The following is a 57,671-nucleotide window of genomic DNA, read 5'->3' as shown; positions in this document are numbered from 1 at the left end:
CATCTGCGGGTAGGCGGCCTCCCGGTGCAATCTCGATGATATCGCCGGGACGCAAACTAGCGACTGGAACTGAGATACGCTCGCCATTTTTCAATAGCAGTGCCTCTTCTGGCACCAGCGCCATTAGCGCTTTTACCCCACGGCGGGCGCGGTTTGCGGCATAGGATTCCAGCAACTCGCCGATCATAAACAGCAACAATACCATCGCTGCTTCAGCGGTTGCGCCAATAAACATCGCCCCGATTGCAGCGACACTCATCAAGGTCTCAATGGCAAAAGGTGTGCCTGAGCGGATGAGCTTCCAGGCTTTGGTTGTCACGGGGATCAGCCCGACAATGGTTGTCGCGGCGAAGGCGAACTCAGCCAACTCGGTGCTGAATAAAGAGATCCCCCAACTGATCAACATCAATAGGGTTAATAGTGCTATTGGCAGGTATTCACGAAGGCGCGATTCGGGTGCTTCGACCTGATTTTCAGCAGATAATTGGGTATCTATCAGAATGAATCCTGCCTGCCTGACCGCCTGCTGGACTTGCAGACGAATATCCGTGCTAGCATCCACCACCAGTTTTTCCGTGGCAAAGAGCACTTTTGCATTTTCAATTTCAACCTGATTACTGACGGCATTCTCAATTTTTCGAGCGCAGCTTGGGCAGTCCATCCCTTTGATTTGCCAGCTAAAGCGCTGACTCCCCGCAGGCATCGCTGCCGCAAGTATGTCGCTTTCGTCATCACCTTCATCTGTATGGCTCTGACTACAGCAATCTCCATCCTTATGTGAGTGCTCACTCACTGACTTTTCGCTGTCATTGCTGGTGTTGGTTGCGTGCTGACTGCTGCAACCGGCCTGTTTTTTTGCATGAGTATGACCACAGCCACAGCTGCCCGGTGTCTCAGTTGAGTGCTTATGTTCAGAATGTGAATGCATGGTAGTGACCCCTTAGCAGGATTTGGCAGATATGACGGCACTCTACACCTTGGAGTCAACTCCAGAGTCAAGAGGGTAAATGAGAATAATTGCTAAAAAGGTTTTTTGATATCAGAAAGGGCACGACTAAGGAGAACGCATCCCGCGCCTAAGGTTTTAGCTCCCTCCCTGGAGTCATGAGTCACATCAATCAGCTAAATCATGTGTTGCTGCACTCACTTATTTACTTAATTACAAATAGAGCGACCTGACAATCAGGAAGTGCCCGACAAAATAGCATCCCGCGACGATGGCATCTGAAGCACGGAAAGAGAAACGATAGCGGTTAAGCAGCCAAATACTGTGTGAAATCAGCAACAAAACTGTCCCTGCTAACAATGAGAAGCTCAGGTCTGTGCTGCGGGCAAAGTATTGTTCACCAGCCATCCAAACCATAAATAAAGTCATGCCGACGAACGCGACAACTGGCCAGCGCATCTCGTCCAACTTGGTCCAGATAGTGGCTAACAGCAACACGCCGACAATGATCAAAACTAAAGGAAGCGGCCAGAACAATGTGAAAGTCATCTGGCTAGCAAAGCTGACGGTATACAGCAGATGAGAGAGGAAAAATGCCCCTAGCGCATAAAGTAAGCGCTCACTGGGTAGCAACAATAAGGCATCGGCAGCCAGGGTCGCCAGTAAGCCTAATACGATCAGATACCCCATAGGGCCAAGAATTGGCGCTTGCCAGGCAAGTAAGAGTAACAGCAGCAGAGTGACGGGTTTGAATACCCAACGCTGCCAGCGTGGGCCACGATAAGTAGCATCGACAAACAACCAACCAGAAAAGAATACGGCAAGGAATGGCCAGCTCATTATTTATCCTTTTTTCTATGCAGGTTTCAGCGAAATACCTGGGTTGTAATAAAAAAACGCAACACCAATAACTTTGGGTATATACCTGAATAAGTGTAAAGGATGGAAGAGCAGAGTGATAGCGACGCGAGAGTGATTTGGATGTTTTATGACACTTAATGCGCGGCAGTGCGCATAATCTGATTTAGTCGCAGAATCAACCAGCGCAGCTCTTGGTCTTGTTTGACCCACATGTTATGTTAACGCCGATTTCCTTTTGCTAAACCAAGGGATAGAGGCAGATAACGCCATGACTAATGAACAGTTACTTTATCGTATTCAGTTTATAAATAACGGTAAGAATTATCAGCTCTATGTCCGCGAGGTAGGGCCTAGTAACCTCTTTGGATTTATTGAAATTGCTGATTTTGTCTTCGATAGCCAATCGACATTGCTGGTCGACCCCTCAACGGAAAAACTGAAGACCGAATTTTCAGGTGTTAACCGCAGCTATATTCCCCTGCATTCGGTTATTCGCATTGATGCCGTGACGGAGAAGGGCAGTGCCCGGATCTCTGAATTGGACAGTAACGTGATGAGTTTTCCTTATTTACCGGGCAACAAGCCTTAAAACTGGGTCATAAAGCTAAACCGGGTCATAAATCTAACTACCGCTATTGGGTGCGATTTTAAGGTCATACCTTATGAGTAAACCGCCGTTATTATTGATTGCCGTGGTGGTATTGATTGCAGTACTGGCGACTCGTCAGTACTGGCAGAAAAAACGGCAGGATGTAGAAAACGACCGCGCGCCTGTGCGCAGTTTGCAAGTTGAAGTTGCTGAAAAGCGGGAGGTATTGGCCCCTAATCGCCGCTCGCGTCAGCGCGAAGAGATTGTCGCCGAAGAGAAGCGCTATGAAGTATATTTCCAACCACTTTTCAGTGGGATAGAAGTGAGAGGCGACGGTAAAATCAAAATGATATTACCACAGCAGGAATATAACCGCATAGAGCAAGGCGCACAGGGAACATTGCGTTTACGAGGCACCCGCTATATTGGTTTTACCCCAAATTCGGCTGCCAAATAAGCCGTTGCCGCCATAACCGTTTAGAAATGGCAGCTTAGGCATTAGCCTCGCGGCAGAAGCCCTATTTTTTAGGCAGTGGTGGTTGTTTCTTTTGCCAAGCCAGTAATTCAAACACCCCAAAGACAAAAATCTTAAATTGTTGTAAGCCACTGATCGGTTGATCTTTTGGTTGAGTGGATTTGAGCAAGACCAGTTGCAGACCATGCATCAAAACCATAAATATCATGGCAACATTAATAAAATATTTTAAGGGGGTAGGGAATGGCTGAAACAGATTCAGCAGCAAGAAGAACCACACTCCTAACATCAATAATCGGCCGAGATTAATCCACATGGTGTCGCTCCTGTTCTTCAACTGATTCACCATCTTGGTGAGCCATTTTACGGCGGATATAGAGGCGATAGGCTACCTGCCCGGCAACCTTCTCACGATGTAACTGCCAACTGGCAGGGAGGTCGGTGGTGGCACTCTCGGCCTCGGTTTCGACATAAATCCAAGCATCGGCCGTCAGCCAGTTAAATTGCTCCAGTAAATTGATGGTTTCAGCTAACAAACCTTTACGAAACGGAGGATCGAGGAATACCAGATCAAAGGGCTGCCCCGGTTGAGCTAACCACTGTAAAGAGTTGGTATTCACAACTTGACCATTTTTGGCGCTCAAGAGCGTCAAATTATTGCTCAGTTGTTTAGCGACATGCCGATCGGCTTCCAGCAATACGGCTTCGCCAGCGTGACGGGATAGTGCTTCCAGCCCTAAGGCACCGCTACCTGCAAAGCAATCCAGGCAGCGAACGCCCTGAATCATGGGGGTCAGCCAGTTAAACAGTGTCTCCCTGACCCGATCCGTTGTCGGGCGCAGTCCAGGGCTATTTGGCACCGGTAATTTACGCCCTCGCCATTTGCCACCAATAATCCGGATCTGCCCTGCACAGTGTTGTGGTGCTTGTTTTTCTTTTGCTATCGGTCGCTTTGCCATAGATCGCTTTGCTTGAAAATAGGCCAGTATTGCAGCACTGAATAAAAGAGTTAGCGTCTATTCTACCTATAGGTCCCCCGAGGGGGAAACGTTAAACTTTTGTTGATTGAATTCACACTAGAAAGCAGCATCGTGCGCGTGTTGCTGCTCAGGGGAAAGTGATAGACTTGCGAACTATTATCTTATTTATGCAAACCCAAAGTAATTAGAGTCCAAAATGGCAAAAGAAAAAAAACGTGGATTTTTTTCCTGGCTGGGTCTTGGCCGTCAGAGTGAAGAACAAATAGCAGAGCCATTGGCTACTGAGAAAGAAGGTATTGCTGAGCAAGCTGAAGAGCAAGTTAGCAGCGAAAAACAGGCTGAAGTTGCATCTGAAGTGATATCTGAAAGCCCGTCTGCCGATGCCGATGGGCATCAACAACCGGCTGAACACTCTGCGGTAACACCAGGTGAGTGGGATAGTGCTGCTATCAGTGAAGTTGCGGCTGAAATTCTGCCAGAGGTAGATGCTGAACCTACCGCTCAGGTCGTCGACGAACCGATCAATTTATCTTCAGAACCCGAGTATTTACAACATCATTTCTCTCAATCTCAAAGTGATGATAACAGTGCTGATGAATGGGATGAAGGTACTGTCAGTGCGCCAGAACTGCCGATAACGGAAGCGAGTATTGCTATCGAGACACCGGCACCACAAGCCATTGTGGAAGAGCCGTTGATCGAGGTTCTCGAACAAACGGTGGTTGTTGCCGAAGATGCTGCCGTTGACGATGAAATTGAACCGGAAGAAGAGCTTGAAGAGGTCACTGTTCCAGTCGCGGCGCAGGAACAAGAGCGACCAACCAAAGAGGGCTTCTTCGCGCGGTTAAAGCGCAGCTTACTCAAAACCAAGCAGAACCTAGGCTCTGGTTTTATGGGGCTGTTCAGCGGTAAAAAAATCGACGACGATCTGTTTGAAGAGTTGGAAGAACAGCTCCTGATCGCCGACGTTGGTGTTGAAACCACCCGCAAAATCATCACCTCATTGACCGAACATGCTAGCCGTAAGCAGCTAAAAGATGCTGAAGCGTTATATGGCAAACTCAAAGAGGAGATGTCCGAAATTTTGTCTACAGTAGACAAACCACTGGATGTTAGTGGTAAAAATCCATTTGTTATTTTAATGGTTGGCGTTAATGGCGTGGGCAAAACGACCACCATCGGTAAACTGGCGCGTCAATTCCAGGCTGAAGGTAAATCCGTTATGCTGGCTGCGGGGGATACTTTCCGCGCTGCTGCGGTAGAACAACTGCAAGTTTGGGGTGAACGCAACAAAATTGCCGTGGTGGCTCAACATACCGGTGCGGACTCCGCCTCGGTGATTTTCGATGCCATTCAGGCGGCTAAAGCCCGTGGTATTGATGTGTTGCTGGCCGACACTGCTGGGCGTTTGCAAAACAAAGCCCACCTGATGGAGGAGCTGAAGAAGATTGTCCGGGTGATGAAAAAACTGGACGGCGATGCCCCTCATGAGGTTATGCTGACGTTAGATGCCAGTACCGGACAAAATGCGGTGAGTCAGGCGAAACTCTTTAATGAAGCAGTGGGTCTGACTGGGATTGCCCTGACTAAACTGGATGGTACCGCCAAAGGCGGGGTGATTTTCGCCATCGCAGATCAGTTCGGTATCCCAATCCGTTATATCGGTGTTGGGGAAGGCATAGAAGATTTACGGCCATTCAAGGCTGACGATTTTATTGAGGCTCTTTTTGCCCGAGAGGATTAATACGGATGATTCGCTTTGAACAGGTCAGTAAAGCTTATCTTGGCGGACGACAGGCGCTGCAAGGAGTAGATTTTCATCTGCGGCCAGCGGAAATGGCGTTTCTCACCGGCCATTCTGGCGCAGGGAAAAGTACGCTGCTGAAACTGATTTGTGGTATCGAGCGCCCCAGTGCCGGCCATATTTGGTTTGGCGGTCACGATATCAGCCGCTTGAAAAACCGCGAAGTACCATTTTTGCGCCGCCAGATCGGCATGATCTTCCAAGATCACCATCTGCTGCTGGACAGGACGGTATACGACAACGTAGCCATGCCATTGATTATCGCCGGTGCCAGCACTGAAGATATTCGCCGGCGCGTATCAGCGGCGCTAGATAAAGTGGGGCTGCTGGATAAGGCGAAGAACTTCCCGATTCAGCTTTCTGGTGGTGAACAGCAGCGCGTCGGCATTGCCCGAGCAGTGGTGAATAAACCCGCGGTATTACTGGCAGATGAGCCCACCGGTAATCTGGATGACGCGTTATCCGAAGGTATTTTGCGCTTATTTGAAGAATTTAACCGTGTGGGCGTTACCGTCTTGATGGCAACCCACGATACGTCGTTGATTGCCCGGCGGCGCTACCCGATTCTGACGCTGAGTCAGGGGCGAATGTCAGGAGCGCACCATGGCGAATAGTGCACAGAAAGCTAAAACCAGAGCGCTGAAAGGCGGTTGGCGTGAACAGTGGCGCTATTCGTGGGTCAATGCGATCGCCGATATGATGCGCCAACCACTGGCAACACTCTTAACGGTGATGGTGATTGCCATCTCACTGACACTGCCAAGTGTCTGCTATATCGTGTGGAAGAACGTCAGTCAGGCGGCAGACCAGTGGTATCCAACTCCGCAACTGACGGTTTATCTGGATAAGGCATTGGATGATAACGCGGCTGAAAATGTGGTCACCACGTTGAAAGCAGAAGCCGGTGTCGAGAAGGTCAATTATCTGTCGCGGGAAGAAGCGATGGGTGAGTTTCGCAACTGGTCCGGTTTTGGTGGTGCTCTGGATATGCTGGAAGAGAACCCGCTGCCCGCCGTTGCTATTATCACGCCCAAGTTGGATTTCCAAAGCTCTGGGACACTGGATACCTTGCGTGACCGCGTCAGTAAAGTGGAAGGGGTCGCTGAAGTTCGTATGGACGATAGCTGGTTTGCTCGTCTGGCCGCCCTCACGGACCTGGTTGGGCAGGTGGCGGCCATGATTGGTGTGTTGATGGTGGTTGCCGTGTTCCTGGTCATTGGTAACAGTGTGCGTCTGAGTATTTTCAGCCGTCGCGATACTATCAATGTAATGAAACTGATTGGCGCTACTGATGGATTCATCCTGCGGCCGTTCCTGAATGGTGGTGCGATGCTGGGCTTCGGTGGCGCGATTCTGTCGTTAATCCTCTCTGAAGCGCTGGTTTGGAAGCTAGGATCAGTGGTCACACAGGTAGCGACGGTGTTCGGCACCAGCTTTACACTGCATGGCCTAAGCTGGGATGAGTGCCTGCTATTGGTCTTGATCTCCGCCATGATTGGCTGGATCGCCGCCTGGCTGGCTACGGTGCAACATTTACGCCGATTTACACCGCAGTAAAGAATGTTTGTTATACTCTTTCCCTGCGGTGTTCAGTTAAGGCAGGGAGAGAGGCGCTGTTTGCCGATGAATCCCATCGACGCTTTCCGCTGTGTATTGCAGATCATTTACTACGATCCGCTGCAAAAAATGTGATCCGGCATGAACTTTTCTGGCAATACTCGGTCGAAAAGCACAGTGAAATGATAAGGTGCCCAGCGCTTGAATCTGCTTAAGCAGATGCTAAAATATCAGCTCTGAGAGAAATCTGCACTTATAGCCAATGCAATGAGAGGGTTTTGAATGACCAAAGAAATGCAAACTTTAGCCTTAGTACCCCAAGGTAGTCTGGAAGCCTATATTCGGGCTGCCAACGCCTATCCAATGCTGACAGCAGAGGAAGAGCGGGAGCTGGCTGAACGGCTGCATTACCAGGGCGATCTGGGAGCGGCTAAACAGCTTATCCTGTCTCACCTGCGCTTTGTCGCTCATGTTGCCCGTAATTATTCTGGGTATGGTTTGCCACAGGCTGACCTTATCCAAGAAGGTAATATTGGCTTGATGAAAGCAGTTCGCCGCTTCAACCCTGAAGTTGGGGTACGTCTGGTCTCCTTCGCGGTACACTGGATCAAAGCAGAAATTCACGAATATGTTCTGCGTAACTGGCGAATTGTTAAAGTCGCGACCACTAAAGCTCAGCGTAAGCTGTTCTTTAATCTGCGTAAAACCAAGCAGCGTCTGGGCTGGTTTAACCAGGATGAAGTCGAGTTGGTTGCCAAAGAACTGGGTGTGACCAGTAAAGACGTTCGCGAGATGGAATCACGTATGTCCGCACAGGATATGACTTTCGATCCATCTCCAGATGACGAAGCACGTGATGGCCAATCTATGGCCCCAGTCCTGTATTTGCAGGATAAAACCTCTGATTTTGCCGATGGCATTGAAGAGGATAACTGGGATAACCACGCAGCAGATAAACTGGCTTATGCGTTGGAAGGTTTGGACGAGCGGAGCCAGCATATTATCCGTGCACGTTGGCTGGATGATGACAACAAGTCTACGTTGCAGGAGCTGGCAGATCAGTACGGTGTATCCGCTGAGCGTGTTCGTCAGCTTGAAAAAAATGCGATGAAAAAATTACGTATGGCAATTGAAGCCTGATAAGGCGATTCAGCAATTGTGATACAACAGAAAGGGCGATATTAATATCGCCCTTTTGCTTTTCTGGCACTCAAGGCTGGCCTGGTTAACCTAGCTTGAAATCGTGCAAAGCCGCAGAGTTAATGACTTTCAGACTGATGGCAAATCCCGATGACTCGATCTGGAGCGGTGAGGGCTGGTGGAAGAGTCGAGCTGTCCGCGGCAGGGCGGCGCTCTCCAAGGACGGATTTACGGCGTCTTTACTATCTGCCTGTTCTCTCCGCCACTGGTACTTTACCAATATCTCAGAATTAATAACTCCACCTCTAATGATTGCTGTGAGTTATCGCTGCCAGTCCTGCGTGCTACGACTAAAACCACAGGCGTGCATAAAACCCGCTATGGCCGCGCGATTTTCGGCCGTGATCTGCTCATCACCCAGCGCCCAGTGCTGAACGGCCGGCAGCTGACGCAGCGTCTCTTCAATCAGATATAACCCCACACCACGCCGACGTGTCACCTCTCTGACACACAAATCCTGAAGCCTGGCATTATGACCATTCACAACAACTTTCACCGCACCTAACAGGCGCTCATTAAAGCGCGCAGCAAAGAGCGGATTACCGTCGATAATCCATTGGTGCCAGCTGGTTGGCTGCTGCTCAGGCCAAATCTTCGCTAAATCGATAAAATCCTGATGAGTCAGGGCTGTTAATCGTTCAATAGTCAGTTTCATCGCCAAGAGACCATAAGAAAGTAAAGGATATTGTGCTGTGGTTTATTGTACTAGATCACAGACCAGAGCGTTGTGTAAGTTTTTCTGTACGTGCTTGGGGGAAAATGTTTTTTCGATACTGCATTTTCCGAGTTTTAACAGAGTAAATGGTCGCTCAACCAGCATAACCCACTATCATTTGAGTAAAACCCATTCAATTTAATCCTAATTTTATGCTGTTTGCACCGCTTGTTTCTGCTTGTCTGAGTTGATTTACAGCATAAAACTCCTGTTTAATAACATGAAAAATAAAGTCTTATTAGAAAAAAGCATCACTTTTGAGACTAAATCATTATTACATATGAATAAAACGTAGCGGCACGATAAAACGTTAAGACCAACACAACAAGCACGTTCACAATGACAGATGGGGAATTCGCGGATGAAATTAACAAAAGGTAAAGTGTTGCTGGCTGGGTGTATCGCGATGGCGATGAGCCACTCTGTACTGGCGAAAGACATTAAAGTTGCCATTGTTGGCGCGATGTCCGGCCCGGTAGCCCAATATGGTGACATGGAATTTACCGGTGCACGTCAGGCTATTGCTGATATCAATGCCAAAGGTGGAATTAAAGGCGATAAGCTGGTCGGTGTGGAATACGATGATGCCTGCGACCCGAAACAAGCCGTTGCTGTTGCCAACAAAGTCATTAATGACGGTATCCGCTACGTTATTGGTCATCTTTGCTCTTCTTCGACTCAGCCTGCATCAGACATTTATGAAGATGAAGGCGTGATTATGATCACCCCTGCCGCGACAAATGCTGATCTAACCACCCGTGGTTACAAAATGATTATGCGCACCACCGGCCTGGATTCTGATCAAGGCCCAACCGCCGCTAAATATATTCTTGAGACCATCAAACCTAAACGTATCGCTGTTGTGCACGATAAGCAGCAATACGGTGAAGGTCTGGCGCGCTCCGTGCGTGATAGCCTGAAAAAACAAGGTACAGAACCGGTTCTGTTTGAAGGTGTGACCGCCGGTGATAAAGATTTCTCAACCCTGGTTGCTCGTCTGAAGAAAGAGAATGTCGATTTCGTCTACTTCGGTGGTTACTACCCGGAGATGGGGCAAATTCTGCGTCAGGCTAAGCAGGCAGGTCTGACAGCCCGCTTCATGGGTCCAGAGGGCGTGGGTAACTCCTCACTGTCCAACATCGCCGGTGATGCTTCCGAAGGTATGTTGGTGACATTACCGAAACGTTATGATCAAGTGCCGACTAACCAACCTATCGTTGATGCACTGAAAGCGAAGAAGCTGGACCCAACTGGCCCATTTGTCTGGACCACCTATGCCGCGCTGCAATCGTTGACCACGGCGATGGAGCGTACCGGCAGCCAGGAGCCAGCTGATTTGGTCAAAGATCTGAAAACCGGCAAGCCGGTCGAAACAGTGATGGGGCCATTGAGCTGGGATGAAAAAGGTGATTTGAAAGGGTTTGAGTTCGGTATTTTTGAATGGCACGCGGATGGCTCATCTACCGCAGTCAAATAACAATAATATTAGAAACATCAAGTTGTAGGGTTGCTCCCGTAGCAACCCGGCCCCTTTTACCCATTGCATTCCCCCCAGATTTTGGGGGGATTTTCCTCTCTGCACAGAGTAGATTAGGCGCAATTGGCGAGGGCAGCCAGGCAAGTGAATCAAAGGGTTAGGGTATGTCAGAGCAGTTTCTGTATTTTCTGCAACAAATGTTCAATGGCGTTACGTTGGGCAGTACCTATGCGCTGATCGCCATTGGTTACACCATGGTGTACGGCATTATTGGCATGATCAACTTTGCTCATGGCGAAGTGTATATGATCAGCAGCTACGTCTCATTTATCGTGATAGCCGCATTAATGATGATGGGGATTGATGCCAGCTGGCTATTGATTGGCTGTGCTTTCCTGGTCTCAATTGTGATCGCCAGTGCTTATGGCTGGAGTATCGAACGGGTGGCATATAAGCCGGTTCGTAGCTCTAAGCGTTTGATTGCATTGATCTCGGCGATTGGGATGTCTATCTTCCTGCAAAACTACGTCAGCCTGACGCAAGGCTCACGGGATCTGGCGCTACCGAGTTTAGTGACCGGACAGTGGACCTTGGCTGAAACCAATGGTTTCGCCGCCACTATCAGCACCATGCAGTTGACGATTTGGATAGTCACCTTCCTCGCCATGTTGGCGCTGACACTCTTTATCCGCTACTCCCGGATGGGCCGCGCGTGCCGTGCCTGTGCTGAAGATTTGAAAATGGCTAGCCTGCTGGGCATTAATACGGATCGAGTCATCTCACTGACCTTCGTGATCGGGGCATTGATGGCGGCAGTTGCGGGCGTATTACTCGGCCAATTCTATGGCGTGATCAACCCATACATCGGCTTTATGGCTGGCATGAAAGCATTCACTGCGGCAGTGTTGGGCGGGATCGGCAGTATTCCCGGCGCAATGATTGGCGGCTTGATTCTAGGGGTTGCGGAAGCACTGACCTCTGCTTATCTCAGCACCGAATACAAAGATGCAGTTTCATTCGCATTGCTGATTGTCGTGCTGTTAGTCATGCCTACTGGGATATTAGGCCGTCCGGAGGTTGAAAAAGTATGAAACAGCTCAACTTCGTCAACGCCATTATCTCCAGTTTCGTTCTGCTGGTTCTCGCCTCGTTTGTTATGGGGCTACAGTTGCAGCTAGATGGCACCAAACTGATCGTGCAAGGTGCGTCGGAAATCCGCTGGCTGTGGATTGGCGCGGCCTGTGTCGTGGTATTTTTCTTCCAGTTGGTGCGCCCGGTCATACAACAGGGCATCAAAAAAATCTCAGGCCCAGCCTGGGTATTGCCCAGTTTTGACGGCACCACGCCTCGGCAGAAATTATTCGCCGCTGCAATTATTATTGCCGCGATTGCCTGGCCATTTTTGGTCTCCCGTGGTTCAGTTGATATCGCCACCCTGACGCTAATTTACGTCATGCTGGGCCTGGGATTGAACGTCGTGGTGGGCTTATCTGGCCTGCTGGTGCTGGGTTACGGTGGATTTTATGCCATCGGTGCATACACTTACGCGCTGTTGAATCACTATTACGGTTTAGGTTTTTGGGAAAGTTTGCCGCTGGCAGGGATCGTCGCGGCGCTATCCGGTTTCTTGCTGGGCTTCCCCGTCCTGCGCCTGCGTGGGGATTATCTGGCGATCGTCACACTTGGTTTTGGTGAAATTGTGCGTATTTTGCTGCTCAACAATACCGAAATCACTGGTGGCCCGAATGGCATTAGCCAAATTCCTAAACCGACACTGTTTGGTCTGGAGTTTAGCCGCACCACAAAAGATGGCGGTTGGGATACCTTCCATAACTTCTTTGGCCTGACATATGACCCAAGCGATCGCATCATTTTCCTGTATATGGTGGCACTGCTGTTGGTGATTTTGACCCTGTTCGTGATTAACCGATTGCTGCGTATGCCGCTAGGTCGGGCATGGGAAGCGCTGCGCGAAGATGAAATTGCCTGCCGTTCACTGGGCCTTAGCCCAACAAAAATCAAGCTAACGGCGTTTACCATCAGTGCGGCCTTTGCAGGTTTTGCCGGTACGCTGTTTGCTGCGCGACAAGGTTTTGTCAGCCCAGAGTCTTTTACCTTTGTTGAATCGGCTTTCGTGCTGGCGATAGTGGTTTTAGGGGGGATGGGTTCACAGTTCGCGGTCATTCTGGCGGCGGTAATACTGGTGGTTTCGCGCGAGTTAATGCGTGATCTCAATGCCTACAGCATGTTGCTGTTGGGGGCATTGATGGTATTGATGATGATCTGGCGACCGCAGGGCCTGTTGCCAATGAAACGGCCACAACTGAAGCTGAAAGTTGCCGAAATCAACGCTAAACAGGGGGAGAAAGCATGAGTACGCAACCTTTGTTAGCCGTTGAAGGGCTGTCGATGCGCTTTGGTGGATTACTGGCGGTCAACAACGTGGGATTGACCCTTAATCAGGGGGAAATTGTCTCACTGATTGGCCCTAATGGGGCGGGAAAAACCACCATTTTTAACTGCCTAACTGGATTCTACCGGCCAACAGGTGGCACTATTAAATTACGTGATCGCCACCTGGAAGGGCTACCCGGCCAGATGATTGCCCGCATGGGCGTGATTCGTACCTTCCAGCACGTGCGTTTGTTCCGCGAAATGACTGTCGTAGAGAACTTGCTGGTGGCACAACATCAGCATCTTAAAAGTGGTGTTTTTGCCGGTTTGCTGAAGACGCCGGGCTTTCGTCGCGCAGAAGCTGATGCCCTGGAACGTGCCGCAACCTGGCTGGAGCGTGTCGGCTTATTAGAGCTGGCAAACCGGCAGGCGGGGAATTTGGCCTATGGTCAGCAACGGCGCCTGGAAATTGCCCGCTGCATGGTGACCCGGCCTGAGTTATTGATGCTCGACGAACCTGCGGCAGGTCTGAACCCGAAAGAGACTGATGAACTGAATCAGTTGATTATGGAGTTACGAGGCCAGCATCAGGTTTCAGTTTTGTTAATTGAGCATGATATGAAACTGGTGATGGGTATCTCTGACCGCATTTATGTGGTGAATCAGGGAACGCCGTTGGCACAAGGCACTCCTGCTGAAATCCGTGATAACCCGGATGTAATTCGGGCCTATTTGGGTGAGTAGCCTTATGTTGAGTGAATGGAAAGCGGGCGAGGCATAAACATAACATGTTGTCATTTAATCAAGTTTCAGCCCATTACGGCAAAATTCAGGCGCTGCATCAGGTTAGTTTACATATTCAACAGGGCGAAATTGTTACGCTGATTGGGGCCAATGGTGCGGGTAAAACGACATTGTTGGGAACATTATGCGGCGAGCCGCGCGCCACTGAAGGCTGTATCGTTTTTGGTGAGCAGGACATTACTGACTGGCAGACGGCCCGCATTATGCGCGAGGCAATTGCAATTGTACCGGAAGGCCGTCGCGTATTTTCTCGCATGACGGTTGAAGAGAATCTGGCAATGGGCGGCTTCTTTGCTGATCGCCAGCAATATCAACAGCGCATTGAGCGCGTTTACGACTTGTTTCCACGGTTGTTTGAACGGCGTATTCAGCGGGCAGGGACGATGTCCGGTGGTGAGCAGCAGATGCTGGCGATAGGCCGTGCATTGATGAGTCAACCTAAATTGCTGCTTTTGGATGAGCCGTCCCTGGGGCTGGCCCCGATTATTATCCTGCAAATATTTGATACTATTCAACAGCTAAGAGAAGAGGGTATGACTATCTTCCTGGTTGAGCAGAATGCGAATCAGGCACTGAAATTGGCTGATCGTGGTTATGTATTGGAGAATGGGCGCATTGTTCTGGAAGATACCGGGGCAGCTTTACTGGCGAATGAGGCTGTGCGTTCAGCTTATCTGGGTGGCTAAGTATTCCGCTTTTATACCGTATTTTTAAGGCCCGGTAACGGGCCTTAAGGTTATTGACAAAGCCGCCTGAGCGGAGAGAACAGGCAGATCGTAAAGACGCCGTAAAATCATCCCTGATGGCTCGAGCCGCGCCCTCCCTGGCGCGGACGCTTTACTCTTCTGCCTATCCTCACCGTTCAAGATCGAGTCACTGGGGTTTGTCAGCAGTCTGAGGCCCGATAATGGGCCTTTTTATGGTGAAAATATAACATTATCAGTTGGTTAATTAGTGTCATGTTACAGGGGTAATTGTAAAGTTCAGCGTGTCGCTATAGCTGCCCTTATCGGTAGTTCCAGTGCTATAAACCTCAATTTCAGGTGACCAACATGCCTCCCCTTTGGGAAAACGTTCACGCTCTAAATGAATATGTTGGCTTGGATTGTTTGCTTGAGTGTAGTCGATTTCATTGGTAAAAGCGCCATCATAAGACAGGTATATGTCGTAGTTAATCACGTTATTGCTCGATTTTTCTATTAATTTAAAATGTTGACCGTCTTCAGATAACCCATTAATGTTATTGATGCTAATCATATAACCATCATCACTTATCCCCATACTTCGGTAGCTAATACATAATTCATCAGTATGTGGATTTTTCAGTGGGACCTCTAAGCTACCGTTATTTAACAACGTATCCAAATCAATGGACTTTAATTCCCATACAGCTGATTTTAAACGAAACTTAGGATCAATTTTCAACGCTTCTGGTGGTGAGTCTATAACAAAGGATCTGCACTGATTACCTAATGAGTTAAAAGAAACACCCTTTGGTTGAACAACAAATACTCGAACATAACCATCGCCCTTAATCCTAGTTATATATTCAACAAGGCCAATAGTTACGCCGACTCTTACCGCTCCAAGATGATGAATAGTATCAGAGGGAACTACAAATGAGACATCATAGAATGCCGTCCCAGTAATAGTTTTAGAGTTAAGTACCCATTCATTATTGGTAAGGGGCGATACTATGCCATTGCCATTGATAGATAAATTACTGATATTGGCTGGATGTGAACTTTGTGAACTTAATGCGTCAGCCTCATCATAAAGATAGAATGATAATAATGGATACACATCAAGATCCTCAGTTGAATTACCTAGCACATTTGCCCGAAAAGAGACTTTCACACTGTCATCATCTAATAATTGTATTGAGCAATTAGTATAGTCTTTGACGAACACGTCACGAAAATCAGGCGTTGCCATCACGGCGGGAGACAGTATTAATAGCAATAGCCCCATAAATAAGTGTTTATTATTAATGTTCACTTGGTGTCTCTCCATAACTATTAGCTGTTTATTTCGAAGATTAATGTTAACTGCCCCTGATATTTTCCAGCGGTATCTTGCCCATCAGGTGCCTGGGCAGAAATATGTAATAGATAATCGGCACTATTTTGGCTAGTTGTACTTTTTCCGACCACAAATTCTTGTGGAGTAGCGGCTACTAATGGCTGTAGATGGCCACGCCTACCCCAACTCACTTTGGCTGGCGAGAACACCAATGGTGCTGAATGCACAGCACTGGTTTCACGGGTGAGTATTAATGGATCTTTAACCGAAATAGTGAAACTCTCTGCCCGTCGAAGTTTTACCCTCACAGGCACCTCCGCCTGAAAAAGAGACCGATCTTCCGGGGTACTCTCCAGCTTAATGTTGCTATACCAACCACCGCCTTTGGGATTTTCGATCTGAATTTTTGCTGGTGCAGTGACATCTAATTTGACATCAATACTTCCTAGCGGAATCGGAGCTGTCGCTGAAGCTACCTGACAGAAAAGTAATAGTGATATGGCGACTATTTTGATAATTTTCATAACCCTCCTTGTCTTTAATCCACCGTGCATCTCAAACTAAAGGTTTTATCCTCAATCATTCCCTGTATATCTCTGGTTGCCAGTTTCCGGCGTTGCTCGGGATAGAGATTAAAATCTTTGATATCTTGGCCTTGGGCTATTAATTGGTGCCACCTCAGGCGGGTATTACCGGTATTTTGTAATTCTAACGTCCCGTTGACACAGCGGTGCTGCCACTGGGGTTGCAATGACGCTGGCAAATGTCTGATCAGCCCCATATAACTTAATTGCACACCCAGTACCGCCCCATGACCCCCCTTAACCCGCAGGTTTTTTTCAGGGGCCACTGATAACCGATAGACCTGCTCTTTCTCCGGCGCTTGTAGAGCTTTCAGGAGTACTCTTCCGCTTTGCTTGGGGCCGAGAGTCAGTTTGGCCGGAGCGGCAAACAGTGATGGCTGTAGTTGTTCCCCAACAGCGGTCAATGATTCTTGCTCGGGTGATACGCCGGGGTTATTGATCCGATATAACTGAACCGTGATGTATTCAGTGGTTGAACTGCGATTGATAACATTTACCACAGCATTGGCCTGCCGCATTTCCAACACATGTGGCTGAATATCGATTGCCCCAAAAGCACCAAGTGATAGCAAACTAACTGCAATGAAGAGCAAAAGGTTCATTATCTACCTTCCCGCTAAGTTGTTTGACTGACAAGGTGATTGGTGTGCCAGGGTATAGATTCAGGTTGTCAGACAGTTTGGAGTCATCGGGTGATTTGAGTTGTGCAAACTTACTGTGAACGCTACCTGTGGAACTCAGCATCAAACGGTTGTCGGGCATACATTGATGCATCCAATGGCGAGTGTGTGCACTTATAGGCGGAACATGATGAATAAGCACCCCATAGCCAATACTGATAGTCATCGGCGCGTGGATTTTACTTTTATCGGCATTGTTCACAACGGCTTTGGTCTCGACTATCGGATCGATATACAAGCGATAGAGTGTTTCTTGCACCGGAGATTTTAGTGGTAATAACTTGATATCCCGCTTCTGTTTTGGCCCTAATGTAATTCGGTTAGGGTTAAAAATGATTTCAGGCTGAGGAATATCACTAATCAGTGTTTTTTTCTCTGGGTTGATACCAGGATTATCGACCCGTTGCAGTGAGATATCTAAATAAAGCGGCTGATCACCACTGTTATAGACTTGTATCGTGCGGTGTTGATCCAGTGCATTAACCGTAGTGCTGACGGGAATAACCGATAACTGCCCATAAGTTGCGGTAATTGGCAGCAATAGTAAAAAAGCAGCTGAAAGTAACTTATTAAATTTCATTCTAATTCCTATAGATATTAATACGAATGACACTGGTAAATGTGATCATGCTGCTGACGCATATCGCAGCGATAACGGATTGAACCATTTTGGACAGTAATGTCTTTCAGTATGGTATTTGAACTAATGGAGAACAGTCCATTAGGGTGGACTGTATCGCCTGTTTCCTGAATGACTCCGCTGACGGGTTGCCCACGGGAGTCTTTGAGGAATCCGTTGTAAAGCAGGCTTAAGGTAATGTCTGCTTTACTGGAAAATACCTGCCCAGGATGTGCCCGTACAATATTGACTGGTAATTGAATATGCATATCCAGATCACTACGGTCATTATGAGTAGTAATAAAGAAGCGATCCTTATAGCGGGGAACCGGTATGGCATAGAGACCGCCGCCCGTTATGGGATGACCTTCTGCCTGGAAGCTATAAGGCGTATCCAATAATTCTGGTGTTTCTATTAATAGTGCCGAGCCGCTGTAGCTACTACGCCCCAGAGCTGCCCCTTGTGGGCTGATAGCAAACATACCGTTATAACTGATCCCACCATTGGCTATTTTGCTATCAATACCCACTCGGGCGGATATATCTCCACGACTTCCACTACGGTGGGCAAAGCTGCCGATACTATTGTTATTTCTCCCGCTGGTACTGCCATTAATGCCCAAAGAGCTGGTGCCATGGTTATCGGTGAACTCTTTTTGGTAACTGGCACTGGTGGTTAACTGCTGCTGTGCATAGGCGCTGTTTATGCTGGCGCTGCTTTGCTGGAAGGAGAGTGTGGTATTGAGAAAAACACCATAGTTATTATCACTATAGCTATTTGTTCTGTTCCACTGGTCCCCTTTTTGTACGCCGAGGGAGAGGTTTAGGCCAAATTGTGGGTGCCGCCAGTCCCAACTGCCCTGAATACGGTGCTGTCTACTGCGTTCATATTGATTAAATTGGTAACTGAGTTGAGTTGGCCCAAAGCGACGGCTGTAAGATACAGATGTACTGCCGTAGTTTGGCGCATAGATTGATACATCTGGCGTTTGATAACGAGCTACTGATAGATAGCCTAATATAGTATTCCCGCCATTCAAGCGCAGATATCCGCCACCATGTTTTTCACCAGACATCATGCCAAGGGTGGGGGTAATAGTCAGTTCGGAGAAACCCCATGGCCGCGATATATTCCCTTCAGCGGCCCAGTGATGGGCATTGTCTTTAAGCAGCGAGATATTTGTTTGTAGATTTTTTATATTCATACTGCGACCAAATTGCACTAAATAAGGGTGATCTCTATTGGGGTTTTTATTCTGGTTTTTATTGTTTTTCGTCCCTTTCCCCATAGTTACAAACCAACCATTATTAGTTTGAGTGCTGATATTGCTGATGACTTGGCTTTCCTGGCTGATTACGCGGCCAGTATTATCTACTAAGCGAATTTCAACGTTATAATAGCCGCCAGGTAGTTGATTATAATTAATTTCATTGCGGCCCAGTTGTGCAGGAATACGACGAATAAGTTGATTATCGCGGTAAATCTCAAAATCCCCATCCGCTGTGGCATATAACACCAGGCTACCCGCAGAGGGCTTATCAAGAGCCAAATAGCTTTGGCTACCTAAGGTGATAAATTGGTCTAGTGCTGGGTTGAGTAAGGTGTGAATGCTACCGGCGCTGTTATCCAGATTATTTTGCCTGCCGGTTCGTAAATAGAGTGTCTGAAAGTTCTTTTGTAAGTACCAACTATCAATCCCTTTTTGCGTCCGGTGCTGGTACTGGGAGGTATTTCTTTGCAGATAATTATTCTTCGAACGCGTGGTGTTATAAAACCAATTTATAAAACCATATGATTGCCAAGGCAAACCAATATAGCCTTGTCCACGACCAGATATAGCACGGTAGTTTTTGGCCGTCATGCGCAGGTCAAAAGATTGGTTATGCACCAGGCCCCACGTAGTCGGTGGCATCAAGTAGCGGTTGCTGCTATTGTTTATGGTAATGACATTATTAATTTTATCCAGCATGATATTATGGCCAGATAAAATATAGTCACAACCATTTTGACATTGTAAATAGGGGAGTTGAGCTAGGATCTGTTCTAACAATATAGTTGACTGTTCACTAACATTGTTATTTCTATATAGTTGCTTATCAAAACTTAACTGTTGTTTCTCTTCTGAGAAAAATAGCGGACCAGGTAAGGTTTTGCCATCTAATACGCCAAGCAATTGCAGCGTGTTATTTTCTTCAGCGGCAGAGAACCCTGCGGGGACTAAGTATTCAATAGAGATATCATCTGCCCATGCTGAATTAAATGTAGAAAATAACAAAACACATGAAATCAACTGATTATCTTTTAGTATTTTTAGCATTGGATTCCATTCCACTATTAATCATAAAAATGGTCTTGCTTAGGGTTTTATATTAATCTTTGTTGGCTTGTTGCCCTAATATTAAACTCTATGCCTCGCCACTCAAAATAACCAACATCTGGCTAGTGTTATATTCAAATGGTATGTGTGTTTTAAATTAAATATTCAGATATGATTAAAGTATAGGTTCCACAACGAGCTTAATTATCCCTTTATATATATCACCTGGTTTTCCACGTAACCCACCAGCACTGATTGATAAAGGCATGTTGTCATTTATCTCATCTAAAGTATATTTTTCGCTCTTGGTGGATAACGTCTTTCCAGCCAACTTGACTGTATTGTGGAGAGCTTTTCTCTTATCTATTTTCTCAGCCGCCATCCTTGCTTCTCTCTCTTCGTTGATATTACCTCCTCCCGATCCAAACCACCGGTAATCAAAACCTGAAAAACCTCTCATAACAAATTTTTCCTTTAACCTAATATTGATACCCTTCCCAGACATGTTTGTTGTTAACTTAATATCCTCAGTATGAAAAAAGCGTTTGGAAATCCTCGCGTGGGGCTGAAATTTTAATACAATATATTCAAGTGGATCGCCATTAGCCTTTGTTATGGTTACAGTACTTTTAATGGTTGCTTCAACTGGAATATTTTGTACAACTGGCGCTGAGTAAGCAGTTGTACTGCTAGCTAATATTGCCATTATAATAATAAGTCGCGAAATCCATTTCATTGTAATCACTCAACTTTCATAGTGGGGGAAATGCAGCCGAGAACTGAATTTCCCAGCTGCATCTGTTAATCAAATAGATATATACTGCATGGTGGTAATTAAGCGTCAGCTTCTAATTTAAGTTGAAGGGTGCCACTATATGTCTCTCCTTCCATAGCATGATCTGGTTCTTTACCCGAAATAACTAAGTTAACACTTTGACCAAGCTTATCCTGTCCAAGTTTAACCTGGTTGCGAAGCGTCAGATCCTGTGAATCCAGCTTTAGTTCAATATCGGTAAATTCTTTGATAGCGCCTGTTGATTCTACTAGCTTGAATTCTTTGTTCATAGTAATCGTCAAGCCTTTACCGTTGCCAGTGAACCGGACTGGCTTAGTAATTATGTAACTGCCTTTATTATCGGCATCCGGCGTCATTTTCAGAGGGGCGCTTTCAATTGCCTTCCCCGCATCATCACTCATACTGAATGATGCCGGGATTGTTGCTTCAACTGTAATATCTTTGGTTACTGCATTTGAATAAGCTGCTGTGCTGCTGGCCAATATTGCCATAGTCATAATAGAAAGTAGGGTCTTTTTCATCATAAATACCTAATAGTCCTTTAATGTTTAAATGAAGCCTTGCTCTAGATGATACCTGAGAAGGCAATATCATACTCTATGATGCTTATTTGATGGATATATATAGTAGCGATAATAGGTTGGGCGTGAATAGAATCGCATTAATATGATTAATCCATCAGGGCGAGGTGATGCTATCACGGCATATCAGGTGGCTCAATAATTAATTGGTCGTGTTAAGGAGAAAAAATCAATCTGAGTAACTGCTGAGATATATAAAAATTATATTTATCACTATGAGTAATCTGATATGCTAATGCATTCTGTTAATTGACTCTTTATTAACTTAGATTACAAGTTTATTTAATTAATCCTAGCGTTAAAAAGTCATTTTTGTTTTTCTATTAGTGACTTGTCATTTTTCTGTCATGTAAAAGTTATATTTCTGTCACTAAGTGGTGTCATGTTTGCTTTCGAACAAAATTGCTCATCCACTGCAATTGATTGAGGTGAGTCAGACAGATTTATTCAGGGGCCGGATTATGCTTAATAATACTATTAGTAAAACATCAATTTGTATCGCGCTGACATTAGCATTTAGTGCCAATGCCATGGCGGTAACGGAAATTCCTTTTTGGCACTCCATGGAGGGGGAGTTAGGTAAAGAGGTGGATTCGTTAGCTGACCGCTTTAACCAGTCGCATAGCGATTATAAAATCGTTCCTGTCTATAAGGGCAACTACGAGCAGAGTCTGGCGGCGGGGATTGCGGCTTTCCGTTCCGGTAAAGCGCCGGCTATTTTGCAAGTTTATGAAGTGGGTACGGCGACCATGATGGCCAGCAAGGCGATCAAGCCAGTATTCCAGGTGTTTAAAGACGCCAATATTAATTTTGATGAATCTGTTTTCGTGCCGACAGTAGCCGGTTATTACACCGACGCCAAAACAGGTCATTTACTATCCCAGCCATTTAACAGCTCCACTCCGGTGCTGTATTACAACAAAGATGCCTTCAAAAAAGCGGGTCTGAATCCGGATCAGCCGCCAAAAACTTGGCAAGAGCTGGCGGCAGATACCGCCAAGTTACGTGCTGCCGGTTCGAGCTGTGGCTACGCCAGCGGCTGGCAGGGGTGGATTCAAATTGAGAACTTCAGCGCCTGGCATGGTCAGCCAATCGCCAGCCGTAATAATGGTTTTGATGGTACTGATGCAGTGCTGGAGTTCAATAAGCCATTGCAGGTGAAGCATATTCAACTGCTGTCGGATATGAATAAAAAGGGTGATTTCACCTATTTTGGTCGTAAAGATGAGTCGACCGCCAAGTTTTATAATGGCGATTGCGCCATCACCACCGCCTCTTCCGGTTCACTGGCCGATATCCGCCAATATGCGAAATTTAACTACGGTGTTGGCATGATGCCTTACGACGCCGATGCGAAAGATGCGCCACAAAATGCCATTATCGGCGGTGCCAGTTTATGGGTGATGGACGGCAAAAATAAAGAGACCTACCAGGGGGTAGCTGAGTTCCTGCAATATCTGGCTCAGCCGGAAATCGCGGCCGAATGGCACCAGAAGACGGGCTATCTGCCGATCACCACCGCCGCTTATGAGCTAACCAAACAGCAGGGTTTCTATGAGAAAAACCCTGGTGCTGATGTTGCTACGCGCCAAATGTTGAATAAGCCGCCATTGCCTTATACCAAGGGTTTGCGTCTGGGTAATATGCCGCAGATTCGTACTGTGGTTGATGAGGAGCTGGAGGGGGTGTGGACCGGTAAAAAGACGCCTCAGGAAGCATTGGATGGCGCAGTGAAGAGGGGGGATGTGTTGCTGCGCCGCTTCGAGCAGGCGAATAAGTAAGGCTATTCAGCGACGCTACTGGCCAGTTTGGGGCGCGGTTTTTACACCCAAACTGGCAGTGCCAGTCACGGCAAATGGTTTGTGTCACACGAACACCAGTCAGATAAGCGGTTAATTTTATGTCATCTTCCCGTCCCGGTTTCTCCTGTAGTTGGTTGCCTTACCTGTTGGTCTTCCCGCAACTGGCTATTACGGCGGTGTTCTTTCTGTGGCCTGCCGGCGAAGCCCTGTGGTATTCGGTACAAATGCTGGACCCCTTCGGCCTCTCCAGCGAGTTTGTCGGGCTGAGCAACTTTATTCAGCTCTTCCAGGACGAATACTATTTAGCCTCCTTTTACACCACGCTGATTTTCAGTTCACTAGTGGCGGGGATTGGCCTGATTGTGTCGCTATTTCTGGCCGCAATGGTGGATTACGTCATCCGCGGCAGCCGTATCTATCAAACCTTAATGATTCTGCCCTATGCCGTCGCCCCTGCGGTGGCTGCTGTTTTGTGGATCTTTCTGTTCAATCCGGGGCTGGGTTTGATAACTCACTTCCTTGCCTCACTGGGTTACAACTGGAACCATGCACAAAATAGCGGGCAGGCGATGTTTTTGGTGGTGTTGGCCTCAGTTTGGAAGCAAATCAGTTATAACTTCCTGTTTTTCCTGGCGGCTTTGCAATCTATTCCGCGCTCACTGGTTGAGGCTGCCGCCATTGATGGTGCAGGGCCGGTGCGCCGCTTCTTCAATTTGGTCTTGCCGCTGATATCACCAGTCAGTTTCTTCCTGTTAGTAGTGAATCTGGTTTATGCCTTTTTCGATACTTTCCCGGTTATTGATGCGGCGACCGGCGGTGGCCCGGTGCAGGCCACCACCACCCTGATCTATAAAATCTATCGCGAAGGTTTTGCCGGACTGGATTTATCCAGCTCTGCGGCCCAATCGGTGGTGCTGATGTTGCTGGTGATTGGCCTGACGGTTATCCAGTTCCGCTTTGTTGAGCGTAAGGTGCGTTACCAATGATTGAGAATCGTCGTGGGCTGGATATCTTTTGCCACATCATGCTGATGATTGGCGTGCTACTGATTCTATTCCCACTCTATGTGGCCTTTGTGGCGGCCTCGCTGGATGATACTCAGGTGTTTCAGGTGCCGATGACCCTGATCCCAGGGCCGCATTTATGGCAGAACATTAGCCACATTTGGCACGCGGGGGTGGGCAATAACAGCGCACCTTTCGGGCTGATGCTGCTGAACAGTTTTGTGATGGCGTTGGCAATTACCGTCGGCAAGATCACGGTGTCGATGCTCTCGGCCTACGCCATCGTTTATTTCCGCTTCCCGCTGCGCAATCTGTTCTTCTGGCTGATTTTTTTGACGCTGATGTTGCCGGTAGAAGTGCGAATTTTCCCGACAATTCAGGTGATTGCAAACCTGAATATGCTGGATAGCTACACCGGGCTGACCCTGCCGCTGATGGCGTCAGCCACCGCCACCTTCCTCTTCCGCCAGTTTTTTATGACCCTGCCGGATGAGCTATTGGAAGCCGCGCGTATCGACGGCGCAGGGGCGATGCGCTTTTTCTGGGATATCGTCCTGCCGCTGTCAAAAACCAATTTGGCCGCGCTGTTTGTTATCACCTTTATCTATGGTTGGAACCAATATCTCTGGCCAATCCTGATTACCAGCGATGCCTCTATGGGCACGGCGGTGGCGGGAATTCGCAGCATGATCTCAAGCTCGGGCGCACCCACCCAGTGGAATCAGGTGATGGCGGCGATGATTCTGACCTTAATTCCACCGGTCGTGGTGGTCCTTCTGATGCAGCGTTGGTTTGTACGCGGCCTGGTAGACAGTGAGAAGTAATCTGATATGGCATGTTTAAAGCTTCAGGCAGTAACTAAATCTTACGATGGCATCACGCCGGTGATTAAGCAGATTGATTTAGATGTCGCCGACGGTGAATTCATCGTGATGGTTGGCCCCTCCGGTTGTGGTAAATCGACTCTGCTGCGCATGGTAGCGGGGCTGGAGCGCACCACCAGTGGCGATATTTATATCGATAATCAGCGGGTTACCGATCTGGAACCGAAAGATCGCGGCATCGCCATGGTGTTTCAGAATTATGCGCTCTATCCCCATATGAGCGTGTTTGACAATATGGCTTATGGCCTGAAAATCCGCGGTTTTGGCAAAGAGCAGATCCGTCAGCGCGTTGATGAAGCGGCCCGCATTCTGGAGCTGGAGCCGCTACTAAAACGTAAACCGCGTGAGCTATCGGGTGGCCAGCGGCAGCGGGTGGCGATGGGGCGGGCCATTGTGCGTGAACCGGCGGTTTTCTTGTTTGATGAGCCGCTGTCTAATCTGGATGCCAAGCTGCGGGTGCAGATGCGATTGGAACTGCAACAGCTGCATCGTCGGCTGAAGACCACCAGTTTGTACGTGACCCATGATCAGGTGGAGGCGATGACCCTCGCTCAGCGGGTGATCGTGATGAACAAAGGTGTGGCGGAGCAAATTGGCACACCAAGCGAAGTTTACCAGCGGCCCGCCTCACTGTTTGTCGCCAGTTTTATCGGCTCACCCGCCATGAATCTGTTTGCCGGAACGGTCAGTGCAGATGGCTGCGCCTTTATTTTATCCGATGGGATGCGCTTGCCGCTGGAAACTCCTCGGCCACAATGGGCTGATCGGCGCTTGACCCTGGGTATTCGTCCGGAGCATATTCAGCAGACAACTTCAGCGCTGGGGGTGCCGATGGCGCTGTTAACGCTGGAATTATTGGGGGCGGACAATCTGGCACACGGTCAGTGGGGTGGGCAGAGTATCATTACCCGTTTATCCCACGAAGAGATGCCGGCGGCGGGCAGTGTGCTGTACTTATCCCTGCCACCTGCGGCGCTGCACTTTTTTGATTCAGATAGCGGACTACGGATGGAATCATGAGTAAAAACTGGCCTTATCCTCCCATCGTTGCCCATCGGGGCGGCGGCGCATTGGCACCGGAAAACACTTTGGCGGCCATTGAGGTCGGCGCGCGTCATGGTCACAAAATGATTGAGTTCGACGCCAAGTTATCGCAAGACGGCCAGATATTTCTGCTGCACGATGACACGCTGGAGCGGACCAGTAATGGCTGGGGCGTTGCGGGTGAATTGCCGTGGGAGAAGCTGATTCAGTTGGATGCGGGCGACTGGTATAGCCCCGAATTTCGGGGTGAGCGCTTACCACTGCTGTCAGAAGTGGCGGCTCGTTGCGCGCAATACGGCATGGCCGCGAATATCGAAATTAAGCCGACCAGCGGTGCGGAAGTGGTCACCGGGCGAGTTATCGCGCTGGCGGCGGGTCAGCTGTGGCAAGATCAGGCGATACCGCCGCTGTTGTCGTCATTCTCATTTGATGCTTTAGCCGCCGCGCAGCAAGCAGCACCGGAGCTGCCGCGTGGGCTATTGCTGGATAAATGGGATGATAATTGGCAGGCATTGACCCAACAGCTGGATTGCATCTCTTTGCATATCAATCATAAGCAACTGACCGCTGAGCGAGTGGCGCTGCTCAAGGCCGCTGGGCTACGTATTTTGGTCTATACCGTCAATCAGCCCGCGCGAGCGCAGGAATTGTTAAATTGGGGTGTTGATTGTGTCTGTACTGACCGTATAGATTTAATATATCCTCGTCCTTGAAGCTACAGGGGCGTTAGCCGCGCTCACTCACCAGAATCACATACTTGAGTATGCTCATCGGGATTCGCTTGCTGGCTGCCTACCTGTAACTCCAATGACTTTGATATAATATTATCGTCCTTGAAGCTACAGGGGTGTTAGCCGCGTGCACACACCCGGTCACTTACTGGAGTAAGCTCATCGGGATTTGCTTACTGGCTGCCTACCTGTACCTCCAATGACTTTGGTCTAAACAGAACAGAAAACGGAACAGGGTCAGCCATTCTTGTATTTTTTACGGGCTGACCTGGCCCGGTCTGACAGGAAGTACACCATGCCCGCCTTTGTTATTTCGCTCTGGCACCAGATTGTCTTGTCTTCACCGCTATTTGTTCTGCTCGCACTGGGGTACTGTTTGGTGCGATTCGGTAAGTGGCCATCCACTATCACTGATGGCCTGACCCGCTTTGTTTTCTCCCTCGCGCTGCCCGCCATGCTGTTTCGTATGATGTGCGACTTCTCCGAGCGCCCAGCGGTAGATGCGCGTCTGCTGCTCGCCTTTTTTGGTAGTTGCCTGGTGGTGTTTGTTATCGGGCGAATTATCGCCAGTCGGGTGTTTCATCTGGATGGTGTATCCGGCTCGGTATTTGCCCTTGGCGGGATTTTCTCCAATAACGTGATGTTGGGGCTACCCATCGCCACCATTATGCTGGGGGAGAAATCTATTCCGGCAGTGGCGCTGGTATTGGTATTTAATGGCCTGATTTTGTGGACATTAGTGACGATTTCGGTGGAGTGGGCGCGCAATGGTTCACCGACAATGGCGGGTTTTGTGAAAACGGCGCGTAGTGTGCTGACCAACCCGCTGATTATCGGGATTATCTCCGGCACCTTATTCAGCCTGACGGGTTTGCAACTGCCGCAGTTTATCGACCAACCGGTTACCATGCTGGGGCAAGTCGCGCCACCGCTCTCATTGATCGTGCTGGGAATGGGGTTGGCGGAATACCGAGTCACCGAAGGCTGGCAAATCAGCAGCGCCATCTGCTTCCTCAAATTGATTGTTCAACCAATGGTGATTTGGGCGCTGGCATGGGCGATGAATCTACCGGTGCTAGAAACCCAAGTGGTGGTGCTGCTGGGATCAATGGCGACAGGTGTGAATGTCTATCTGATGTCACGTCAGTTTAACGTGCTAACTGGCCCCGCTGCCGCCAGTTTGGTGATGTCCACAGTGCTGGCCGCAATCACGACCCCCCTGATTTTGACCATCATTGGGGTCGGGATGTAGCTCGGTGGGTTTACTTTTAACCAGTTGTAAACCCACTTCGCACAAAACTGGTCCCTCACTTCCGCTACAATGGCACTTTATCACCTCATTGAGCCAAATTATCGTGCCATTACTGGTCATTACCACCATTTTGTGGGCATTCTCTTTTAGCCTGATTGGCGAATATCTGGCAGGGCAGGTGGATAGCTGGTTCTCCGTGTTGATGCGGGTAGGACTGGCTGCACTGGTCTTTTTGCCGTTCCTGCGTTGGCGCAATATCAGCTGGCGAGTGATCCTGCTGTATATGGTGGTGGGCGCAATTCAGTTAGGTATCATGTATTTATTCAGCTTCCGCGCCTATCTCTACCTGACTGTGCCGGAATTTTTGCTGTTTACCGTGATGACCCCGCTGTATGTCACATTAATTTATGATTTGCTGCGTCGTCAGCGCCTGCGTTGGGGCTATGCTCTCAGTGCACTATTGGCGGTAGTGGGGGCGGCTATCATTCGTTATGATCACCTGAGTGAGCATTTTTGGTGGGGATTGGTGCTGGTACAAGCGGCAAATCTCTGTTTTGCCATCGGGCAGGTGGGGTATAAGCGGCTGATGGAACTCCACCCGATCCCGCAGCATGTGGCCTTCTCATGGTTCTATGTCGGTGCTTTTTTGGTTGCGGTCTTTGCCTGGTTTGCTTTTGGCAATCCACAAAAACTACCGACCACTGAACTGCAATGGGGGGTGCTGGTGTGGCTTGGCATTGGCGCTTCCGGCTTAGGTTATTTCATGTGGAACTATGGTGCGACACAGGTCGATGCCGGCACCTTAGGTATAATGAATAACGTGCATGTTCCGGCTGGGTTACTGGTGAATCTGGCCATCTGGCAGGAAAAACCCCATTGGCCCAGCTTTATCATTGGGGCAACTGTGATAATGGCCTCGTTATGGGTACACCGGCGTTGGGTCGCTCCGCACTCTTTACAAAGGGCAGATGATCGCAAGCGTGCTGCCGGGCCGAACGAATAAATGCCTCAGTCACCGGTTGGCGCTGCTCTCCATCACGGACGGCAGCGTATAACCGGCTCCATAAACCATCCCCCAATGTTTTGGTGGTAATTAGCCCCTGATGTTCAAAACTCTCCACCACCCAATGAGGGAGGGCGGCGATCCCCATTCGTGCAGACACCATTTGGATCAGTAGCAAGGTGTTATCGACATTTTTCAGCACTGGAGTGACCCCTGACGGTTGCAGAAAATGCCGCCAGATATCTAATCGCTGCCGCTGCACCGGGTAGATCATCAACACCTCTGGCGCTAAATCTTCCGGCTCGATGCGGGCTTTATTGGCTAATGGGTGGTCCGGTGCCAACACCAAACGGACTTCAAAATCAAACATGGGCGAATAGTGCAAACCACTGCGCGGTAAAATATCTGATGTCAGCACCAGATCCAGCTCCCCTTGCTGCAAGGCGGGTTGCGGGTCGAAGGTCACACCGGATTGGAAGTCCATCGCCACTTGCGGCCAGTTTTTGTGGAAGTTATCCAGTGCTGGCGTTAGCCATTGAATGCAGCTATGGCACTCGATTGCGATACGTAGCGCAGTTTGGTGCGGCTCGTTGCAGGTTTGCAATGCCTGTTTTATCTGTGGCAGCACTTGCTCAGCCAGTTGTAACAGGATCTCTCCTTGCGTGGTGAAGCGCAGCGGCTGGCTTTTACGCACAAACAGACGAAAGCCCAGACGTTGTTCCAGATCGCTGAATTGATGGGACAAGGCCGATTGGGTCTGATGAAGTTGTGTCGCCGCTGCCGCCAGTGAGCCGGTATTACGCAAAGCTTGCAGGGTGCGTAAGTGTTTCAGTTCGATCATGAGAGTCCTTCACAGTGACAGTGAACAAATTGCGCTTGTGGATTATACAGTACCTGCTGATTATGGATGTGTAAACATCTGGATGGCTAAATGGGAAATATGACGATGACAATTTTAAATCACACACTGGGTTTTCCGCGTGTAGGTCTGAAACGTGAACTGAAAAAAGCACAAGAAAGTTACTGGGCAGGCAACTCCACGCAAGAGGAATTGCTCAATGTGGGTCGTGAATTGCGCGCCCGTCATTGGCAACAACAGCAGCAAGCTGGCGTTGATTTAGTGCCAGTGGGCGATTTTGCCTGGTATGACCATGTATTGACCACCAGTTTGCTGCTGGGTAACGTCCCTGAGCGCCATCAGAATGCCGATGGTTCGATTGATCTTGATACCCTATTCCGTATTGGTCGTGGCCGTGCGCCCACTGGCACACCAGCGGCTGCGGCAGAAATGACCAAATGGTTTAATACCAACTATCACTACATGGTGCCGGAGTTCCAGCAAGGCCAGCAGTTCAAACTGGGCTGGACTCAACTGCTGGATGAAGTGGATGAAGCACTGGCCTTGGGCCACAAAATCAAACCTGTACTGCTTGGCCCAGTGACTTACTTGTGGCTGGGTAAAGTGAAAGGTGAGCAGTTCGATCGCCTCTCATTGCTGAAAGATATTCTGCCGGTTTATCAGCAAGTTCTGGCTGAACTGGCTAAGCGCGGTATTGAGTGGGTGCAGATTGATGAACCCGCACTGGTACTGGAACTCCCGCAAGAGTGGCTGGATGCCTATCAACCGGCTTATCAGGCATTGCAGGGCCAGGTTAAATTGCTGCTGACCACTTATTTCGACAGCATCGGCCATAACCTCGACACTATCCGGGCATTGCCGGTGCAAGGTCTGCATGTGGATGTGGTTGCCGGTCAGGATGATATTGCGGTTCTGAATGCAAAACTGCCAAAAGAGTGGCTGCTATCACTGGGGGTTATCAATGGCCGTAACGTCTGGCGTGCTGATCTCAGTCATTGGTTCGAACGCCTGAAACCACTGATTAATAGCCGCCCGTTATGGCTTGGCAGCTCTTGCTCCCTATTACACAGCCCGATTGATTTAAGTGAAGAGACGCACCTTGATGCCGAGGTGAAAAGCTGGTTCGCCTTCGCTCTGCAAAAATGTGCCGAGCTGTCATTACTGACTCAGGCACTGAATGCACCGAGTGAAGCCAAACTGGCGGAACTGGCCACTTACAGTGCGCCAATCCGCGCCCGTCGTGCCTCCAGTCGTGTACATAATGCGCAAGTGGAACAACGTCTGGCGGCAATCACTGCCCAAGATATTGAGCGCCAACTGCCTTATGAGGCCCGTGCAGCAGCACAGCGTAAGCGCTTTAACTTGCCAGCCTGGCCGACCACCACTATCGGCTCATTCCCGCAAACCACCGAGATCCGTGGCCTACGTCTGGACTTCAAACAAGGTCGTTTGGATGGGAAAAACTACCGCACTGGTATCAGCGAGCATATCAAGCAAGCTATCGCGGAGCAGGAGCGTTTGGGTCTGGATGTGCTAGTACATGGTGAAGCTGAACGTAATGATATGGTGGAGTATTTCGGTGAGCATTTGGATGGTTTTGTGTTTACCCAAAATGGTTGGGTGCAGAGCTACGGCTCACGCTGTGTCAAGCCGCCAGTGATTATTGGTGACATCAGCCGTCCGGAAGCCATTACGGTTGAATGGGCGAAATATGCCCAGTCGCTGACGGACAAACCAGTAAAAGGCATGTTGACCGGGCCGGTCACCATTCTGTGCTGGTCATTCCCGCGCGAAGATGTCAGCCGCGAAACCATCGCCAAACAAATTGCGCTGGCGCTGCGTGATGAAGTGGAAGATCTTGAAAAAGCAGGTATTGGTATCATCCAGATTGATGAGCCAGCACTGCGTGAAGGGTTGCCGCTGCGCCGCGCCGACTGGCAAGCCTATCTGCAATGGGCGGTCGACGCCTTTAAATTGAATGCAGCCGTTGCACAGAACGATACCCAAATTCACACCCATATGTGTTATTGCGAGTTCAATGACATCATGGATTCCATTGCTGCGCTGGATGCGGATGTGATTACCATTGAAACTTCCCGCTCAGATATGGAGCTGCTGGAATCATTCGAAGATTTCGCCTATCCCAATGAGATTGGTCCCGGCGTTTATGATATTCACTCGCCGAATGTGCCCAGTGTGGAATGGATTGAAGCGCTATTACGCAAAGCCGCTCAGCGTATCCCAGCAGAACGTTTGTGGGTGAACCCAGACTGCGGTCTGAAAACCCGTGGCTGGCCGGAAACCCGCCAGGCATTGGCAAACATGGTGCTGGCTGCACAGCGTTTACGTGAAGAGCAGATCTGATTGATCCTGTGTTGTAGACTTGGGCGCATATTGCGCCCTTTTTATGGTGGCTATTTGCCCTCTTCAGGTAGCGGGTTGGCGGCCACGCCGTGCTGAGCAAACCAATCGAGCATCCGCTGCCAGCCATCCAGCGCAGACTCTGCATGATAACTGGGGCGATAGTCGGCATTAAACGCGTGTCCTGCCTGCGGATAAACAATGATTTCGGCATCAGCATTGGCGGCGCGCAATGCTTGCCGCATAGTGTCGATGTGCTCTGGCGTGATACTGCCATCTTTACCGCCATACAGTCCCAGCACAGGCGCGCTGAGATCGATAGCGACATCAACAGGATATTTGGGTAACAGTAAGGTTTTTTCACCCACCAGTTTGCCATACCAGGCCACGGCAGCTTTGAGCTGCGGATTATGGGCGGCATACAGCCAGGCTATTCGGCCACCCCAGCAAAATCCTGTAATCGCCAATTTGCTGGTATCGCCGCCATGGCGAGAGGCCCAGTGTGCGGTGTGATCAAGATCGACCATGACCTGACGGTCGGGTACTTTGCTGACCAGATTTTTAACTAACGCATTGATATCATCATACTCTTTGGCATCACCCTGGCGAAAATAGAGCTCCGGTGCGATAGCCAGATATCCCCGCTTCGCCAACCTGCGGCAGATATCCTGAATATGCTCATGCACGCCAAAAATTTCCTGCACAACAATCACCACCGGATATGGCCCAGAGTGTTGGGCGGGCTTGGCAATATAAGCCGGTAACTCATCACCTTGAGACGGAATGGTGGTTTCTCCGCAGTGAATACCTTGTTGATCGGTATGGCGGGTCGTCGAGGCTAATGGTAATACCGCAGCTGTGAAGCCGCCTGCTGCCTGCCTGAGAGTCATAAGTAGATCAGTTTTCACTGTGGTCTCCTTGCAGATGAGGAAAAGTTACCCGATAAGCTATTATTGCCGTCACTAAATTATTACTGCTGTGTTATCCGCTACCGAATTTAACTATAGGTAATCTTTGAGATTTATGAGGTCAGGTTTTGTCGTGATTAATGACTTTGTGGTGACATAAAGGGAATTTGATAAGTCAGGCTGACAAATACTGAAAAGATATTGGTACGACATTGATCAATGAGTTCTATCATTGTCATTCACATGCAAAATGGCGACTGCAACGGACTGTTTTTGGACGATAAATAGTCTTAATTGATATTAAGTGTGATCTTGATCACAATTATAATGTATTCGCTATTACCATTTCTTTTATCAAAGTGACTGTCATCACGAAATAATGTGATGATTTTGAGTAAAGTATCTCTTTGTACCCCCTACAACATCTCTCATGAAAGAGGAGTCTCACACATGGCTAAATCCGACGTTTTTCACCTAGGCCTGACTAAAAATGATCTGCAAGGGGCAACTCTGGCTATCGTGCCGGGTGATCCGCAACGTGTTGAGAAAATCGCTAAATTGATGGATAACCCAGTACATCTGGCTTCTCATCGTGAATTTACCTCATGGCGCGCTGAATTAGACGGCAAAGCAGTGATTGTTTGCTCAACCGGTATTGGCGGCCCTTCGACTTCGATTGCTGTTGAAGAGTTAGCGCAGCTCGGTGTTCGGACGTTCCTACGTATTGGTACTACTGGTGCTATTCAGTCACATATTAATGTTGGTGATGTTTTGGTCACCACGGCGGCGGTGCGTTTAGATGGTGCCAGCCTGCACTTTGCCCCAATGGAGTTCCCAGCAGTGGCTGATTTTGCCTGCACAACCGCACTGGTTAATGCCGCAAAATCAGTGGGCGCAACCACCCACATTGGTGTTACCGCTTCCTCAGATACTTTCTATCCAGGACAAGAGCGTTACGACACTTTCTCTGGCCGTGTTGTTCGCCGTTTTAAAGGCTCCATGGAAGAGTGGCAATCTATGGGCGTGATGAATTATGAAATGGAATCTGCAACCTTGCTAACCATGTGTGCCAGCCAGGGCCTGCGCGCCGGTATGGTCGCCGGGGTGATTGTAAACCGCACCCAGCAAGAGATCCCGAACGAAGAAACGATGAAAGCGACCGAAAGCCACGCGGTGAAAATTGTGGTAGAAGCCGCACGCCACCTGCTGTAACAGTTCGCTGTTTATGGACCAAGTGCCAATCAAAGTGCGATGAGCGGGTCAGTTTACTGGTCCGTTTTTTATTTTATCCGGTTATCTGGTAAGGTCGTAGCTCACATAAAGGACAATAATAAGAGGAAAACATGACGAAACCTGCGCTCTCTCATCCTTCCCTGTTGCCACTGGATGGTGGCATTAACTTTCGTGATCTCGGTGGTAATCTTGTCGCTGATGGTCGGCGCATCAAGCGCGGTCTGCTCTTTCGCTCTGGTTCACTCGATCGCTTGAGTGCCAAAGATTGTGATGTTCTCAGCCGCGGCCCTGTTGCTCAAATTCTTGATTATCGTGATGCTGATGAGGTTCAGGCCAAGCCAGATGTGGTGTGGCAAGGGGCCAGCTACCACAACACTCCAGCCAACCCGCTAAGTAGCGAGGTGAATGCCAATCTGGAAAAACTGACTAATGAGACGCTAGCGGCATTTGATGCCCGCGCCTTTATGTTAGAGCTTTATCACCGATTACCGTTTAATAATCAGGCTTATAAACAACTGACGGGTTTGTTGCAAAACTGCGCTTCGCCAGAACACACTGCTGCCAGTGTCGTACAGCATTGTGCTGTCGGGAAAGACCGCACCGGTGTGGGTTCTGCGCTGGTGCTATTTGCGCTAGGTGCCGACGAATCAACGGTATTGGAAGATTACCTGTTGACCGAAACCACACTGACGCCTTTCCGTGAACATATGCTGGCTGAGTTGTCAGTGAAACTCAACGATGAGGCGCTAAGGCAATTTGCTTTCGTATTGTCAGCCAGAGAAGAGTTTATTCAAACTGCGCTGCGTAGCATTCAAGAGCGATATGGTAGCCGTGAGCATTGGTTACAACATGAATTTGGCCTAGGCAGCCTTGAGCGTGAAAAGTTACAGTCCTATTTCTTAGAGTGATTTTTTCCTATATGCCATTCATCCGCTTTTATCTCGCACTGAGCTGCCACTGAGTAGCTCTTTTTAACCGCTTAATGATACAAACTACCGCTTAACCAGATCGCTGATATTTCTCTTAGGCGTCAGGCGTATGTTAACGCCTGACAAATTCCCTGGAGAGAATGCTCATGCAACATGCGATTACCTTTGTTATCGCGTCCGCGTGTATCCTGACAATCTGCTACCGTTTATACGGTATCTTTTTTGTTCGTAAGGTACTGCGGGTCGATGACAGTGAAGTTACACCTTCCCACACCTTTGAAGATGGTAAAGATTACGTTCCGACTAAAAAATGGGTGAACTTTGGCAGCCACTTTGCAGCAATTGCTGCGGCTGGCCCTTTGGTTGGCCCAGTGCTGGCAGCCCAATATGGCTATTTACCCGGCTTCCTGTGGCTGCTGATCGGTTGTGTTATTGGCGGTGCTGTTCACGATACCGTGGTTCTGTTTGCGTCAATGAGACATCAAGGGAAATCCCTATCAGAAGTCGCTAAATCAGAACTTGGTCCGGTCGCTGGCTGGTGCACCGGTCTTGCTATGCTATTCATTATCACTATTACCATGGCCGGGTTATCAATGGTTGTGGTACATGCCTTGGAACGTAACCCTTGGGGTACTTTCGCGGTATTCATGACAATCCCAATCGCTATCTGCGTAGGTTTATGGGAACGCATGACCGGTAGCATGAAAGGGGCCTCTTATGTCGGTATCGCCGCTATCATGGTGTGCGTATTTGTCGGCCCTTACATTGAAGGCACTTGGCTCGGCGATTGGTTAATGCTGAAAGCCGATACCGTCAGCATTATTCTGCCAATGTATGCTTTCTTTGCGACCGCCTTGCCTGTTTGGATGTTACTGACCCCTCGCGGTTATCTTTCTAGTTTTATGAAGATCGGTGTGTTTGGTGCGCTGATTGTTGGTGTTGTATTTATTAACCCCGAAATTCAATTCCCAGCATTAACACAATTTATCCATGGTGGTGGTCCAGTGCTGGCAGGCCCAGTCTGGCCGTTTATCTCTATTACTATTGCCTGTGGTGCTATTTCTGGTTTCCATGCCTTTATCGGCTCAGGGACAACACCAAAACAGATCGACAAATGGAGCGATATCTTACCTGTTGGCTTTGGTGCGATGCTGGCCGAGTGTATGGTTGGGGTTATGGCCCTGATTGCGGCAACCTCTCTGCATCCTGCTGACTACTTTGCCATTAACTCTTCCGCTGAAGCATGGAGCTTGCTGGGTATGGAGGTGGTTAACCTGCCACAACTGAGTCAGGAAATTGGTCTGGACCTCTATGGCCGCACCGGTGGCGCTGTAACCTTAGCGGTCGGTATGACGGATATCTTTATTCGTGTGCCATGGTTCAGCAGCATGGCAGCTTACTTCTTCCAGTTTGTTGTTATGTTTGAAGCTGTATTTATCCTAACCGCCGTTGACTCAGGCACCCGCGTTGCTCGCTACCTGCTGCAAGATTTCTTGGGTGACATCTGGGCACCACTGAAACGCACCGACTGGTTACCTGGTACCCTGGCATGTAGTGTTATCGCTTGTGCGTTATGGGGTTATCTCCTTAACTCGGGTGACATCAATTCGGTTTGGGCGCTATTCGGCGTATCCAACCAGTTAATGGCTTCTGTTGGGTTAATCATTGGTGCCACTATTATTCTGCGTTTGGCAACCAAACGTATCTATATGCTGACCTGTGTGATTCCTCTCGCTTATTTGTTTGTCACCGTAAACTATGCTGGCTACTGGATGATAACTCACGTGTACTTCAATTCAGCAGCGAAGGGTTACAACCTGTTCAACGGCATTATCTCTATTATTATGATGACACTGGGTGTCATTATCCTGATATCAGCACTGAAAAAATGGCGTGAACTGTGGATCCGCAGATCTGCCGAGATGGCTGGTAATAAAGTGGTAACTGCCAACGCCTGATACCCTTGATCCATCGCATTAATCTATATAAACGGTCGGGATCCTCCGGCCGTTTATTATTTGTTAAGCCAAAATAGCGATACATTGAGTATGCTAATGACCACTTTCTTAACAATAGGAAAATGCATGTGACCCTGAATGACATCATTACTATCATTATTGATTTTGTTCGCGAACATGAGTCATGGGCCATGCCTATCGTCTTTATTCTCGCTTTTGGTGAATCCCTCGCCTTCCTTTCTTTACTGCTGCCTGCAACGGTTATCTTACTCGGACTGGGTGCGCTAATCGGTGAAAGTGGTATCTCATTCTGGCCAATTTGGGCCGCCGCCGCCGCCGGTGCTTTTTTTGGCGACTGGGCCTCATATTGGGTTGGTATCCATTATAAAGACCGTGTAGGCAACCTGTGGCCACTCTCCCGCAATCCCCAGTTACTCGTGCGCGGCCATGCATTCTTTGAGCGTTGGGGGTTCTTTGGTGCCTTTATTGGCCGCTTCTTCGGCCCATTACGTGCAGTTGTTCCTTTGGTTGCCGGTGTCTGTGCCATGCCAAAATTCTATTTTCAATTGGCTAACATCACTTCTGCCCTCATTTGGGCCTTCGGCATTTTGGCCCCAGGCGCATTCGGTATTCAGTGGTTCTCTCGCTGGATAGATTAAGTCCATAAGCGGCAGCCGGTGGTCAACGGATGACAGTTTTAGCCTAACTTTGCGCAAGATGGCGAGCACTTTTTTGTCTGCTTGTTATTTATGCGCACCGCTTCGCAAGACAGAATGTAACGGAAAAAACACTCTGGACATCCATACAGTATCCCCTTACCTTGACTGACATTAGGTTAATGGGGAGATAACCGTGGATATCAGTTTATTTTATGGGCTGGGTGGCTGCCTTATTGGCGGGTTGATGGGGTGGTTGATTGCCAGCTTGTATCAGCAGCGTAATAAAGCACAGCAAGATATTGAGCGGCGATTATTGGAGCAGGCGCTACAGCAAGCCCAACAGAATACGGCGGATTTACAGTCTACTTTGCAACGCAATGAGCAGCAACTACGGCAAGGTGAGTTGGAGCAGCGCAATTTGCACAGCCAACTTGCGGGCAATGCTGAAAAACTGCAACAGTTAGCTCATTGGCGTAGTGAATGTGACCAACTCAATCAAGAGCTGCGCGCTCAAAGAGAAGTGAATAGCGCCCAAGAGGCGGAGCTACGGGAAGTGACTATTCGCCTGGAAGAGACGCGTCTGACTGCAGAAGAGAAACAGCGTTTGCTCCTTAATAGTGAGCAGCGGCTGACTACGCAATTCGAAAATCTGGCTAACCGTATTTTTGAACAAACAGGGCGGCGGGCAGATGAGCAAAATAAGCAGAGTCTGGACCGCTTGTTGTTGCCCTTGCGGGAACAGCTGGATGGCTTCCGCCGCCAGGTTCAGGACAGTTTCGGGCAGGAAGCTCGAGAGCGCCATACTCTGACTCACGAAATTCGTAGCCTACAACAACTCAATGCACAAATGGCACGAGAAGCACTAAATCTAACCAAGGCCCTGAAAGGGGATAATAAAACGCAGGGGAACTGGGGCGAAGTGGTTCTGGCTAAAGTGCTGGAAGCATCAGGGCTGCGTGAAGGCTATGAGTATCAAACTCAGGTGAGTGTAAAAATTGATAGCAGTAGCCGCATGCAGCCAGATGTTATCGTCCGCTTGCCACAGGGGAAAGATGTTGTTATTGACGCTAAAATGTCGCTGGTGGCTTATGAACGCTATTTTAATAGTGAGGATGATGCTGAACGCGAAGTTGCGTTGAATGAACATTTATCGTCGCTGCGTGCTCATATCAAAATGTTAGGTCGCAAGGATTATCAGCAGCTTCCTGGCTTACGTTCACTTGATTATGTATTGATGTTTATCCCGGTAGAACCTGCTTTTTTGGTGGCTATCGACCGCCAACCCGAATTGATCAGTGAAGCGCTACAGCACAACATTATGTTGGTTAGCCCAACAACATTGCTGGTGGCTTTACGTACTATCACTAATTTATGGCGCTACGAGCATCAAAGCCAAAATGCACAACGTATCGCTGAGAGAGCAGCCAAACTCTATGACAAATTACGTTTATTTGTTGATGATATGGAGTCATTGGGGCAAAGCCTCGATAAAGCGCAGCTAAGTTATCGTCAGGCAATGAACAAACTGTCGCAAGGCCGTGGTAATCTGATAGGGCAAGTTGAAGGTTTTCGCACTCTGGGGGTCGAGGTAAAACGGCCAATTAGTCCATTATTGGCAGGGAAAGCCAGTATGGAAGATCAACCAGAGGGCGATTTAGCGCTATCCGATGATGCGGAATCAGAGGCATACCCCAGTAAGATGGGTATAGATGATCCCGCACCGCTGAAGTATCAGGGTTAGTTGCATGTTCCTCTTCTGTATGATGTTGAGAAGACTGCAGTTAAGCAGTGGCCTTAATACCAGGTGAGGTGGGGCTTTCATCGGAGTTCTGGTACACTTCCTCGAAAGATTGACTGAAAAGCAGGCATAAAAAATGGTAGATCAGGAGAAGGAAACCACTCATTTTGGTTTCCGCACCGTAGCCAAAGAAAAAAAAGAAGGCATGGTGGCAGAAGTTTTTCATTCCGTAGCCGCTAAATACGATCTGATGAATGACCTGATGTCGTTCGGCGTTCATCGTATTTGGAAGCGTTTTACCATTGACTGTAGCGGTGTCCGTCGCGGTCAACGGGTATTGGATCTGGCAGGTGGTACTGGAGATTTGACGGCCAAGTTCTCTCGCCTAGTGGGGGAACAGGGTGAAGTGGTTCTGGCTGATATCAATGAATCTATGTTGCGTATGGGCCGTGAAAAGCTGCGTGACAAAGGTATTGTCGGTAATGTTAGTTATGTGCAAGCCAATGCTGAGGCGCTACCTTTCCCTGACAACTACTTTGATTGTATTACTATTTCATTTGGTTTAAGAAATGTAACCGAAAAAGAAAAAGCGTTGCGCTCAATGTTTCGTGTCTTAAAACCCGGTGGTCGTTTGCTCGTTCTTGAGTTCTCCAAACCGCTTCTGGAGCCTTTGAGCAAAGCCTATGATGCATACTCCTTCCATATCTTGCCTAAAATTGGTGAGCTTGTAGCTCAGGATTCTGAAAGTTATCGTTATTTGGCGGAATCTATTCGGATGCACCCTGATCAAGAAACACTCAAAGGCATGATGATTGATGCTGGGTTCGAAAACGTAACTTATTCCAACTTAACCGGTGGCATTGTTGCATTACATCGGGGTTTTAAGTTTTAACAGGAATATGGATATGCCGCTAAGAACACTGTTATTTAAGCCATTTTCATTAAAGCCTACACTGCTGTCACCGCTAATAACAGCCACTATAGAAACATCATTAAATAGTGTGCTATTTCGCGATAAGAGCATGAAAGCTGCGCGTTTACGTTTGGCGGGGAAGGTCTTGCGTATCGAGTTACGTGAGATGAGTTTCCCTTTGCTACTCATCTTCAGCGAACGGCAGGTGGATGTTTTAAGCCAATGGGATGGTGATGCGGATTGCATAGTAAAAACGGAAGTTGCTGTGTTGGCAAAACTGCGTGACCGGCAGCAACTTTCACCTTTAATGCGCAGTGGTGAGCTGATCGTCGAAGGTGACATTCAGGTAGTTCAACAACTTGTTGCTCTTTTGGATCTCGCAGAGTGGGATCCCGCGGAATGGTTAGCACCCTATATCGGTGATATTGCGGCAGAAACTATTGGGCAGGTGGTACATAAGAGCCACTATGTTCTTCGTGAACAATTGCGACAGCAGCAACACTATCTGGCTGAAGCCATCACTGAAGAATGGAAGATGGCTCCAGCACCACTGGAAGTGGTGTGGTTTAATGAAGAGGTTGACGCTATTGCCCGAGAGACTGAGGCTTTGAGTGCCAGATTGGCAACCATGGAGACAAAACAATGACGCCAGGAGAACTTCGGCGCCTGTATCTAATTATTCGGGTTTTTTTGAGTTACGGGCTGGATGAATTAATCCCGAAGATACGTTTGACGCTACCACTGCGTATTGGTCGTTATCTGTTTTTCTGGCTGCCAAATCGGCATAAAGAGATGCCATTAGGTGAGCGTCTGCGCCTTGCCTTGCAAGAATTAGGGCCAGTCTGGATCAAATTTGGTCAGATGATGTCCACCCGCCGTGATCTTTTCCCACCGACAATAGCCGATCAACTTGCGATGTTACAGGATCGGGTTGCTCCATTTGATGGTGCACTCGCAAGAAAGCACATCGAAATAGCGATGGGCGGACCTTTAGAAACATGGTTTGACGACTTTGACCAGCAAGCGCTAGCTTCAGCATCTATTGCTCAAGTACACACCGCGCGCTTAAAGCATAACGGTCAGGAAGTGGTGCTCAAAGTTATTCGCCCTGATATTTTGCCGATTATCAAAGCAGATGTGCGCTTGATGTACCGTTTGGCGGGTTGGGTCCCCAAACTGCTACCTGATGGACGTAGACTACGTCCACGGGAAGTGGTGCGTGAATATGAAAAAACACTGCTTGATGAGCTAAACCTGCTGCGTGAAGCAGCTAATGCCATTCAATTGCGTCGTAATTTTGAAAACAGCCCCATGCTCTATATTCCAGAGGTATATTCCGACTATTGCTGGGAAAGTGTCTTGGTGATGGAGCGGATTTACGGCATCCCAGTATCTGATATTGCCGCTTTGGAAGCTCAAGGCACAAATATGAAACTGCTGGCTGAGCGCGGGGTTCAAGTCTTCTTCACTCAGGTTTTTCGCGACAGTTTTTTCCATGCAGATATGCATCCAGGGAATATTTTTGTCAGTTATGAGCATCCCCATGATCCGCTTTATATTGGTATTGACTGTGGTATTGTCGGTTCGCTAAACAAAGCGGATAAGCGCTATCTTGCTGAAAACTTTATTGCTTTCTTTAACCGCGACTACCGGCGGGTTGCCGAACTGCATGTCGATTCTGGTTGGGTTCCCCGTGACACTAATGTAGAAGATTTTGAGTTTGCTATTCGTACTGTTTGCGAACCTATTTTCGAAAAACCACTGGCAGAGATATCATTCGGGCATGTGCTGTTGAACCTCTTTAATACCGCGCGCCGCTTTAATATGGAAGTGCAGCCACAACTCGTGCTGCTGCAGAAAACCTTGTTATATGTCGAAGGGTTAGGGCGTCAGCTATACCCTCAGCTTGATCTCTGGACGACGGCCAAACCTTTTCTTGAAAGTTGGCTACGGGATCAGGTCGGTCTGCCCGCAGTGATCCGTGCATTGAAAGAAAAGGCCCCATTCTGGGCTGAAAAATTTCCTGAATTGCCAGAACTGGTTTACGACAGCTTACAGCAGCATAAATTATTACAACAAAGTGTGGATAAGCTCACTATACAGATACAAGGCCAGCAACAACGTCAGGGGCAGTCACGGTATTTGTTTGGTGTTGGCGCTACACTGTTAGTGAGCGGTACTATTTTATTCTTAGCCAGTGAAATGGAAATCTCTATAGGATTCATTACGGTAGGCATATTAGCTTGGTTTATTGGTTGGCGACGTACTCGTTAAGATATTTATCGCTCAGAGTGCCAGATTATGGGCTAGTTCAAAGTACGGTAAGTTAGATTAGTATTCACAAAAGCTATATAACGTATAATATGGTTTTCTGTGGAATAACCCCTGTAAATAGAGGTATATGTAATGGGTGGTATAAGCATTTGGCAGTTATTAATCATTGCCGTGATCGTCGTTCTGCTGTTTGGTACAAACAAACTGCGGACTTTAGGGTCAGATCTGGGTGCATCTATCAAAGGCTTTAAAAAGGCCATTGGTGATGATCCACAAACCCCGCCAACGAATGCTGACAAAACCAGCAATGATGCTGATTTTGCAAAATCGATTACTGAAAAACAGCAGCCGGTAGTCAAAGCTGAAGAAACTAAGAGTCACGACAAAGAGCAGGGATAAGCTGTGTTTGACATTGGGTTTAGTGAACTGTTGCTGGTTCTTGTCATCGGCCTGGTAGTCCTTGGGCCGGAACGGTTACCTGTGGCTGTCAGAACCGTCTCGAGCTGGATTCGTACATTGCGTTCACTTGCAGCAACAGTGCAAAACGAATTGGCGCAAGAGCTTAAGGTACAAGAGTTACAAGATAGCTTAAAGAAAGTAGAACAGGCTGGCTTGCAAAATCTGACACCTGAGCTGAAAGCTTCAATGGATGAACTCAAAGAGGCCGCTGAAGCGCTGAAACGCTCTTATCAGTCTGACACTAGCTCGGAGGCGCCGCATACGATCCATAATCCATTGGTGACTGAGCCTGAAGCCATTCATGATGGAGTTACACCGGCTGAGTCAGCAACCCAAACTTCGGCGTCACCGCAAGTGCCGGAGATGAGTGATGCGAGCACGCTGGTAGAGACTAAGCTTGCGGAGACTGCACCTGATAGCGTTGAGAAACCTGTTATTCCGGTTGAGGAATTTACTAAGCCCATCCCCTCTGTCGGTGGGGAGCCTGTGCCTGTTACAAAAACATCCGTAGCCAAGGCACACACTGCCATAATTGACTCCCATAGCACTGACTCACTCAGTGCTGACCAACCTCGAACTCACCAATCTGGCGGCGATCGGTAAACATGGCTGTTGATGATACCCAACCCCTTATCACGCATTTGATAGAACTGCGTAAGCGGCTATTGAATTGCATAATCACTGTTCTAGTGGTTTTTCTGGTATTGGTCTTTTTTGCCAATGATATTTATCAACTGGTATCGGCACCGCTGATCAAACAGATGCCTGTGGGTGCCAGTATGATTGCAACAAATGTTGCATCGCCTTTCTTTACCCCGATTAAATTGACGATGATGGTCTCGGTATTTGTCTCAGCTCCGATGATCCTTTATCAGGTTTGGGCATTTATTGCCCCTGCGTTGTATAAACATGAACGTCGTTTGATGGTTCCACTGTTAATATCCAGCAGCTTTTTATTTTATCTAGGTATGGCGTTTGCTTACTTTGTTGTTTTTCCGTTAGCCTTTGGTTTTTTTGCCAAAACATCACCGGAAAACGTGTTATTCGCACCAGATATCACTACGTATCTTGATTTTGTCATGACGCTTTTTATGGCCTTTGGTATCTCTTTTGAAGTCCCAATTGCGATAATTCTCTTGTGCTGGACAGGGATAACAACACCTGAGGCATTGAAGAAAAAACGCCCTTATGTGTTTGTCGGTGCTTTTGTTGTCGGCATGCTTCTTACCCCCCCAGATGTGGTATCACAGACATTATTGGCAATTCCGATGTATCTGTTATTTGAAGTCGGTGTGTTCTTTGCCCGTTTTTATACCGGTAAACAACGCCGTACAGATATAGAGGAAGAGGATGAAGAAGCTGATAACCATCCGAAAGTACCCTAAATCGATACCTTGATGTTTTAGCCGCCCTTTGGGGTGGCTTCTGTTTTGGAACGCTCATGTTTGATATTGGTGTGAATTTAACAAGTTCACAATTTGCAAAAGATCACTCACAGGTCGTTGCTCGCGCAAAAGATTCCGGGGTTACCGGTATTCTTATCACGGGTACTGATGCTGGCGAAAGTCAGGCCGCACTTGAGCTTGCTATCGCTAACCCAGGATATTGCTGGTCAACAGCCGGTGTTCATCCTCATCAAGCTAGCACTTGGCAAAACCATGTTGAACAGCAAATTAGAACTTTAGCCACCAATGTATCTGTAGTAGCTATTGGTGAGTGTGGATTAGATTTTAACCGCAACTTCTCCACCCCAATAGAGCAAGAAATTGCATTTACCGCCCAATTGGCGCTGGCTGCCGAGCTTTCTATGCCGGTATTTTTACATTGCCGTGATGCCCACGAACGTTTCATTACGCTACTTTCGCCCTGGCTAGACAAGATCCCCGCAGCCGTTGTGCATTGCTTTACCGGCACTGCTGATGAATTGGATTCCTGTCTGGCCTTGGGCTTATCTATTGGTATTACCGGGTGGGTTTGCGATGAACGCCGTGGCCTTGAACTGAGATCTCTGCTGTCACGCATTCCGGCGCAACAGCTGTTACTAGAAACAGATGCTCCCTATTTATTGCCAAGGGATATACATCCTAAACCTGCATCCCGTCGCAATGAACCCTGCTTTCTGCCCCATATCGTCCAGCAGGTTGCTGCCTGGCGACAAGAAGACCCTCAATGGCTAGGGCAGAAAACTGATGAAAACGCCCGCCGGATTTTCCGGTTGGTTTGAGTTAGGAGAACAATATGAGCTATGCATTCCCAGGCACCTTTCCTGGCCGCCGTATGCGCCGTGTGCGCCGTCATGATTTCAGTCGTCGCCTGGTTGCTGAAAATCAGCTGACAGTTAATGATCTGATCTATCCGGTGTTTGTCATGGAGGGATCTAACCAGCAACAGGCCGTTTCATCTATGCCGGGCGTCTCGCGTATGACGATCGATCTGTTGGTGAAAGAAGCTGAGGCAATTGCCAGGCTGGGTGTCCCGGTCATATCGTTATTTCCTGTCATTGAGTCCGGTGCAAAATCACTGCTCGCGGAAGAGGCTTATAACCCGAATGGCCTGGTACAACGCACGGTGCGCGCGCTTAAAGACGCAGTACCAGAATTAGGTATTCTTACCGATGTCGCTCTCGATCCCTACACAACCCATGGTCAAGATGGTGTGATTGATACTGATGGCTATGTCATTAATGATATTACGAAAGAGATTTTAGTCCGTCAGGCATTGTCACATGCTGAAGCTGGCGCTGAGATTATTGCTCCGAGCGATATGATGGATGGCCGTATCGGTGCTATTCGCGATCAGTTGGAACTACAAGGTTTGGTAAATACACAAATCATGGCGTATTCAGCAAAATATGCCTCTTGTTACTATGGCCCATTCCGCGACGCAATTGGCTCCAGTAGTAATTTGAAAGGTGGCAATAAAAAAACCTATCAAATGGACCCTGCTAACAGTGATGAAGCTTTGCAAGAGATAGCGCAGGACTTGCAGGAAGGGGCTGATATGGTGATGGTGAAACCTGGAATGCCCTATCTGGATGTGGTGCGTCGGGTGAAAGAGACTTTCGGCGTGCCGACCTTTGCCTATCAAGTCTCGGGTGAATATGCCATGCACATGGCTGCAATTCAGAATGGTTGGCTGCAAGAAAAGCCCACTGTGATGGAGTCACTATTATGCTTTAAACGTGCGGGTGCAGATGGGGTATTAACCTATTTCGCGAAGCAGGTAGCACAATGGCTACATGACGACCAAATGCAGCGTTAATATCTCTGGTATGACTCATTTGGTATAAATTAAGAAGGTAGGTACAAATGTACCTACCTGGAATATGGTTTGTATTATGCTAAACAGCAATATTATTGCTTTTCGAACTGGCGATTTTCCAGACTCTGTATCACTTGGCTATTTAGCATATTCAGTAACAGCATTGACCGCGCTTCACCATCAGGTTCAGTATAAATCGCCTGTAATCCGGCAAAAACACCCTCAGTAATCGTCACAATATCACCAGGAAGAGGTACTTCTGGCGCAATGATTTTGTCCGTTGTATGGGACTGCATCTCGGTAATAACGATGTCTGGTATTACCGCAGGTTGTGCACCAAAACGGACAAAGTGGCTTACACCGCGAGTTGCACTGATGGTCGTGGTATGAATATCCTCTGCATCGAACGCCACAAACAGATAGTTGGGGAATAAAGGCTCCGTCACCTCAGTACGCTTCCCGCGAACTATTTTTTCGATAATCACTAACGGTGTCCAACAGTTCACTGCTTGCCGCTCTAAATGCTCTTTGGCGCGCAAAAGTTGGCCACGTTTACAATATAATAAATGCCAATGTTTCATAATGTCACATGCCTTTGTGATCCTATCTGGCAGCATAGCAAAAGTGGGAGAATATATATAGTGAGGAAGAAATCATCACTTTGGATATATAGTTTGTTATACAAAGGTTTAATCTATCTTATATCGATATAATGATGCTTATATTGGTGATAATTAGTAGCACCTTGCCGCCGGCTATTTTTTGAGTCAGGCGGTGCTCATTTTTAACAAAAAGACAGCAACTACTATAAAGACAGCCTATAATGGCGCATCACCTAGCCGCCGAAATGATCAGCATGAAATACCGTGACTTACGTGACTTCCTCTCGTTGCTGGAACAGAGGGGCGAACTTAAACGTATTAGCCAGCCTATTGACCCCTATTTGGAAATGACAGAAATTGCCGATCGCACCTTGCGTGCCGGTGGGCCTGCTCTGCTTTTTGAGAATCCGAAGGGATATGACATGCCCGTGCTATGCAACCTGTTTGGTACGGCCAAACGCGTGGCAATGGGGATGGGGCAAGAAGATGTCAGTGCACTGCGAGATGTCGGCAAGCTGTTAGCTTTCCTAAAAGAGCCTGATCCGCCGAAAGGTTTTCGTGATCTATTCGATAAACTGCCGAAATTTAAGCAGGTATTGAATATGCCGACGAAATGCTTAAGCTCGGCCCCGTGTCAGGAGCAAATCTGGCAGGGTGATGATGTCGATCTAAGCCGAATTCCCGTGATGCACTGTTGGCCAGAAGATGCCGCACCTCTCGTGTCTTGGGGGCTGACTGTCACTCGAGGCCCGCATAAAGAGCGCCAGAATCTGGGCATCTATCGCCAACAAGTGCTGGGCAAAAACAAATTAATTATGCGTTGGTTATCCCACCGTGGTGGTGCTTTGGATTACCAGGAGTGGTGCGAAGCACATCCCGGTGAGCGCTTCCCCGTAGCTGTTGCTCTGGGGGCCGATCCTGCGACTATTTTGGCCGCAGTCACGCCAGTTCCTGACACTCTGTCTGAATATGCTTTTGCCGGTCTATTACGTGGGCATAAAACGGAAGTTGTGAAGTGTATTTCCAACTCACTTGAAGTTCCTGCAAGTGCAGAAATTGTATTGGAAGGATATATTGAGCAGGGTGATATGGCTCCGGAAGGTCCTTATGGCGACCACACCGGTTATTACAATGAAATAGACAGTTTCCCTGTCTTTACCGTCACACATATTACTCAGCGTAAAGACGCGATTTATCATTCAACCTATACTGGCCGCCCGCCGGATGAACCTGCGGTGATGGGGGTTGCGCTGAATGAGGTGTTTGTTCCTATTTTGCAAAAACAGTTCCCAGAAATTGTTGATTTCTATCTGCCGCCAGAAGGGTGTTCATACCGACTGGCGGTAGTAACTATCAAGAAACAGTATGCAGGCCATGCTAAACGCGTGATGATGGGCGTGTGGTCATTTTTACGCCAGTTTATGTATACAAAATTTGTTATTGTTTGTGATGATGATATTAATGCACGTGATTGGAATGATGTCATTTGGGCGATTACGACTCGAATGGACCCATCCCGCGATACGGTGTTGATTGAAAATACGCCAATAGACTATTTGGATTTCGCCTCACCGGTTTCCGGTTTAGGATCGAAAATGGGGCTGGATGCCACCAACAAATGGTCAGCTGAGACCCCGCGTGAATGGGGGCGTCCAATTAAAATGGATGAAGACGTCCGTGCTCGCGTTGATGCTATTTGGGACGAACTCGCCATTTTCAGTGACAATGAGACCAAACGCTAACCGGCGTTAGATTTTGTCCTTAGTTTTGCATTTGATGACCCGACAGAGGGAAGGCATGACAACTTTAAGCTGTAAAGTAACCTCCGTAGAGGCCATTACCGATACGGTGTACCGGGTGCAATTGGTGCCTGCATCTGCGTTTTCTTTCCGTGCTGGGCAGTATTTGATGGTAGTCATGGACGAGCGTGATAAACGGCCATTTTCTATGGCATCCACGCCGTTGCAGCAAGATTTCATTGAGTTGCATATCGGTGCTTCGGAACTGAATCTGTATGCTATGGCCGTGATGGACCGGATCTTGAAAGAGAAAACCTTGGATGTGGATATCCCGCATGGTGAAGCATGGTTCCGCGAGGGGAGTCACCGCCCGTTAGTGCTGATTGCTGGCGGCACAGGTTTTTCCTATGCGCGTTCAATTTTGTTGGCCGCGTTAGCAGAGCAGCCTGACCGTGAAGTGTCTATCTATTGGGGTGGGCGCGAAGCTGTGCATCTCTATGACCTAAGTGAACTGGAAGCGCTATCAATTCAGTACCCACAGTTGAAAGTTATTCCTGTCGTGGAGCAGCCGGAAGAGGGCTGGCGTGGTCGAACCGGAACAGTACTGAGTGCGGTACTGCAAGATTACGGCTCTCTTGCTGAGCAAGATATCTATATCGCCGGCCGTTTTGAAATGGCGAAGATTGCTCGTGAACGTTTCTGTGCTGAACGTGGCGCGCAGGAAGCCCATATCTTTGGTGATGCGTTTGCCTTTATCTGAGTAAAAAACAGTTAAAAAAAACCCGCCCCTGACAGGCGGGAAAACGGCAACTAAACACCAGGTAGAGCGGTTATTAGGGCCTGTATTCAGGCCCTTAATGTTTTTCAGATAAATATGTTCGGAAGTTAAACGCGCTCAAAGATGGTCGCGATGCCCTGACCTAAGCCGATGCACATGGTGGCCAGACCGAATTGCACGTCACGGCGCTCCATCAGATTGAGCAACGTGGTAGAAATACGCGTCCCTGAGCAACCCAATGGGTGGCCTAATGCAATGGCTCCACCATTGAGGTTCACTTTGTCATCCATACTCTCCAGCAAACCCAACCCCTTCAGACAAGCCAGCGACTGAGCGGCAAAAGCTTCATTTAATTCAAATAATCCAATATCTTCCAGCTTTAGTCCGGCACGTTTTAATGCCAGTTGGCTTGCGGGCACTGGGCCATAACCCATAATGGATGGATCACAACCCACCACCGCCATAGAGCGAATACGTGCGCGGGGTGTTAAACCCAATGATTTTGCTCGGGATTCGCTCATAATCAGCATGGCAGATGCGCCATCGGAAAGTGCTGATGATGTGCCCGCCGTCACTGTGCCATTTACCGGATCAAAGGCAGGGCGCAGAGCAGCCAGACCTGCCAGATGGGTTTCAGGGCGAATAACTTCATCAAAATCAAAACGTTTCAATATGCCATCGGCATCATGCCCATTGGTGGCGACAATCTCATTGGCGAAATGACCAGCTTGAGTGGCGGCATAGGCGCGTTGATGAGAGCGGACTGCAAACTCATCTTGTGATTGGCGGCTAATATTATGAATTTTTGCCAACATTTCTGCGGTCAAGCCCATCATACCGGCGGCTTTAGCGACGGTACGGCCCATGCCCGGATGGAAATCCACGCCGTGATTCATAGGGACGTGACCCATATGTTCCACGCCGCCAATCAAACTCACTTGTGCATCACCCACCATGATAGCTCTGGCACCATCATGCAAAGCTTGCATTGATGAACCACACAAGCGGTTAACGGTGACAGCCGGTACGCTGTGCGGGATCTCTGCCAGTAAAGAGGCATTGCGGGCGATGTTGAAACCCTGCTCCAGCGTTTGCTGCACACAACCCCAATAGATATCGTCGATTTCTGCGGCATTCAGCCCTGGATTGCGGCTCAACACTTCTCGCATTAAGTGAGCGGAGAGATCTTCAGCCCGCACCTGGCGGAACGCGCCCCCTTTCGAGCGGCCCATTGGCGTGCGGACGGCATCAATAATGACTACATTTTCCATGTTTTCAGACCTCATGCCGGTTGATTGGTAGAAACATCAAGCAGCGCTGCTGCCACAGGATAATAGCTTTCGTTATGTTCAGCTTTGGCTCTCAGCCCCGCAGGGACGTGATACAACGCGCCAAGATGGGCGTAACGCTGCGCCATTTCGACATAATTGGCGCTACCGAGGGTATCGAGATAACGGAAGATACCTCCATGGAATGGCGGGAAACCAAGGCCATAAACCAACGCGATATCCCCTTCGGCCGGGCTGGCAATAATGCCCTCTTCCAGACAGCGCACCACTTCATTGATCATTGGGATCATGGTGCGGGCGATAATATCCTCATCGCTGAATTTCTGAGCAGGCTGACTGATGGCTGCCAACAAGGTATCCACCTGCTCGTCATTTTCTTTACGCGGTTTGCCCTTTGCATCCTGCGTATAACGGTAGAAACCCTGGCCGTTCTTCTGACCAAAACGCTGGTTATCGAACATTACGTCCACTGCATCGCGATAATCTTTATTCATCCGATCAGGGAAACCTACCGCCATCACGGCTTGCGCATGGTGCGCGGTATCAATGCCCACCACATCTAACAGATAAGCTGGGCCCATCGGCCAGCCGAACTGTTTTTCCATCACTTTATCAATCTGGCGGAAGTTGCCGCCGTCTCTGACTAACATGCCAAACCCAGCCAAATACGGGAACAATACGCGGTTAACGAAGAAACCTGGGCAATCATTAACCACAATTGGGGTTTTACCCATTTGCGTGGCATATGCCACTACGGCAGCGATAGTTTTATCTGAGGTTTTCGCACCACGAATAATTTCAACTAACGGCATCCGATGAACTGGGTTAAAGAAGTGCATACCGCAGAAGTTTTCTGGGCGCTGAAGGGATTTCGCCAATTGATCGATCGGGATCGTCGAGGTGTTAGAGGCTAAAACAGCGCCTCCATCTATCAGCGCTTCAACCTCAGCCAGCACGGCGGCTTTAATTTTCGGATTTTCCACCACCGCTTCCACGATGAGTTGGGCGCGTTCGATGCCGGTGTAATCCAAGGTTGGCTGGATGGTCGCCAAAATATTCGCCATTTTTAAGCCATCGATTTTGCCGCGTTCCAGCTGCTTATTCAGTAGCTTAGCCGCCTCATTCATCCCAATGGTCAGGGATTTGTCATTAATATCCTTCATAATGACTGGTACACCTCTCAATGCCGACTGATAGGCAATCCCACCGCCCATAATCCCGGCACCTAATACTGCGGCCTGTTTTGGCGCATCGACACCTTTAGACAGTTTTTTCGCCTGTCCTTTAACATATTGATCGTTTAGGAAAATACCGACCAAAGCACGGGCTTCGTTGGAACCTGCCAATGGCACAAAACTATTGGTTTCCAGCTTTAGCGCTTCGGTGCGACCAAATTTTGCCGCAGCTTCGATGGTTTTTACCGCAGTCAGTGGGGCTGGATAGTGTTTCCCAGCCACTTGCATAACCATACCTTTGGCAATGGTGAAGCACATAGCGGCTTCCGTTGGGTTCAGTTTCAACGGTTCCAGTTTCGGGCGGCGCGCGGCTTGCCAGTCGAGCTTGCCATCAATAGCCAGCTTCAGCATGACCAACGCCGCTTCCGTCAGTTTTTCGGCGGCGACAACGGCATCAACCAGCCCAACTTTTAAGGCATCTTTGGCAATAATATCTTTGCCAGCGGCGATAATTTCCAGCGCACTGTCCGCACCTAATAAGCGCGGCAAACGCACCGACCCGCCAAAGCCCGGCATGATGCCCAACTTGGTTTCTGGCAGGCCGATTCGGGTTTCCGGGGAGGCAACACGGAAATCAGTGGCGAGAATACATTCACATCCGCCACCCAAAGCGTATCCATTGATTGCAGAAATGGTCGGCACCGGTAAGTCTTCCAGGCGATTGAAAATATCATTCGCGAAAACCAGCCATTGATGCAGTTTTTCTGGTGGGGCATTAAACAGAGACAGGAACTCGGTAATATCAGCACCGACGATAAAAGCCGCTTTAGCAGAACGAAGCAGCAACCCTTTGAGTTCACTTTGTTTTTCCAATACAGCCAGGGCTTCACCCAAATTGGCTACGGTTTTGGTATCCAGCTTATTAACTGAACCCGGTGCATCAAACACCAACTCGGCAATGCCGTCTTCTAGCCAGTGAAGCTGTAATGTTTCGCTTTGGTAGAGCATATCTATCTCCTGAATAAGCGCATGTGATCTGGTATGACCAGATATTCAGGAAGTGTGGATATTTTGTTAATAAATTGCAAATAAGAGATTGATTTTTTGCAGTGAAGATCACAGTCAATCAGATGGGATAATTGATTTTCATCAATTTTATTCGAGGCATATCGAGGGGTTGAAAAACGAGTTTATTGCCTGCTTGCGAGTGGGCTGCCACGTCAGTTATTTTGGATATCGTTGTTATCACGTCATGGAATGAGTGTCGGGGAAACATGGCCTCGGTGACTATGATAAGATTAAAAAAATTAAGTTCTAATAGCGAAGGGTACTGTGATGGAAACGCTGGCTTCTTTATATAACGAACACTTATCCACCCTACAACAGCGCACCCGTGATGTGCTGGAGCGTCACCAGTTAGATGCTTTACTGATTCACTCTGGTGAATTACAACGAATTTTCCTCGATGATCGTGACTATCCTTTTAAAGCCAATGCACAGTTCAAAGCTTGGGTGCCTGTCACTCAAGTACCAAACTGCTGGTTATGGGTCGATGGAGTCAATGCACCGAAGTTATGGTTTTACTCGCCAGTAGATTATTGGCACTGTGTTGAGCCATTGCCGGACAGCTTCTGGACGAAGGCCATTGATATCCAGCCGTTAACCAATGCGGATGACATCGCGCAGCAATTACCTGTGCAGCGTGAGCGAGTGGCCTACATTGGCTATGCCCAACAACGCGCTCAGGCATTGGGATTCAGTGCCGAAAATATCAATCCACAACCCGTACTGGATTACCTTCATTTCTACCGTTCGTATAAAACAGATTATGAACTGGCGTGCATGCGTGAAGCGCAAAAGACTGCAGTTGTTGGGCATCGTGCAGCCCATGAAGCCTTCCAGTCGGGTATGAGTGAGTTTGATATCAACCTGGCGTATCTGATGGCGACGGGTCATCGTGATACTGATGTACCTTACGATAATATCGTTGCGCTGAATGAACACTCGGCAGTACTTCACTACACCACGTTACAACATCAGCCTCCGGCAGAAATGCGTAGCTTCCTCATGGATGCGGGTGCTGAATATAACGGTTATGCTGCCGACCTGACCCGCACTTATGCCGCAGACAGTGACAGCGATTTTGCAGCATTAATCAAAGACCTGAATACCGAACAGCTCGAGCTGATCAAAACCATTAAAAGTGGTGAACGCTACACCGACTATCATGTTCAAATGCATCAGCGCATTGCCAAGCTGTTGCGCACTCATAATCTAGTCACGGGTATTAGCGAAGAGGCGATGGTCGAACAAGGCATTACCTGCCCATTCCTGCCACACGGGTTGGGGCATCCTCTTGGATTGCAAGTGCATGATACTGCTGGTTTTATGCAGGACGATAAAGGCACCCACCTCAGTGCGCCATCCAAGTATCCTTACCTGCGTTGTACCCGCATTCTGCAACCCCGCATGGTACTGACCATCGAACCTGGCCTGTACTTTATCGAGTCACTGTTGGCACCGTGGCGTACCGGGGAGTTCAGTAAGCATTTCAATTGGGAACGTATTGATGCGCTGAAGTCTTATGGTGGTATACGTATAGAAGACAATATTGTTATTCACGATAAGCGGGTTGAGAATATGACGCGTGATCTGAAATTAGCCTGATGCAACCTTATCTGATACCTGCCGCGTCGGTATCAATCAGCGAAGAGATCAAAAAAAGTCGTTTTATCACCTTACTGGCGCATACCTGTGGGGTGAATGAAGCGAAAGATTTCATTCAGCAGGTTAAGCAGCAGCACCCAACCGCCCGGCATCATTGCTGGGCTTTTGTTGCGGGCACGCCGACGGATTCACAGCAATTAGGTTTTTCCGATGATGGTGAGCCATCGGGTACTGCGGGTAAACCTATTCTAGCCCAGTTGATGGGCAGTGATATTGGCGAGATAACCGCGGTGGTTGTCCGCTATTATGGCGGCATTAAGCTGGGAACTGGCGGGCTGGTAAGGGCTTACGGCAGCGGCGTACAACAGGCGTTAAAACAGATTGAAGTAAAATATAAAGTCCCACAGGTAGAATATACTTTACAGTGTGACTACGCGCAGCTTGCCATGGTTGAAACGCTATTACAGCAGGTTGAAGGCCAGACTTTACGGAGTGAATACGCAGAACTCGTAACACTTTATCTCTCTTTGCCAGCAACTCAAGCCAGTCAGGTCGGGGATAAATTGCGTGATCTCAGTCGTGGTACGTTGCAATTGACGCCCATTTCGCAATAATCCCCATCCAAGTGAATTGCTAAGGAACGTGCCGGAATGCATTTTCGTGCCATAACCCGTATTGTTGGTCTGCTGGTCATCTTATTCTCCGGAACTATGTTTATCCCCGGACTAGTAGCCTTGATCTATCGTGATGGTGCTGGCCGAGCCTTCAGCGAAACCTTTTTTGTTGCCCTATCGATAGGTCTTTTGCTCTGGTTACCTAACCGAAAACAGAAACATGAGCTCAAGCCGCGTGAGGGCTTTCTTATCGTGGTACTTTTCTGGACGGTGCTGGGTAGCGTGGGGGCATTACCTTTCCTATTCTCAGAACGGCCAAATCTTTCACTCACCGATGCATTTTTTGAATCATTCTCTGGGCTAACGACCACCGGTGCGACCACCTTGGTGGGATTGGATTCACTGCCCAAAGCCATTCTATTCTATCGGCAAATGCTGCAATGGCTCGGTGGTATGGGGATCATTGTGTTGGCGGTGGCTATCCTGCCTATTTTGGGGGTGGGGGGAATGCAGCTCTACCGTGCAGAAATGCCCGGTCCGCTGAAAGATAATAAAATGCGGCCCCGAATCGCTGAAACAGCTAAAACACTCTGGCTCATCTATGTATTACTGACCATTGCCTGTGCGCTTTCTCTATGGGGTGCGGGGATGTCAGTGTTTGATGCCATCTCTCACAGCTTTTCTACTATAGCCATTGGTGGCTTCTCAACCCATGATGCCAGTATCGGCTATTTCAACAGCCCCACCATTAACACCATCATTGGCATTTTCTTGCTGATTTCTGGTTGTAACTTTGGTCTGCACTTTGCGGTTCTGAGTGGCCGCAGCTTGAAGGTTTATTGGCGCGATCCCGAATTCCGTATGTTTATCTTTGTACAATTGACTCTGGTTATCGTTTGTACCTTGGTACTCTGGCAACATAATGTGTACAAGTCGGGGATGGAAACCTTAAATCAGGCATTCTTCCAGGTGGTCTCCATGGCGACAACGGCGGGCTTCACGACAGACAGTATTTCTAAGTGGCCGCTGTTCCTCCCAATACTCTTATTATGTTCTGCTTTTATCGGTGGATGTGCAGGGTCGACTGGTGGCGGTTTGAAAGTTATCCGCATCCTGTTGCTCTACCTGCAAGGTTCGCGTGAACTAAAAAGGCTGGTCCACCCGAATGCGGTTTATACCATCAAACTGGGGCGGCGGGCATTGCCGGAACGGATACTGGAAGCGGTTTGGGGCTTCTTCTCAGCTTATGCACTGGTTTTCATCATCAGTATGTTAGCGATCATCGCCACTGGTGTTGATGAGTTTTCAGCCTTCGCCGCCGTCACTGCAACGCTAAATAACCTCGGGCCAGGCTTGGGAGTGGTCGCTGATAACTTCACCTCTATGAACCCGGCAGCTAAATGGATATTAGTGATAACTATGCTGTTTGGCCGATTGGAAGTCTTCACCTTGCTGGTTCTTTTCACCCCAACATTCTGGCGAGAGTAATTTTGCATAAGGAATATTGCTATGAACATACTGATACTCTTCTCTAGCCGAGATGGGCAAACACATGCAATTGCTTCTTATATAGCTAAGCAATTATCGGCGACGGCGACCTGTGAAATACAAGACCTATCTCAGGTTGGGCAAATCGACTTAAACCAATATCAACAAGTCATGATTGGCGCATCTGTGCGTTATGGGCATTTCAGTCCGGTATTGAGTAAATTCGTTAGCAAACACGTCGAACAGTTAAATCAAATGCCGAGTGCCTTCTTTGCGGTAAATCTGACTGCACGTAAGCCAGAAAAGCGTTCTCCACAAACGAATGCTTACGTGCGTAAGTTCTTACTGAGTACACCTTGGCAGCCCACGCTATGTACAGTATTTGCGGGTGCTCTGCGTTATCCCCGTTATCGCTGGATAGATCGGGTGATGATTCAACTGATTATGCGAATGACAGGCGGAGAAACCGATACGAGTAAAGAAGTTGAATATACCGATTGGCAACAAGTAAGCAGTTTTACTCAGGATTTCTCGGCACTACAGTACGAAAAATAGCAATACCGCTGGTTATCACAGCAAATAGTTGAAATAAAACACGGTTGAAAAGTTTTTTCACATTAGGGGTTGCAGCCTGTCAGGAACTCC

Annotated in this window: 55 protein-coding genes (1 of these 55 running past the window's edge); 38 read left to right on the top strand and 17 right to left on the bottom strand. The window is 48.4% G+C overall.

The features are described 5' to 3' along the window. Together AACW11_RS02725 and AACW11_RS02720 are read right to left on the bottom strand one after the other, a co-directional pair. A protein-coding gene (locus tag AACW11_RS02725) for a zinc/cadmium/mercury/lead-transporting ATPase (RefSeq protein WP_212585854.1) crosses the window boundary here: on the bottom strand, window positions 1-928 show its 5' portion. It extends 1,400 nt beyond the left edge of the window; 928 of the gene's 2,328 nt are visible here — the first part of the coding sequence; it begins with the start codon at window positions 926-928; its stop codon lies beyond the left edge, outside the window. A gap of 231 nt (window positions 929-1,159) precedes the next feature. Then, window positions 1,160-1,786, bottom strand: a complete 627-nt coding sequence (locus AACW11_RS02720; protein WP_212585853.1) for a lysoplasmalogenase — start codon at window positions 1,784-1,786, stop codon at window positions 1,160-1,162. A 289-nt stretch (window positions 1,787-2,075) separates the two neighbouring features. Here AACW11_RS02720 and AACW11_RS02715 point away from each other — a divergent pair, with 289 nt between their 5' ends. Beyond that, the gene (locus tag AACW11_RS02715; RefSeq protein WP_212585852.1) at window positions 2,076-2,396 is read left to right on the top strand and encodes a DUF1820 family protein; all 321 of its coding nucleotides are present in this window, start codon (window positions 2,076-2,078) and stop codon (window positions 2,394-2,396) included. A 73-nt stretch (window positions 2,397-2,469) separates the two neighbouring features. Next, complete coding sequence (locus tag AACW11_RS02710; protein WP_212585851.1) at window positions 2,470-2,853, top strand: DUF2500 domain-containing protein; 384 nt, start codon at window positions 2,470-2,472, stop codon at window positions 2,851-2,853. Window positions 2,854-2,914: 61 nt separating this feature from the next. Here AACW11_RS02710 and AACW11_RS02705 read toward each other — a convergent pair whose 3' ends face one another. Both AACW11_RS02705 and rsmD read right to left on the bottom strand, forming a co-directional pair. Next, on the bottom strand, window positions 2,915-3,187 hold the full coding sequence (locus tag AACW11_RS02705; RefSeq protein WP_212585850.1) for a DUF1145 family protein: 273 nt from the start codon (window positions 3,185-3,187) through the stop codon (window positions 2,915-2,917). Continuing rightward, window positions 3,177-3,830, bottom strand: coding sequence for a 16S rRNA (guanine(966)-N(2))-methyltransferase (gene rsmD / locus AACW11_RS02700; RefSeq protein WP_212585849.1), 654 nt, complete (start codon window positions 3,828-3,830; stop codon window positions 3,177-3,179). The genes AACW11_RS02705 and rsmD overlap by 11 nt, the downstream gene beginning before the upstream one ends. Before the next feature lie 217 nt (window positions 3,831-4,047). Here rsmD and ftsY point away from each other — a divergent pair, with 217 nt between their 5' ends. The 4 genes from ftsY to rpoH all read left to right on the top strand — a co-directional run bounded on the left by ftsY (window position 4,048) and on the right by rpoH (window position 8,352). After that, window positions 4,048-5,595 carry a signal recognition particle-docking protein FtsY gene (gene ftsY, locus AACW11_RS02695; protein ID WP_212585848.1) on the top strand — a complete coding sequence of 516 codons (1,548 nt, stop codon included), beginning with the start codon at window positions 4,048-4,050 and terminating at the stop codon, window positions 5,593-5,595. Between the two features lie 5 nt (window positions 5,596-5,600). Next, the gene (gene ftsE / locus AACW11_RS02690; RefSeq protein WP_004391337.1) at window positions 5,601-6,269 is read left to right on the top strand and encodes a cell division ATP-binding protein FtsE; all 669 of its coding nucleotides are present in this window, start codon (window positions 5,601-5,603) and stop codon (window positions 6,267-6,269) included. Then, a complete protein-coding gene (ftsX, locus tag AACW11_RS02685; RefSeq protein ID WP_212585847.1) occupies window positions 6,259-7,212 on the top strand; it encodes a permease-like cell division protein FtsX in 954 nt (317 codons plus the stop codon). The genes ftsE and ftsX overlap by 11 nt, the downstream gene beginning before the upstream one ends. Before the next feature lie 282 nt (window positions 7,213-7,494). Next, window positions 7,495-8,352 (top strand): RNA polymerase sigma factor RpoH, encoded by an 858-nt coding sequence (gene rpoH, locus AACW11_RS02680; RefSeq protein WP_005274819.1) that lies wholly within the window; start codon window positions 7,495-7,497, stop codon window positions 8,350-8,352. Window positions 8,353-8,674: 322 nt separating this feature from the next. On the opposite strand, the gene panM is transcribed toward rpoH, so the two are convergent. Beyond that, the gene (gene panM / locus AACW11_RS02675; protein ID WP_212585846.1) at window positions 8,675-9,067 is read right to left on the bottom strand and encodes an aspartate 1-decarboxylase autocleavage activator PanM; all 393 of its coding nucleotides are present in this window, start codon (window positions 9,065-9,067) and stop codon (window positions 8,675-8,677) included. 421 nt (window positions 9,068-9,488) lie between these two features. On the opposite strand from panM, the gene AACW11_RS02670 reads away from it, so the two are divergent. The 5 genes from AACW11_RS02670 (at window position 9,489) to livF (ending at window position 14,488) form a co-directional block, all read left to right on the top strand. After that, window positions 9,489-10,604 carry a branched-chain amino acid ABC transporter substrate-binding protein gene (locus AACW11_RS02670; protein ID WP_145931590.1) on the top strand — a complete coding sequence of 372 codons (1,116 nt, stop codon included), beginning with the start codon at window positions 9,489-9,491 and terminating at the stop codon, window positions 10,602-10,604. Between the two features lie 164 nt (window positions 10,605-10,768). Then, complete coding sequence (gene livH / locus AACW11_RS02665) at window positions 10,769-11,695, top strand: high-affinity branched-chain amino acid ABC transporter permease LivH (protein ID WP_005274815.1); 927 nt, start codon at window positions 10,769-10,771, stop codon at window positions 11,693-11,695. Continuing rightward, window positions 11,692-12,978 (top strand): high-affinity branched-chain amino acid ABC transporter permease LivM, encoded by a 1,287-nt coding sequence (locus AACW11_RS02660; RefSeq protein ID WP_212585845.1) that lies wholly within the window; start codon window positions 11,692-11,694, stop codon window positions 12,976-12,978. The genes livH and AACW11_RS02660 overlap by 4 nt, the downstream gene beginning before the upstream one ends. Then, window positions 12,975-13,742: a high-affinity branched-chain amino acid ABC transporter ATP-binding protein LivG gene (gene livG, locus AACW11_RS02655; protein ID WP_212585844.1), complete on the top strand. Its 768-nt coding sequence runs from the start codon at window positions 12,975-12,977 to the stop codon at window positions 13,740-13,742. Before AACW11_RS02660 ends, livG begins: the two co-directional genes overlap by 4 nt. Before the next feature lie 44 nt (window positions 13,743-13,786). Then, window positions 13,787-14,488, top strand: a complete 702-nt coding sequence (gene livF / locus AACW11_RS02650; RefSeq protein ID WP_054872993.1) for a high-affinity branched-chain amino acid ABC transporter ATP-binding protein LivF — start codon at window positions 13,787-13,789, stop codon at window positions 14,486-14,488. Window positions 14,489-14,759: 271 nt separating this feature from the next. On the opposite strand, the gene AACW11_RS02645 is transcribed toward livF, so the two are convergent. The 7 genes from AACW11_RS02645 to AACW11_RS02615 form a co-directional block, all read right to left on the bottom strand. Beyond that, the gene (locus AACW11_RS02645) at window positions 14,760-15,800 is read right to left on the bottom strand and encodes a hypothetical protein (RefSeq protein ID WP_212585843.1); all 1,041 of its coding nucleotides are present in this window, start codon (window positions 15,798-15,800) and stop codon (window positions 14,760-14,762) included. A 20-nt stretch (window positions 15,801-15,820) separates the two neighbouring features. Beyond that, window positions 15,821-16,348, bottom strand: coding sequence for a fimbrial protein (locus tag AACW11_RS02640; protein WP_212585842.1), 528 nt, complete (start codon window positions 16,346-16,348; stop codon window positions 15,821-15,823). A 14-nt stretch (window positions 16,349-16,362) separates the two neighbouring features. Next, on the bottom strand, window positions 16,363-17,010 hold the full coding sequence (locus AACW11_RS02635) for a hypothetical protein (protein WP_212585841.1): 648 nt from the start codon (window positions 17,008-17,010) through the stop codon (window positions 16,363-16,365). Then, window positions 16,982-17,668: a pilus assembly protein gene (locus tag AACW11_RS02630; RefSeq protein WP_212585840.1), complete on the bottom strand. Its 687-nt coding sequence runs from the start codon at window positions 17,666-17,668 to the stop codon at window positions 16,982-16,984. Before AACW11_RS02630 ends, AACW11_RS02635 begins: the two co-directional genes overlap by 29 nt. Window positions 17,669-17,685: 17 nt before the next feature. Then, window positions 17,686-20,025 carry a TcfC E-set like domain-containing protein gene (locus tag AACW11_RS02625; protein WP_249192854.1) on the bottom strand — a complete coding sequence of 780 codons (2,340 nt, stop codon included), beginning with the start codon at window positions 20,023-20,025 and terminating at the stop codon, window positions 17,686-17,688. A gap of 175 nt (window positions 20,026-20,200) precedes the next feature. Next, window positions 20,201-20,761 (bottom strand): hypothetical protein, encoded by a 561-nt coding sequence (locus AACW11_RS02620; RefSeq protein WP_212585839.1) that lies wholly within the window; start codon window positions 20,759-20,761, stop codon window positions 20,201-20,203. Window positions 20,762-20,859: 98 nt separating this feature from the next. Then, window positions 20,860-21,345, bottom strand: coding sequence for a CS1 type fimbrial major subunit (locus AACW11_RS02615; protein WP_212585838.1), 486 nt, complete (start codon window positions 21,343-21,345; stop codon window positions 20,860-20,862). Window positions 21,346-21,863: 518 nt separating this feature from the next. Here AACW11_RS02615 and ugpB point away from each other — a divergent pair. From ugpB to AACW11_RS02580, 7 genes are all read left to right on the top strand, one after another. Then, on the top strand, window positions 21,864-23,183 hold the full coding sequence (gene ugpB, locus AACW11_RS02610) for a sn-glycerol-3-phosphate ABC transporter substrate-binding protein UgpB (RefSeq protein WP_212585837.1): 1,320 nt from the start codon (window positions 21,864-21,866) through the stop codon (window positions 23,181-23,183). A gap of 119 nt (window positions 23,184-23,302) precedes the next feature. After that, window positions 23,303-24,190: a sn-glycerol-3-phosphate ABC transporter permease UgpA gene (gene ugpA, locus AACW11_RS02605; protein ID WP_212585836.1), complete on the top strand. Its 888-nt coding sequence runs from the start codon at window positions 23,303-23,305 to the stop codon at window positions 24,188-24,190. Beyond that, window positions 24,187-25,032, top strand: coding sequence for a sn-glycerol-3-phosphate ABC transporter permease UgpE (gene ugpE, locus AACW11_RS02600; RefSeq protein ID WP_212585835.1), 846 nt, complete (start codon window positions 24,187-24,189; stop codon window positions 25,030-25,032). The genes ugpA and ugpE overlap by 4 nt, the downstream gene beginning before the upstream one ends. A 6-nt stretch (window positions 25,033-25,038) precedes the next feature. Beyond that, window positions 25,039-26,112, top strand: coding sequence for a sn-glycerol-3-phosphate import ATP-binding protein UgpC (locus AACW11_RS02595; RefSeq protein WP_212585834.1), 1,074 nt, complete (start codon window positions 25,039-25,041; stop codon window positions 26,110-26,112). Further along, window positions 26,109-26,849, top strand: a complete 741-nt coding sequence (gene ugpQ, locus AACW11_RS02590) for a glycerophosphodiester phosphodiesterase (RefSeq protein ID WP_212585833.1) — start codon at window positions 26,109-26,111, stop codon at window positions 26,847-26,849. Before AACW11_RS02595 ends, ugpQ begins: the two co-directional genes overlap by 4 nt. Window positions 26,850-27,162: 313 nt before the next feature. Next, a complete protein-coding gene (locus AACW11_RS02585; protein ID WP_212585832.1) occupies window positions 27,163-28,119 on the top strand; it encodes an AEC family transporter in 957 nt (318 codons plus the stop codon). Window positions 28,120-28,222: 103 nt separating this feature from the next. Continuing rightward, on the top strand, window positions 28,223-29,122 hold the full coding sequence (locus AACW11_RS02580) for a carboxylate/amino acid/amine transporter (RefSeq protein ID WP_212585900.1): 900 nt from the start codon (window positions 28,223-28,225) through the stop codon (window positions 29,120-29,122). Here AACW11_RS02580 and metR read toward each other — a convergent pair. Continuing rightward, window positions 29,010-29,963, bottom strand: coding sequence for an HTH-type transcriptional regulator MetR (gene metR, locus AACW11_RS02575; protein ID WP_212585831.1), 954 nt, complete (start codon window positions 29,961-29,963; stop codon window positions 29,010-29,012). The genes AACW11_RS02580 and metR overlap by 113 nt on opposite strands. 105 nt (window positions 29,964-30,068) lie before the next feature. Between metR and metE the strand changes: the two genes are divergently transcribed. Continuing rightward, the gene (metE, locus tag AACW11_RS02570; RefSeq protein ID WP_212585830.1) at window positions 30,069-32,345 is read left to right on the top strand and encodes a 5-methyltetrahydropteroyltriglutamate--homocysteine S-methyltransferase; all 2,277 of its coding nucleotides are present in this window, start codon (window positions 30,069-30,071) and stop codon (window positions 32,343-32,345) included. Between the two features lie 50 nt (window positions 32,346-32,395). Here metE and AACW11_RS02565 read toward each other — a convergent pair whose 3' ends face one another. After that, entirely contained in the window at window positions 32,396-33,250 is an 855-nt protein-coding gene (locus tag AACW11_RS02565; RefSeq protein ID WP_212585829.1) for a dienelactone hydrolase family protein, read from the bottom strand. Window positions 33,251-33,700: 450 nt separating this feature from the next. Here AACW11_RS02565 and udp point away from each other — a divergent pair, with 450 nt between their 5' ends. From udp to hemB, 13 genes are all read left to right on the top strand, one after another. Then, complete coding sequence (gene udp / locus AACW11_RS02560) at window positions 33,701-34,462, top strand: uridine phosphorylase (protein ID WP_004875869.1); 762 nt, start codon at window positions 33,701-33,703, stop codon at window positions 34,460-34,462. 131 nt (window positions 34,463-34,593) lie between these two features. Beyond that, on the top strand, window positions 34,594-35,391 hold the full coding sequence (locus tag AACW11_RS02555; protein WP_212585828.1) for a tyrosine-protein phosphatase: 798 nt from the start codon (window positions 34,594-34,596) through the stop codon (window positions 35,389-35,391). Window positions 35,392-35,558: 167 nt separating this feature from the next. Continuing rightward, window positions 35,559-37,370 carry a carbon starvation CstA family protein gene (locus AACW11_RS02550; RefSeq protein WP_212585827.1) on the top strand — a complete coding sequence of 604 codons (1,812 nt, stop codon included), beginning with the start codon at window positions 35,559-35,561 and terminating at the stop codon, window positions 37,368-37,370. A gap of 128 nt (window positions 37,371-37,498) precedes the next feature. After that, on the top strand, window positions 37,499-38,029 hold the full coding sequence (locus AACW11_RS02545) for a DedA family protein (protein ID WP_212585826.1): 531 nt from the start codon (window positions 37,499-37,501) through the stop codon (window positions 38,027-38,029). A 193-nt stretch (window positions 38,030-38,222) separates the two neighbouring features. Continuing rightward, window positions 38,223-39,770, top strand: a complete 1,548-nt coding sequence (rmuC, locus tag AACW11_RS02540) for a DNA recombination protein RmuC (RefSeq protein ID WP_212585825.1) — start codon at window positions 38,223-38,225, stop codon at window positions 39,768-39,770. Window positions 39,771-39,903: 133 nt separating this feature from the next. Further along, window positions 39,904-40,659, top strand: coding sequence for a bifunctional demethylmenaquinone methyltransferase/2-methoxy-6-polyprenyl-1,4-benzoquinol methylase UbiE (gene ubiE / locus AACW11_RS02535; protein ID WP_004875874.1), 756 nt, complete (start codon window positions 39,904-39,906; stop codon window positions 40,657-40,659). Between the two features lie 13 nt (window positions 40,660-40,672). Then, window positions 40,673-41,326: a ubiquinone biosynthesis protein UbiJ gene (gene ubiJ / locus AACW11_RS02530; RefSeq protein ID WP_212585824.1), complete on the top strand. Its 654-nt coding sequence runs from the start codon at window positions 40,673-40,675 to the stop codon at window positions 41,324-41,326. Then, the gene (gene ubiB, locus AACW11_RS02525) at window positions 41,323-42,954 is read left to right on the top strand and encodes a ubiquinone biosynthesis regulatory protein kinase UbiB (RefSeq protein WP_212585823.1); all 1,632 of its coding nucleotides are present in this window, start codon (window positions 41,323-41,325) and stop codon (window positions 42,952-42,954) included. The genes ubiJ and ubiB overlap by 4 nt, the downstream gene beginning before the upstream one ends. Before the next feature lie 132 nt (window positions 42,955-43,086). After that, complete coding sequence (gene tatA, locus AACW11_RS02520) at window positions 43,087-43,353, top strand: Sec-independent protein translocase subunit TatA (RefSeq protein WP_048618903.1); 267 nt, start codon at window positions 43,087-43,089, stop codon at window positions 43,351-43,353. Window positions 43,354-43,356: 3 nt separating this feature from the next. Continuing rightward, entirely contained in the window at window positions 43,357-44,016 is a 660-nt protein-coding gene (gene tatB, locus AACW11_RS02515; RefSeq protein ID WP_212585822.1) for a Sec-independent protein translocase protein TatB, read from the top strand. Between the two features lie 2 nt (window positions 44,017-44,018). Further along, window positions 44,019-44,798, top strand: a complete 780-nt coding sequence (gene tatC, locus AACW11_RS02510; protein WP_212585821.1) for a Sec-independent protein translocase subunit TatC — start codon at window positions 44,019-44,021, stop codon at window positions 44,796-44,798. Window positions 44,799-44,854: 56 nt separating this feature from the next. Further along, window positions 44,855-45,637 carry a 3'-5' ssDNA/RNA exonuclease TatD gene (gene tatD, locus AACW11_RS02505; protein WP_212585820.1) on the top strand — a complete coding sequence of 261 codons (783 nt, stop codon included), beginning with the start codon at window positions 44,855-44,857 and terminating at the stop codon, window positions 45,635-45,637. Window positions 45,638-45,651: 14 nt separating this feature from the next. Beyond that, window positions 45,652-46,674, top strand: coding sequence for a porphobilinogen synthase (gene hemB / locus AACW11_RS02500; protein WP_212585819.1), 1,023 nt, complete (start codon window positions 45,652-45,654; stop codon window positions 46,672-46,674). Window positions 46,675-46,766: 92 nt separating this feature from the next. Here hemB and rfaH read toward each other — a convergent pair whose 3' ends face one another. Further along, on the bottom strand, window positions 46,767-47,255 hold the full coding sequence (rfaH, locus tag AACW11_RS02495; RefSeq protein ID WP_005274751.1) for a transcription/translation regulatory transformer protein RfaH: 489 nt from the start codon (window positions 47,253-47,255) through the stop codon (window positions 46,767-46,769). A 266-nt stretch (window positions 47,256-47,521) separates the two neighbouring features. Between rfaH and ubiD the strand changes: the two genes are divergently transcribed. Beyond that, complete coding sequence (gene ubiD, locus AACW11_RS02490; RefSeq protein ID WP_212585899.1) at window positions 47,522-49,018, top strand: 4-hydroxy-3-polyprenylbenzoate decarboxylase; 1,497 nt, start codon at window positions 47,522-47,524, stop codon at window positions 49,016-49,018. 55 nt (window positions 49,019-49,073) lie between these two features. After that, the gene (gene fre, locus AACW11_RS02485; protein WP_032814905.1) at window positions 49,074-49,775 is read left to right on the top strand and encodes an NAD(P)H-flavin reductase; all 702 of its coding nucleotides are present in this window, start codon (window positions 49,074-49,076) and stop codon (window positions 49,773-49,775) included. Window positions 49,776-49,900: 125 nt separating this feature from the next. Here fre and fadA read toward each other — a convergent pair whose 3' ends face one another. Both fadA and fadB read right to left on the bottom strand, forming a co-directional pair. Next, complete coding sequence (fadA, locus tag AACW11_RS02480; RefSeq protein ID WP_212585818.1) at window positions 49,901-51,064, bottom strand: acetyl-CoA C-acyltransferase FadA; 1,164 nt, start codon at window positions 51,062-51,064, stop codon at window positions 49,901-49,903. An 11-nt stretch (window positions 51,065-51,075) separates the two neighbouring features. Beyond that, window positions 51,076-53,265 carry a fatty acid oxidation complex subunit alpha FadB gene (gene fadB, locus AACW11_RS02475; RefSeq protein WP_212585817.1) on the bottom strand — a complete coding sequence of 730 codons (2,190 nt, stop codon included), beginning with the start codon at window positions 53,263-53,265 and terminating at the stop codon, window positions 51,076-51,078. Window positions 53,266-53,592: 327 nt separating this feature from the next. Between fadB and pepQ the strand changes: the two genes are divergently transcribed. From pepQ to hemG, 4 genes are read left to right on the top strand one after another with little or no spacing between them, the layout of a single operon-like run. Continuing rightward, window positions 53,593-54,924 carry a Xaa-Pro dipeptidase gene (gene pepQ, locus AACW11_RS02470; RefSeq protein WP_212585816.1) on the top strand — a complete coding sequence of 444 codons (1,332 nt, stop codon included), beginning with the start codon at window positions 53,593-53,595 and terminating at the stop codon, window positions 54,922-54,924. Continuing rightward, window positions 54,924-55,538 (top strand): IMPACT family protein, encoded by a 615-nt coding sequence (locus tag AACW11_RS02465; protein ID WP_212585815.1) that lies wholly within the window; start codon window positions 54,924-54,926, stop codon window positions 55,536-55,538. The genes pepQ and AACW11_RS02465 overlap by 1 nt, the downstream gene beginning before the upstream one ends. 36 nt (window positions 55,539-55,574) lie before the next feature. Next, window positions 55,575-57,026 (top strand): Trk system potassium transporter TrkH, encoded by a 1,452-nt coding sequence (trkH, locus tag AACW11_RS02460; protein ID WP_005274737.1) that lies wholly within the window; start codon window positions 55,575-55,577, stop codon window positions 57,024-57,026. 21 nt (window positions 57,027-57,047) lie between these two features. Next, window positions 57,048-57,581, top strand: coding sequence for a menaquinone-dependent protoporphyrinogen IX dehydrogenase (gene hemG / locus AACW11_RS02455; RefSeq protein ID WP_005274735.1), 534 nt, complete (start codon window positions 57,048-57,050; stop codon window positions 57,579-57,581). Window positions 57,582-57,671 lie beyond the last annotated feature (90 nt).

The sequence above is a fragment of the Yersinia sp. Marseille-Q3913 genome (assembly GCF_963892745.1).
Lineage (GTDB): Bacteria > Pseudomonadota > Gammaproteobacteria > Enterobacterales > Enterobacteriaceae > Yersinia > Yersinia bercovieri.
This window is presented reverse-complemented; position numbering and strand designations above follow the sequence as displayed.

Excerpts from the sequence above, each read along its gene's own strand:
- AACW11_RS02720 (WP_212585853.1), bottom strand. The coding sequence starts at position 1,786 with ATGAGCTGGCCATTCCTTGCCGTATTCTTTTCTGGTTGGTTGTTTGTC.
- AACW11_RS02715 (WP_212585852.1), top strand. The coding sequence starts at position 2,076 with ATGACTAATGAACAGTTACTTTATCGTATTCAGTTTATAAATAACGGT.
- AACW11_RS02710 (WP_212585851.1), top strand. The coding sequence starts at position 2,470 with ATGAGTAAACCGCCGTTATTATTGATTGCCGTGGTGGTATTGATTGCA.
- AACW11_RS02705 (WP_212585850.1), bottom strand. The coding sequence starts at position 3,187 with ATGTGGATTAATCTCGGCCGATTATTGATGTTAGGAGTGTGGTTCTTC.
- rsmD (WP_212585849.1), bottom strand. The coding sequence starts at position 3,830 with ATGGCAAAGCGACCGATAGCAAAAGAAAAACAAGCACCACAACACTGT.
- ftsY (WP_212585848.1), top strand. The coding sequence starts at position 4,048 with ATGGCAAAAGAAAAAAAACGTGGATTTTTTTCCTGGCTGGGTCTTGGC.
- ftsE (WP_004391337.1), top strand. The coding sequence starts at position 5,601 with ATGATTCGCTTTGAACAGGTCAGTAAAGCTTATCTTGGCGGACGACAG.
- ftsX (WP_212585847.1), top strand. The coding sequence starts at position 6,259 with ATGGCGAATAGTGCACAGAAAGCTAAAACCAGAGCGCTGAAAGGCGGT.
- rpoH (WP_005274819.1), top strand. The coding sequence starts at position 7,495 with ATGACCAAAGAAATGCAAACTTTAGCCTTAGTACCCCAAGGTAGTCTG.
- panM (WP_212585846.1), bottom strand. The coding sequence starts at position 9,067 with ATGAAACTGACTATTGAACGATTAACAGCCCTGACTCATCAGGATTTT.
- AACW11_RS02670 (WP_145931590.1), top strand. The coding sequence starts at position 9,489 with ATGAAATTAACAAAAGGTAAAGTGTTGCTGGCTGGGTGTATCGCGATG.
- livH (WP_005274815.1), top strand. The coding sequence starts at position 10,769 with ATGTCAGAGCAGTTTCTGTATTTTCTGCAACAAATGTTCAATGGCGTT.
- AACW11_RS02660 (WP_212585845.1), top strand. The coding sequence starts at position 11,692 with ATGAAACAGCTCAACTTCGTCAACGCCATTATCTCCAGTTTCGTTCTG.
- livG (WP_212585844.1), top strand. The coding sequence starts at position 12,975 with ATGAGTACGCAACCTTTGTTAGCCGTTGAAGGGCTGTCGATGCGCTTT.
- livF (WP_054872993.1), top strand. The coding sequence starts at position 13,787 with ATGTTGTCATTTAATCAAGTTTCAGCCCATTACGGCAAAATTCAGGCG.
- AACW11_RS02640 (WP_212585842.1), bottom strand. The coding sequence starts at position 16,348 with ATGAAAATTATCAAAATAGTCGCCATATCACTATTACTTTTCTGTCAG.
- AACW11_RS02635 (WP_212585841.1), bottom strand. The coding sequence starts at position 17,010 with ATGAACCTTTTGCTCTTCATTGCAGTTAGTTTGCTATCACTTGGTGCT.
- AACW11_RS02630 (WP_212585840.1), bottom strand. The coding sequence starts at position 17,668 with ATGAAATTTAATAAGTTACTTTCAGCTGCTTTTTTACTATTGCTGCCA.
- AACW11_RS02625 (WP_249192854.1), bottom strand. The coding sequence starts at position 20,025 with ATGCTAAAAATACTAAAAGATAATCAGTTGATTTCATGTGTTTTGTTA.
- AACW11_RS02620 (WP_212585839.1), bottom strand. The coding sequence starts at position 20,761 with ATGAAATGGATTTCGCGACTTATTATTATAATGGCAATATTAGCTAGC.
- AACW11_RS02615 (WP_212585838.1), bottom strand. The coding sequence starts at position 21,345 with ATGATGAAAAAGACCCTACTTTCTATTATGACTATGGCAATATTGGCC.
- ugpB (WP_212585837.1), top strand. The coding sequence starts at position 21,864 with ATGCTTAATAATACTATTAGTAAAACATCAATTTGTATCGCGCTGACA.
- ugpA (WP_212585836.1), top strand. The coding sequence starts at position 23,303 with ATGTCATCTTCCCGTCCCGGTTTCTCCTGTAGTTGGTTGCCTTACCTG.
- ugpE (WP_212585835.1), top strand. The coding sequence starts at position 24,187 with ATGATTGAGAATCGTCGTGGGCTGGATATCTTTTGCCACATCATGCTG.
- AACW11_RS02595 (WP_212585834.1), top strand. The coding sequence starts at position 25,039 with ATGGCATGTTTAAAGCTTCAGGCAGTAACTAAATCTTACGATGGCATC.
- ugpQ (WP_212585833.1), top strand. The coding sequence starts at position 26,109 with ATGAGTAAAAACTGGCCTTATCCTCCCATCGTTGCCCATCGGGGCGGC.
- AACW11_RS02585 (WP_212585832.1), top strand. The coding sequence starts at position 27,163 with ATGCCCGCCTTTGTTATTTCGCTCTGGCACCAGATTGTCTTGTCTTCA.
- metR (WP_212585831.1), bottom strand. The coding sequence starts at position 29,963 with ATGATCGAACTGAAACACTTACGCACCCTGCAAGCTTTGCGTAATACC.
- metE (WP_212585830.1), top strand. The coding sequence starts at position 30,069 with ATGACAATTTTAAATCACACACTGGGTTTTCCGCGTGTAGGTCTGAAA.
- udp (WP_004875869.1), top strand. The coding sequence starts at position 33,701 with ATGGCTAAATCCGACGTTTTTCACCTAGGCCTGACTAAAAATGATCTG.
- AACW11_RS02555 (WP_212585828.1), top strand. The coding sequence starts at position 34,594 with ATGACGAAACCTGCGCTCTCTCATCCTTCCCTGTTGCCACTGGATGGT.
- AACW11_RS02550 (WP_212585827.1), top strand. The coding sequence starts at position 35,559 with ATGCAACATGCGATTACCTTTGTTATCGCGTCCGCGTGTATCCTGACA.
- ubiE (WP_004875874.1), top strand. The coding sequence starts at position 39,904 with ATGGTAGATCAGGAGAAGGAAACCACTCATTTTGGTTTCCGCACCGTA.
- ubiJ (WP_212585824.1), top strand. The coding sequence starts at position 40,673 with ATGCCGCTAAGAACACTGTTATTTAAGCCATTTTCATTAAAGCCTACA.
- ubiB (WP_212585823.1), top strand. The coding sequence starts at position 41,323 with ATGACGCCAGGAGAACTTCGGCGCCTGTATCTAATTATTCGGGTTTTT.
- tatA (WP_048618903.1), top strand. The coding sequence starts at position 43,087 with ATGGGTGGTATAAGCATTTGGCAGTTATTAATCATTGCCGTGATCGTC.
- tatC (WP_212585821.1), top strand. The coding sequence starts at position 44,019 with ATGGCTGTTGATGATACCCAACCCCTTATCACGCATTTGATAGAACTG.
- tatD (WP_212585820.1), top strand. The coding sequence starts at position 44,855 with ATGTTTGATATTGGTGTGAATTTAACAAGTTCACAATTTGCAAAAGAT.
- hemB (WP_212585819.1), top strand. The coding sequence starts at position 45,652 with ATGAGCTATGCATTCCCAGGCACCTTTCCTGGCCGCCGTATGCGCCGT.
- rfaH (WP_005274751.1), bottom strand. The coding sequence starts at position 47,255 with ATGAAACATTGGCATTTATTATATTGTAAACGTGGCCAACTTTTGCGC.
- ubiD (WP_212585899.1), top strand. The coding sequence starts at position 47,522 with ATGATCAGCATGAAATACCGTGACTTACGTGACTTCCTCTCGTTGCTG.
- fre (WP_032814905.1), top strand. The coding sequence starts at position 49,074 with ATGACAACTTTAAGCTGTAAAGTAACCTCCGTAGAGGCCATTACCGAT.
- fadA (WP_212585818.1), bottom strand. The coding sequence starts at position 51,064 with ATGGAAAATGTAGTCATTATTGATGCCGTCCGCACGCCAATGGGCCGC.
- fadB (WP_212585817.1), bottom strand. The coding sequence starts at position 53,265 with ATGCTCTACCAAAGCGAAACATTACAGCTTCACTGGCTAGAAGACGGC.
- pepQ (WP_212585816.1), top strand. The coding sequence starts at position 53,593 with ATGGAAACGCTGGCTTCTTTATATAACGAACACTTATCCACCCTACAA.
- AACW11_RS02465 (WP_212585815.1), top strand. The coding sequence starts at position 54,924 with ATGCAACCTTATCTGATACCTGCCGCGTCGGTATCAATCAGCGAAGAG.
- trkH (WP_005274737.1), top strand. The coding sequence starts at position 55,575 with ATGCATTTTCGTGCCATAACCCGTATTGTTGGTCTGCTGGTCATCTTA.
- hemG (WP_005274735.1), top strand. The coding sequence starts at position 57,048 with ATGAACATACTGATACTCTTCTCTAGCCGAGATGGGCAAACACATGCA.